The 57,671-nt window shown below is 57.1% G+C and carries 54 protein-coding genes and 3 tRNA genes (1 of these 57 only partly in view); 16 read left to right on the forward strand and 41 right to left on the reverse strand.

Annotation, left to right across the window (positions count from 1 at the left end; translation table 11 throughout):
• The 3 genes from AC27HQ_RS07900 to AC27HQ_RS07910 form a co-directional block, all read right to left on the reverse strand.
• Positions 1-1,314 carry the 5' portion of a methyl-accepting chemotaxis protein gene (locus AC27HQ_RS07900; RefSeq protein ID WP_487155607.1) on the reverse strand. It extends 333 nt beyond the left edge of the window, so only the first 1,314 of its 1,647 coding nucleotides appear in the window; the start codon lies at positions 1,312-1,314; its stop codon lies beyond the left edge, outside the window.
• 146 nt (positions 1,315-1,460) lie between these two features.
• A complete protein-coding gene (locus tag AC27HQ_RS07905; protein WP_487155608.1) occupies positions 1,461-2,390 on the reverse strand; it encodes an AEC family transporter in 930 nt (309 codons plus the stop codon).
• Position 2,391: 1 nt separating this feature from the next.
• Positions 2,392-3,048 (reverse strand): thiopurine S-methyltransferase, encoded by a 657-nt coding sequence (locus AC27HQ_RS07910; protein WP_487155609.1) that lies wholly within the window; start codon positions 3,046-3,048, stop codon positions 2,392-2,394.
• 114 nt (positions 3,049-3,162) lie between these two features.
• On the opposite strand from AC27HQ_RS07910, the gene AC27HQ_RS07915 reads away from it, so the two are divergent.
• The 3 genes from AC27HQ_RS07915 to cueR all read left to right on the forward strand — a co-directional run bounded on the left by AC27HQ_RS07915 (position 3,163) and on the right by cueR (position 7,774).
• Positions 3,163-4,911 carry a potassium/proton antiporter gene (locus AC27HQ_RS07915; protein ID WP_487155610.1) on the forward strand — a complete coding sequence of 583 codons (1,749 nt, stop codon included), beginning with the start codon at positions 3,163-3,165 and terminating at the stop codon, positions 4,909-4,911.
• 77 nt (positions 4,912-4,988) lie between these two features.
• On the forward strand, positions 4,989-7,376 hold the full coding sequence (locus tag AC27HQ_RS07920; protein WP_487155611.1) for a heavy metal translocating P-type ATPase: 2,388 nt from the start codon (positions 4,989-4,991) through the stop codon (positions 7,374-7,376).
• Positions 7,373-7,774, forward strand: coding sequence for a Cu(I)-responsive transcriptional regulator (gene cueR, locus AC27HQ_RS07925; RefSeq protein ID WP_487155612.1), 402 nt, complete (start codon positions 7,373-7,375; stop codon positions 7,772-7,774). The genes AC27HQ_RS07920 and cueR overlap by 4 nt, the downstream gene beginning before the upstream one ends.
• Here cueR and flgL read toward each other — a convergent pair.
• From flgL to AC27HQ_RS07990, 13 genes are all read right to left on the reverse strand, one after another.
• Positions 7,758-9,008: a flagellar hook-associated protein FlgL gene (gene flgL / locus AC27HQ_RS07930; protein ID WP_487155613.1), complete on the reverse strand. Its 1,251-nt coding sequence runs from the start codon at positions 9,006-9,008 to the stop codon at positions 7,758-7,760. The genes cueR and flgL overlap by 17 nt on opposite strands.
• 13 nt (positions 9,009-9,021) lie before the next feature.
• The gene (flgK, locus tag AC27HQ_RS07935; RefSeq protein ID WP_487155614.1) at positions 9,022-10,998 is read right to left on the reverse strand and encodes a flagellar hook-associated protein FlgK; all 1,977 of its coding nucleotides are present in this window, start codon (positions 10,996-10,998) and stop codon (positions 9,022-9,024) included.
• Positions 10,999-11,000: 2 nt separating this feature from the next.
• The gene (gene flgJ, locus AC27HQ_RS07940) at positions 11,001-12,128 is read right to left on the reverse strand and encodes a flagellar assembly peptidoglycan hydrolase FlgJ (protein ID WP_487155615.1); all 1,128 of its coding nucleotides are present in this window, start codon (positions 12,126-12,128) and stop codon (positions 11,001-11,003) included.
• 14 nt (positions 12,129-12,142) lie between these two features.
• Positions 12,143-13,243 (reverse strand): flagellar basal body P-ring protein FlgI, encoded by a 1,101-nt coding sequence (locus AC27HQ_RS07945; RefSeq protein ID WP_487155616.1) that lies wholly within the window; start codon positions 13,241-13,243, stop codon positions 12,143-12,145.
• A gap of 11 nt (positions 13,244-13,254) precedes the next feature.
• On the reverse strand, positions 13,255-13,932 hold the full coding sequence (flgH, locus tag AC27HQ_RS07950; protein WP_487155617.1) for a flagellar basal body L-ring protein FlgH: 678 nt from the start codon (positions 13,930-13,932) through the stop codon (positions 13,255-13,257).
• A 15-nt stretch (positions 13,933-13,947) separates the two neighbouring features.
• Entirely contained in the window at positions 13,948-14,733 is a 786-nt protein-coding gene (gene flgG / locus AC27HQ_RS07955) for a flagellar basal-body rod protein FlgG (protein WP_487155618.1), read from the reverse strand.
• 46 nt (positions 14,734-14,779) lie between these two features.
• On the reverse strand, positions 14,780-15,520 hold the full coding sequence (gene flgF / locus AC27HQ_RS07960) for a flagellar basal-body rod protein FlgF (protein WP_487155619.1): 741 nt from the start codon (positions 15,518-15,520) through the stop codon (positions 14,780-14,782).
• Positions 15,521-15,718: 198 nt separating this feature from the next.
• The gene (locus AC27HQ_RS07965) at positions 15,719-17,122 is read right to left on the reverse strand and encodes a flagellar hook protein FlgE (protein ID WP_487155620.1); all 1,404 of its coding nucleotides are present in this window, start codon (positions 17,120-17,122) and stop codon (positions 15,719-15,721) included.
• A gap of 35 nt (positions 17,123-17,157) precedes the next feature.
• Positions 17,158-17,844 carry a flagellar hook assembly protein FlgD gene (gene flgD, locus AC27HQ_RS07970; RefSeq protein ID WP_487155621.1) on the reverse strand — a complete coding sequence of 229 codons (687 nt, stop codon included), beginning with the start codon at positions 17,842-17,844 and terminating at the stop codon, positions 17,158-17,160.
• Positions 17,845-17,859: 15 nt separating this feature from the next.
• Positions 17,860-18,300: a flagellar basal body rod protein FlgC gene (gene flgC / locus AC27HQ_RS07975; protein WP_487155622.1), complete on the reverse strand. Its 441-nt coding sequence runs from the start codon at positions 18,298-18,300 to the stop codon at positions 17,860-17,862.
• 3 nt (positions 18,301-18,303) lie between these two features.
• Entirely contained in the window at positions 18,304-18,708 is a 405-nt protein-coding gene (gene flgB, locus AC27HQ_RS07980; RefSeq protein ID WP_487155623.1) for a flagellar basal body rod protein FlgB, read from the reverse strand.
• Positions 18,709-18,919: 211 nt separating this feature from the next.
• The gene (locus tag AC27HQ_RS07985; RefSeq protein ID WP_487155624.1) at positions 18,920-19,747 is read right to left on the reverse strand and encodes a CheR family methyltransferase; all 828 of its coding nucleotides are present in this window, start codon (positions 19,745-19,747) and stop codon (positions 18,920-18,922) included.
• Between the two features lie 33 nt (positions 19,748-19,780).
• The gene (locus tag AC27HQ_RS07990) at positions 19,781-20,722 is read right to left on the reverse strand and encodes a chemotaxis protein CheV (RefSeq protein WP_487155625.1); all 942 of its coding nucleotides are present in this window, start codon (positions 20,720-20,722) and stop codon (positions 19,781-19,783) included.
• A 116-nt stretch (positions 20,723-20,838) separates the two neighbouring features.
• Here AC27HQ_RS07990 and flgA point away from each other — a divergent pair, with 116 nt between their 5' ends.
• The 4 genes from flgA (at position 20,839) to AC27HQ_RS08010 (ending at position 23,357) form a co-directional block, all read left to right on the forward strand.
• Complete coding sequence (gene flgA, locus AC27HQ_RS07995) at positions 20,839-21,552, forward strand: flagellar basal body P-ring formation chaperone FlgA (protein ID WP_487155626.1); 714 nt, start codon at positions 20,839-20,841, stop codon at positions 21,550-21,552.
• A gap of 141 nt (positions 21,553-21,693) precedes the next feature.
• Positions 21,694-22,014: a flagellar biosynthesis anti-sigma factor FlgM gene (gene flgM, locus AC27HQ_RS08000; protein WP_487155627.1), complete on the forward strand. Its 321-nt coding sequence runs from the start codon at positions 21,694-21,696 to the stop codon at positions 22,012-22,014.
• A 52-nt stretch (positions 22,015-22,066) separates the two neighbouring features.
• On the forward strand, positions 22,067-22,528 hold the full coding sequence (locus AC27HQ_RS08005; RefSeq protein WP_487155628.1) for a flagella synthesis protein FlgN: 462 nt from the start codon (positions 22,067-22,069) through the stop codon (positions 22,526-22,528).
• A gap of 79 nt (positions 22,529-22,607) precedes the next feature.
• Positions 22,608-23,357 carry a flagellar brake protein gene (locus tag AC27HQ_RS08010; RefSeq protein WP_487155629.1) on the forward strand — a complete coding sequence of 250 codons (750 nt, stop codon included), beginning with the start codon at positions 22,608-22,610 and terminating at the stop codon, positions 23,355-23,357.
• 16 nt (positions 23,358-23,373) lie between these two features.
• Here the strand turns inward: AC27HQ_RS08010 and AC27HQ_RS08015 are convergent, their stop codons facing one another.
• A complete protein-coding gene (locus AC27HQ_RS08015) occupies positions 23,374-24,699 on the reverse strand; it encodes an MFS transporter (RefSeq protein WP_487155630.1) in 1,326 nt (441 codons plus the stop codon).
• Between the two features lie 166 nt (positions 24,700-24,865).
• Here AC27HQ_RS08015 and AC27HQ_RS08020 point away from each other — a divergent pair, with 166 nt between their 5' ends.
• A complete protein-coding gene (locus tag AC27HQ_RS08020; protein ID WP_487155631.1) occupies positions 24,866-25,543 on the forward strand; it encodes a DUF4197 domain-containing protein in 678 nt (225 codons plus the stop codon).
• A 33-nt stretch (positions 25,544-25,576) separates the two neighbouring features.
• Here AC27HQ_RS08020 and AC27HQ_RS08025 read toward each other — a convergent pair.
• A tRNA-Arg gene (locus tag AC27HQ_RS08025) sits at positions 25,577-25,653 on the reverse strand.
• Positions 25,654-26,001: 348 nt separating this feature from the next.
• Here AC27HQ_RS08025 and AC27HQ_RS08030 point away from each other — a divergent pair.
• Positions 26,002-26,325: an Arc family DNA-binding protein gene (locus tag AC27HQ_RS08030; RefSeq protein WP_487155632.1), complete on the forward strand. Its 324-nt coding sequence runs from the start codon at positions 26,002-26,004 to the stop codon at positions 26,323-26,325.
• An 80-nt stretch (positions 26,326-26,405) separates the two neighbouring features.
• Here AC27HQ_RS08030 and AC27HQ_RS08035 read toward each other — a convergent pair whose 3' ends face one another.
• From AC27HQ_RS08035 to AC27HQ_RS08130, 20 genes are all read right to left on the reverse strand, one after another.
• Complete coding sequence (locus tag AC27HQ_RS08035) at positions 26,406-27,542, reverse strand: sodium ion-translocating decarboxylase subunit beta (protein WP_487155633.1); 1,137 nt, start codon at positions 27,540-27,542, stop codon at positions 26,406-26,408.
• 12 nt (positions 27,543-27,554) lie between these two features.
• Positions 27,555-29,324 (reverse strand): sodium-extruding oxaloacetate decarboxylase subunit alpha, encoded by a 1,770-nt coding sequence (gene oadA / locus AC27HQ_RS08040; RefSeq protein ID WP_487155634.1) that lies wholly within the window; start codon positions 29,322-29,324, stop codon positions 27,555-27,557.
• Between the two features lie 52 nt (positions 29,325-29,376).
• Complete coding sequence (locus tag AC27HQ_RS08045) at positions 29,377-29,628, reverse strand: OadG family protein (protein ID WP_487155635.1); 252 nt, start codon at positions 29,626-29,628, stop codon at positions 29,377-29,379.
• Positions 29,629-29,815: 187 nt separating this feature from the next.
• Positions 29,816-31,255, reverse strand: coding sequence for a magnesium transporter (mgtE, locus tag AC27HQ_RS08050; RefSeq protein ID WP_487155636.1), 1,440 nt, complete (start codon positions 31,253-31,255; stop codon positions 29,816-29,818).
• Positions 31,256-31,415: 160 nt separating this feature from the next.
• Positions 31,416-31,492: transfer RNA gene (locus tag AC27HQ_RS08055), tRNA-Arg, on the reverse strand.
• A 97-nt stretch (positions 31,493-31,589) separates the two neighbouring features.
• Positions 31,590-31,680, reverse strand: a tRNA-Ser gene (locus AC27HQ_RS08060).
• Positions 31,681-31,740: 60 nt separating this feature from the next.
• Complete coding sequence (gene csrA / locus AC27HQ_RS08065; RefSeq protein WP_092386879.1) at positions 31,741-31,926, reverse strand: carbon storage regulator CsrA; 186 nt, start codon at positions 31,924-31,926, stop codon at positions 31,741-31,743.
• A 212-nt stretch (positions 31,927-32,138) separates the two neighbouring features.
• Complete coding sequence (locus tag AC27HQ_RS08070; RefSeq protein ID WP_487155637.1) at positions 32,139-33,380, reverse strand: aspartate kinase; 1,242 nt, start codon at positions 33,378-33,380, stop codon at positions 32,139-32,141.
• A 75-nt stretch (positions 33,381-33,455) separates the two neighbouring features.
• Entirely contained in the window at positions 33,456-36,077 is a 2,622-nt protein-coding gene (alaS, locus tag AC27HQ_RS08075) for an alanine--tRNA ligase (protein ID WP_487155638.1), read from the reverse strand.
• 123 nt (positions 36,078-36,200) lie between these two features.
• On the reverse strand, positions 36,201-36,746 hold the full coding sequence (locus AC27HQ_RS08080) for a glutathione peroxidase (protein ID WP_487155639.1): 546 nt from the start codon (positions 36,744-36,746) through the stop codon (positions 36,201-36,203).
• Between the two features lie 76 nt (positions 36,747-36,822).
• Positions 36,823-37,875 (reverse strand): arginine N-succinyltransferase, encoded by a 1,053-nt coding sequence (gene astA, locus AC27HQ_RS08085; protein WP_487155640.1) that lies wholly within the window; start codon positions 37,873-37,875, stop codon positions 36,823-36,825.
• Between the two features lies 1 nt (position 37,876).
• Positions 37,877-38,896: an arginine N-succinyltransferase gene (locus AC27HQ_RS08090; RefSeq protein ID WP_487155641.1), complete on the reverse strand. Its 1,020-nt coding sequence runs from the start codon at positions 38,894-38,896 to the stop codon at positions 37,877-37,879.
• A 14-nt stretch (positions 38,897-38,910) separates the two neighbouring features.
• Positions 38,911-40,125, reverse strand: coding sequence for an aspartate aminotransferase family protein (locus AC27HQ_RS08095; RefSeq protein WP_487155642.1), 1,215 nt, complete (start codon positions 40,123-40,125; stop codon positions 38,911-38,913).
• A 42-nt stretch (positions 40,126-40,167) separates the two neighbouring features.
• Complete coding sequence (locus AC27HQ_RS08100) at positions 40,168-41,163, reverse strand: GlxA family transcriptional regulator (protein ID WP_487155643.1); 996 nt, start codon at positions 41,161-41,163, stop codon at positions 40,168-40,170.
• A 171-nt stretch (positions 41,164-41,334) separates the two neighbouring features.
• Positions 41,335-42,519: a thiolase family protein gene (locus AC27HQ_RS08105; RefSeq protein ID WP_487155644.1), complete on the reverse strand. Its 1,185-nt coding sequence runs from the start codon at positions 42,517-42,519 to the stop codon at positions 41,335-41,337.
• A gap of 125 nt (positions 42,520-42,644) precedes the next feature.
• Positions 42,645-43,475 (reverse strand): SDR family oxidoreductase, encoded by an 831-nt coding sequence (locus AC27HQ_RS08110; RefSeq protein ID WP_487155645.1) that lies wholly within the window; start codon positions 43,473-43,475, stop codon positions 42,645-42,647.
• Positions 43,476-43,610: 135 nt separating this feature from the next.
• Positions 43,611-44,219, reverse strand: coding sequence for a tRNA-uridine aminocarboxypropyltransferase (locus AC27HQ_RS08115; RefSeq protein ID WP_487155646.1), 609 nt, complete (start codon positions 44,217-44,219; stop codon positions 43,611-43,613).
• A gap of 157 nt (positions 44,220-44,376) precedes the next feature.
• Positions 44,377-44,505, reverse strand: coding sequence for a cytochrome c oxidase subunit CcoM (gene ccoM / locus AC27HQ_RS08120; RefSeq protein WP_487155647.1), 129 nt, complete (start codon positions 44,503-44,505; stop codon positions 44,377-44,379).
• Between the two features lie 96 nt (positions 44,506-44,601).
• Positions 44,602-44,784, reverse strand: coding sequence for a hypothetical protein (locus AC27HQ_RS08125; protein WP_487155648.1), 183 nt, complete (start codon positions 44,782-44,784; stop codon positions 44,602-44,604).
• Positions 44,785-44,838: 54 nt separating this feature from the next.
• Positions 44,839-45,069 carry a hypothetical protein gene (locus tag AC27HQ_RS08130; RefSeq protein WP_487155649.1) on the reverse strand — a complete coding sequence of 77 codons (231 nt, stop codon included), beginning with the start codon at positions 45,067-45,069 and terminating at the stop codon, positions 44,839-44,841.
• A 297-nt stretch (positions 45,070-45,366) separates the two neighbouring features.
• Here AC27HQ_RS08130 and rapA point away from each other — a divergent pair, with 297 nt between their 5' ends.
• On the forward strand, positions 45,367-48,207 hold the full coding sequence (gene rapA / locus AC27HQ_RS08135) for an RNA polymerase-associated protein RapA (RefSeq protein WP_487155650.1): 2,841 nt from the start codon (positions 45,367-45,369) through the stop codon (positions 48,205-48,207).
• On the opposite strand, the gene AC27HQ_RS08140 is transcribed toward rapA, so the two are convergent.
• Together AC27HQ_RS08140 and AC27HQ_RS08145 are read right to left on the reverse strand one after the other, a co-directional pair.
• Positions 48,208-49,386, reverse strand: coding sequence for a patatin-like phospholipase family protein (locus AC27HQ_RS08140; protein WP_487155651.1), 1,179 nt, complete (start codon positions 49,384-49,386; stop codon positions 48,208-48,210).
• Positions 49,383-50,342, reverse strand: coding sequence for a lipid A biosynthesis lauroyl acyltransferase (locus tag AC27HQ_RS08145; protein ID WP_487155652.1), 960 nt, complete (start codon positions 50,340-50,342; stop codon positions 49,383-49,385). The genes AC27HQ_RS08140 and AC27HQ_RS08145 overlap by 4 nt, the downstream gene beginning before the upstream one ends.
• A gap of 111 nt (positions 50,343-50,453) precedes the next feature.
• Between AC27HQ_RS08145 and minC the strand changes: the two genes are divergently transcribed.
• The 5 genes from minC (at position 50,454) to AC27HQ_RS08170 (ending at position 54,403) form a co-directional block, all read left to right on the forward strand.
• The gene (gene minC, locus AC27HQ_RS08150; protein ID WP_487155653.1) at positions 50,454-51,194 is read left to right on the forward strand and encodes a septum site-determining protein MinC; all 741 of its coding nucleotides are present in this window, start codon (positions 50,454-50,456) and stop codon (positions 51,192-51,194) included.
• A gap of 148 nt (positions 51,195-51,342) precedes the next feature.
• Entirely contained in the window at positions 51,343-52,152 is an 810-nt protein-coding gene (minD, locus tag AC27HQ_RS08155) for a septum site-determining protein MinD (RefSeq protein WP_487155654.1), read from the forward strand.
• The gene (minE, locus tag AC27HQ_RS08160; protein ID WP_487155655.1) at positions 52,152-52,412 is read left to right on the forward strand and encodes a cell division topological specificity factor MinE; all 261 of its coding nucleotides are present in this window, start codon (positions 52,152-52,154) and stop codon (positions 52,410-52,412) included. The genes minD and minE overlap by 1 nt, the downstream gene beginning before the upstream one ends.
• A 39-nt stretch (positions 52,413-52,451) precedes the next feature.
• Positions 52,452-53,087, forward strand: coding sequence for an RluA family pseudouridine synthase (locus AC27HQ_RS08165; RefSeq protein ID WP_487155656.1), 636 nt, complete (start codon positions 52,452-52,454; stop codon positions 53,085-53,087).
• A gap of 26 nt (positions 53,088-53,113) precedes the next feature.
• Complete coding sequence (locus AC27HQ_RS08170; RefSeq protein WP_487155657.1) at positions 53,114-54,403, forward strand: M18 family aminopeptidase; 1,290 nt, start codon at positions 53,114-53,116, stop codon at positions 54,401-54,403.
• A 40-nt stretch (positions 54,404-54,443) separates the two neighbouring features.
• Here AC27HQ_RS08170 and AC27HQ_RS08175 read toward each other — a convergent pair whose 3' ends face one another.
• Positions 54,444-55,394 carry an NAD(P)H-quinone oxidoreductase gene (locus AC27HQ_RS08175; protein ID WP_487155658.1) on the reverse strand — a complete coding sequence of 317 codons (951 nt, stop codon included), beginning with the start codon at positions 55,392-55,394 and terminating at the stop codon, positions 54,444-54,446.
• 105 nt (positions 55,395-55,499) lie between these two features.
• On the opposite strand from AC27HQ_RS08175, the gene AC27HQ_RS08180 reads away from it, so the two are divergent.
• Positions 55,500-57,602 carry a carboxy terminal-processing peptidase gene (locus AC27HQ_RS08180; RefSeq protein ID WP_487155659.1) on the forward strand — a complete coding sequence of 701 codons (2,103 nt, stop codon included), beginning with the start codon at positions 55,500-55,502 and terminating at the stop codon, positions 57,600-57,602.
• Positions 57,603-57,671: the final 69 nt, after the last annotated feature.

A 57,671-nucleotide genomic window follows, 5' to 3' on the forward strand; every position in this document is an offset into this window, starting at 1 on the left:
GATCATCTGCTGGATATCCCGGGTCGAATCCTGGGTCCGCGCAGCCAGCGCGCGCACCTCATCAGCAACCACGGCAAAGCCGCGACCCTGCTCCCCGGCACGGGCAGCCTCGATGGCGGCATTCAGCGCCAGCAGGTTGGTCTGCTCGGCAATGGCCTGAATGACGCTCAGCACGCCGCCGATCTTGTCACTGTCCGCTTCCAGGTGGTTGATCACCCCTGCCGCTTCTTCCACATCAGCAGCCAACCGGCGGAGGGCGTTCATGGTCTGCCCGACCACTTCAGCTGCAGCATGACCCTGACGGTCGGCGGCACTGGCGGCGTCGGCGGTACTGGTGGCGTTGTCGGCCACTTCGTGAATGGCCGCACTCATTTCTGTTGCAGCGGTGCTGACCTGGTCAATGGCATGGTACTGCTCATTCACCAGTCGATCCTGGCTGGCGGCAATGGTGCTCATCTGTTCGGATGCCGAGGCCACCTGCAAAGTGGAATCAGCCACCTGCTGGATAATCGACTGAAGTTGCTGCAGGAACTGATTGAAGGCCAGTCCGAGCTGGCCCAGTTCATCCTCGGAGACTACATTGATGCGCTTGGTCAAATCGCCCTCGCCATCGGCAATATCGCGGATGCGCGCAAGCACGTCCTGCAAGGGCTTGATGATCAATCCAGGAAAAACCACAATAATAAGCAAGCACAGAATCAGCCCGACTATGACCACCATCAATACGAGGGAATTACTCTTGCTGGCCACAGCATCGGCCAGAACTGTTTCGCTAGCAGCCTCCTCGTCAACCAACTGGGTCATCTGGTCAATCAGCTCACGTGCTGCTAGAAACTGTTGATAACCTCGCCCATAGCTCAGCTCGTTGGCTTCCTCAAGATCAGCGGGATCCCCACTGCCAGCCAGTCGAACGATCTGATCAGTGGTTTGTTTCCATGTTCCAAAAGCGGCTTGAAAATCAGTACCAAGACGCTGGCCGGCTGGTGATTGGGTGGCACGAACAAAAACCATCACCCGATCCGATGCTTGCTTAAGATTGTCGTCATGCTCAGACAGCCTTTCAGCAGCGGTCTGGCCGCTGTCATTCGCCAACATGCTGCGCTCTGCGGTCAGCGCCTGATACAAGTCACGGTCAGCCTCCAACAAAGTCGAACTTTGCGGTAACAGCTCTTCCGTCATCCGCTTGAGCCTTTGATCCAGACTCGTAACAGCCCAAAAGGCTGTGAAAGCAAGGGCTAGGAAAAGTGCTGCGACTACCAACAGCGGCAGCGTCAACTTCCAACGAAATCCCATGTTTCTAAAAAGGCTGAACATCTGGCGTCTCCCCAATAAACAAAGTCTGGCTGCAGGAACAAGATATAAATACCTAGCCAAACCGACAAAATAGTCACCACTGTTGGCTTTATCGGCACCCAGTGTCAAAAGATTAGCTTAGATATCCAGTTCTTTCAGAAAGACTGTCACCGCAGGCTTGAGAGCACAAGAACGGCCATCAGAGGAACATAAACAAGCGCCAGCACCGTGCTGAGTAGCGCAGTACCGGCAACCTGCCGCGGCGAGCTATCCAGTAGCGTCGCGATAACCACGGTATTGGCGGCGATAGGGGTAATCGAGATAAGAAAAATGGCCTGATAAACCGGCAATCCATACCAATGTAAAAACTGGCTGTCGAGCCACCAGAACAGCAGCGCCAGCAACGGCCAACTGACAAATTTCCCGAAGAAAGCCAAGGCGGTAAAGCGCAGGTTTCCGGCCAAACCGCGTAAACTGAGGATACCCATGCCGATGATCATCATCCCCAGAATACTGTAGGCGCCACGCATATTATCGAATAGCGGCAGGAATACTGTTGGCATAGCGATCTCGGCCTGATTGAGCAGGACCGCCAGCACGAAGGCATACAGTGAGGGCAGCCGGACAACCTTGACCAGGCAATCGCGCACACCGAATCGGCCGCGCGCCGCCAGATAAAAACCGACACTGTTCTCGAACAAGGTTGTACCCAGCATACAAACAATATACAGGCTCAGGCCTTGCTCACCGAACAGCAACAAAGCCAGGGGAATGCCGAAGTAGCCGGTATTACCGGTCCCCACCGAGAGCGGGATAAGGTTGGCGCTGGCATCGCCAATCCAGCGACGAGCCAGCCACAGATGCACCAGCGCCACCAGCGTGCAAAAACTGAATACCAACAGGGGCAACAGCAGTACCGGAGGACTCAGCGGCGCGTTCAATACCCCGGCAAACACCACCGTCGGGGTAATGATGTACATCATGATGCCGGCAATGTGTTTGCCGCTGGCCTGAAGAAAACGCCCTGCCAGCCAGCCCAGCGCCACCGTCAGGTACAGCGGCAGCAACTTGATCAGCAGTGTCAGGATCGCCGTCATGTCAGCTCGGTGACTGGATCAGATAGACCCGTTCGCTCAAGGCGGTCATGCCCTGCGCCTTGAAGACCTGATGATCATCTAGGACATCCTGCTCGTCGAGCAGACTGATTTGGCAACCGGCGAAGAGTCGGTGAACTTCATCGTCAGGCACACTGAAAGGCGGCCCCGGCCGCTGTGCCTGATCATAATCCAGGGTGATCAACAGCATACGCCAGCCGGTCGGCAGCTGCGCGCGCAGATGGGCGGCATAATCCCGGCGCAGTTCGACCGGCAGGGCAATCAACGCGGCGCGATCATAAACCGCAACCACCCCGTCCAGATCCCGTCGCTGCAGGGCAAAGAAATCACCGCAATAGAGCTTTAGCCCCTGCTGCTCTCCAACCTGAAAGTCATAACGCTCTCGCCAATGCAATTGCAGGCCCTGTTCAGCCTCAAAGGCATCCAGTGCCGCGCGTGACAGTTCCACACCACAGACCGCGTAGCCCTGTTGCAGAAACCAGAGCATATCGATGCTTTTGCCACACAGGGGGACCAAGACACGCGCGCCGTCGGGCACGGTCAACGCAGACCACCAGCGCGTCAACAATGGATTGACCCGAGATTTGTGAAAGCCGATTTCACCCAACTGCCAACGTTGATGCCAGAACTGCGCGTCCATATAACCCTCTTCGTGTTGATGCAATTAACTGACTATTCAGCTTTTTTCTCCAATAAAGATACCCCAGCCTCTATAGTATTGGGAGTCTCCCACCGTCATGGGTTCCTTGTCTGCATGGATTACATCAACACCCTGTTTCTGATTGGCGCTCTGCTGTTGTGCGCCAGCATCCTGGCCAGCTCGCTGTCGTCGAAACTGGGCATCCCGCTGCTGCTGGTATTTTTGATTATCGGCATGGTTGCCGGGGTAGACGGGCTCGGCGGTATCGCCTTCGACAATACCAATACCGCCTTCATGATCGGCAGTCTGGCGCTGGCCATCATCCTGCTCGATGGCGGTATGCGTACCAAGGTGGAGAACTTCCGCGTCGGTCTCTGGCCCGCCCTGTCCATGGCCAGTGTCGGGGTTATTGTCAGTGCCGGACTGACCGGCGCCATGACCGCCTGGCTGCTGGATTTGCATTGGTTGCAGGGTCTGCTTCTGGGCGCCATTGTCGGATCAACTGACGCGGCTGCCGTGTTCTCGTTATTGCAGGGCAAGGGGCTGAACCTGAAACAACGGGTCGGTGCCACGCTGGAAATCGAGTCTGGCTCGAACGATCCCATGGCGATTTTTCTAACCATTACCCTGGTTGAAATGCTCGCCTCTGGGCAGGACGAGTTCAGTTGGCGCTTTCTCCTGCTGCTGGTGCAGCAGTTCGGACTGGGCGGGCTCTGCGGCATCGCCGGCGGACTGCTGCTGGTCTGGCTGGTCAACCGGGTCAAACTGGCTACCGGCCTCTATCCGTTACTGATTACCAGTGGTGCGATTCTGGTGTTTGCGGCCACCAACAGCATTGGCGGCAGCGGCTTTCTGGCGATCTACCTGACCGGATTGATTCTGGGTAACCGTCGCGTCCACAACCTGCAGAACATTCTGCATGTACAGGATGGCATGGCCTGGCTGAGCCAGATCGGCATGTTCCTGATGCTGGGTCTGCTGGTGACGCCCAGCGAAATGCTGGTGATTGCCCTGCCGGCGGTGGGTGTTGCGCTGTTTCTGATTCTGGTGGCACGTCCGCTGGCGGTACTGATCTGTCTCGCGCCCTTTGCTTTCAACTGGCGTGAACGGCTGTTCATATCCTGGGTCGGGCTGCGCGGTGCGGTGCCGATCATTCTCGCCATATTCCCGTTACTGGCTGGCCTTGAACAGGCGCAGACGCTGTTCAATATCGCCTTTGTCGTGGTGCTGGTTTCGCTCGTGCTACAGGGCTCATCCCTACCGCTGGCCGCACGCCTGTGCCGAGTAGAAATTCCGCCAGAACCGGCACCCCTGCAGCGAACCAGCCTGGATATCGCCGTGGATGGCGATTATGAGGTGATGATCTACCAACTTCAGGATGCCAACTGGTGTGTCGGCGTGGCCTTGCGCCAGTTGAAAATGCCAGCGGATACCCGCATTGCCGCCGTATTTCGGGGCAGCCACCTGCTACACCCCACTGGCAGCACGCGTCTGGCCCTGAATGATGTCCTGTGCATCCTCGGCCGCCCACAGGATCTGCCCGCCCTGTCCAAGCTGTTCAGCAAGGCGCATACACCGAGCTATCTGGAAAACCGCCGATTCTTTGGGGACTTTATCCTTGAAGGTGATGCCCAACTTGGTGCCGTGGCGCAATTCTATGGCTTCGTTGTCCCCGAAACCCTGGCCGAAATGAGCCTGGCCAGCCTGTTCCGCCGCGAATTCGGCGGACACCCGGTGGTCGGCGACCGGATTGAATGGGAGGGTCATACCTGGGTTGTCGCGGCCATAGACAATGACCAAATACTCAAGGTCGGCCTGAAACTCAGCACTGACAAGGATAAACCACCGTTGGGCTTTCTTTGAAAGGACAGACTCAGAGCGCTTGACCTTGACATGACGTTAAGCTTCAGACTGTGACCATCCCGCATCGAGGAAAGCACATGATCAGTCTTGACCTGCACATTCAGGGTATGACCTGCGCCAGCTGTGTCCGGCGTGTTGAAACAGCGCTGGCATCGAGTCCGGGTGTTCACAAGGCCGAGGTCAACCTGGCAACCGACAGCGCACGCCTGGAACTTGACGATGCCGCGCAACTGGATGGGGTGCGCAAGGCGCTGACTCGGGCTGGCTACAGTCTGGCCGAGGAAACCCTGCAACTGCGGCTGGCGCGTTTGAGTTGCGCCAGCTGTGTTCGCCGTGCAGAAACAGCCCTGCTCGGCGTGCCTGGCGTTCTCAGTGCAGAAGTCAACCTGGCCAGTGGGCAGGCCCAGATACGTATTCTGGCCGGGCTTGAGCATCAGGCTATTCTTGATGCTCTGGAATACGCCGGATACCCGGGGCAATGGCTGACAGCGCCGACGGCAAGCGATAAAGCACAGCAGTCTGAGCAACTCAGGCGAGAGCGGCGCCATGTGCTGCTGGCCGGACTGCTCAGCGCCCCGCTGGCGCTGACCATGCTGCCACACATGTTAGGTCGTCCCGACCTGATGGTACCGCCGCTGCTGCAGCTACTGCTGGCTTCTATCGTACAGTTCTACTTTGGCGCACGCTTCTACCGCGGTGCCTGGCATGCCCTGCGCAATCTGACCGGGAATATGGATATGCTGGTGGTCATGGGGACCAGTGCCGGGTGGACCCTGAGCACCTGGCACCTGGTCAGTGCCGATCCAGGCGTGATGCCCGTGCTTTATTACGAAGCCTCGGCAGTGATTGTCAGCTTTGTGCTGTTGGGTAAATATCTGGAAAGCCGGGCCAAGGGCCAAACCCTCGAGGCAATCCGTGCACTGACCGCGCTCAGGCCCGATACCGCACGTTTGCGCACAGCCGAGGGTGATCAATTGGTACCGCTAAGCCAGATCAAGCCAGGCGATCTGCTGGTGGTGCAACCCGGTGAGCGTATTCCAGTTGATGCCGAGGTCCAGGACGGTGGCAGCCATGTTGACGAATCCATGTTGACGGGCGAGAGCCTACCCGTCAGTCGGCAGCCCGGCGATGCAGTCAAGGCTGGCTCAATGAATCTGGACGGGTTGTTGATAATCGCAACCCTCGCCGTGGGGCATGACACCATGCTCGCGCGTATTGTTCGCCTGGTAGAAAGCGCGCAAGCCTCCAAGGCACCGATCCAACGCCTGGTTGACCGTGTCAGTGCGGTTTTTGTACCGGTGGTCGTAGTGATTGCCTTGCTCAGCTGGGCCATTGGCAGCATCTGGTTTGGCAGCGAACAGGCCCTGTTGAATGCCATTGCCGTACTGGTGATTGCCTGCCCCTGTGCGCTGGGTCTGGCGACCCCGACAGCCATCATGGTCGGCACCGGCGTAGCAGCCAAACACGGCATTCTGATCCGCGACGCCCAGGCCCTGGAACTGGCCCACAAGGTCGACACCATGGTCTTTGACAAGACCGGCACCCTGACCCTCGGCAAGCCGGAGCTGGTTGGCTTTGATGCATTGAATGGATGTGATCAGGAGCAGGCCATGGCCATTGCCGTGGCCATCCAGAAACACAGTGAACACCCACTGGCGCATGCCTTGCTGCAAAAGGCCGGACAGCAGTCGGACGGGATAGCGGCGGCAAGTGACTTTCGGGTCCAGGCCGGACGCGGCGCCAGTGGCAAGGTCAAGGGCCAACAGGCCTGGCTGGGGAACGCCCTGTTGATGCAGCAACAGGGTATTGATCTGAGTCGCTATGCGGATCAGATTGCGGCCTATGAAGCCAAGGGCAATACCCTGTCGTGGCTGGCGATCGAGGGCCAACCGGCACAGGTGATAGCGCTTATGGCCTTTGCCGACACCCTCAAACCCGGCGCAGCAGCCACCTTGCAGCAACTGGATAAACTCGGCATCGACAGCTGGCTGATCAGCGGTGACAGTCAGGCTGCTGCCGATGCAGTGGCCAGCCACTTAGGCATAACCCATGTGGCGGCGCAGGTACTGCCAGAAGACAAGGCCGGGCATGTGCAGCGACTGCGTGCTGAAGGCCGGGTCGTGGCCATGATCGGCGACGGTATCAATGATGCGCCGGCGTTGGCGGCGGCGGATGTCGGCATGGCCATGTCGACCGGTACCGATGTGGCCATGCACAGCGCCGGTATTACCCTGATGCGCGGCGACCCTCTGACTATCCCGGCGGCTTTGGCCATTTCCAGGCAGACCTGGCGCAAGATCCGCCAGAACCTGTTCTGGGCCTTTATCTACAACTGTCTGGGCATTCCGTTGGCAGCGGTTGGCCTGCTCAATCCCATGCTCGCAGGTGCCTTCATGGCGTTGAGTAGTGTCAGCGTGGTGGGTAATGCCCTGCTTCTGAAGCGCTGGAAGCCGGAGGAAAAATGAACATAGGTCAGGCAGCCGCAGCCAGCGGCTTGAGCGCGCGCATGATTCGCCACTATGAGGCGGTGGGTTTGCTGCCCGCGACACAGCGCAGTGAAGCTGGCTATCGGCATTATGATGAGCAACAACTGCATACCCTGCGCTTTATCCAGCGCAGCCGCAGTCTCGGCTTCAGTATTGAACAGATTACCCAGTTACTGGCCCTGTGGCAGGATGCCGACCGCAACAGTGCCGAAGTCAAGGCACTGACAGCCGTGCACCTGCGACAGCTCGAGGAGAAGATTGCCAGCCTGCAGGCCATGCATCAGACCCTGTCGAACCTGGCCGATTGTTGCCAGGGTGATACACGCCCGCACTGCCCTATCCTGGATACGCTGGGGCAGATCAACGCAACAGATTAAACAGGCTCAAACTGCTGGTTTTGACGAAGCTCTGCTGTGCAGCCTGCAGCACGATGGTTTCAAAGCTCAGACGGCTCAGGGCCTCGGCATAATCCAGTTCGGATAGCTGGGCCTGAACCGTGGTGTTGATCAGCGTGACCTCGGCATTTTCATTTTCCGTTGACTCAATCACATTCAGCCGCGCACCAACACTGGTTTGCACATTGAGTACGCTGCCCATGGCATTGTCCAGATTATCCAAGCTAATCGCCAGCACGTCGCGGCGCTGCAGCCGACCCTCGGTCGAGTCATCAGCCGTCTCCAGGGTTTCACGCAGCAAGGCTATGGTCTGCAGGATGCCGCGCTTCTCGCGGTTGTCCTCCGCGGCAACCGTAGCACCCCGGGTAATCTGGAATTCATCGTTTTCTGCCAGTTCACCATCCAGCGTGACCACCACCCCGGCAACACGGATCTGATAACTCTGATCCTCATTCACCTCAATAGTCCCTGAGGCAATGGGCGTGAGCGGGTCAAGGTTGCCAAAAACCTCATAACTCTCACCATCGACGCCAATGCGAATGGTCACGCTGTCGTTGGGATAAAAGTCGGTGTCATAGGCTAGCTTGTCTTCCACCACGCCAAGCGAGATGCGCGCTGTGCCGGTCAGGGTCTCAGTGACGACCCGGTTGACGTTGGGCACATCAACAAACAGCGCCTTGCCATTATCGTTGATGGCCACCTGTTTCGAGCCGGCAATCTGAATCGCCCGCTGCCCATCATCACCCTCATAGCGGTAGCTGCCATCGGGATCCTGAACAAAAGGCGGCGTCTGACTCTGAAAACCACCAAACAGATACTCACCACGGGCGTTGCGGCTATTGAACAGGTTGAACAACTCCTCCTCACGCTCAACCAGTTCCTGGGCCAAAGCCTGTCGCTCGACCACTGAGAGCGTGGCGTTACCTGATTGCAGGGCAATTTCCCGAACACGCTGCAGGGTATTGGTGACGGCAGTCAGCGTCGCTTCTTCCTGATTCAGGCTGTTGGTCGCGGCGGTCAGGTTATCCTTGTACTGCGCCAGCTTGTTGGCCTCCTGATTCAACTGCAGCAGACGTACGCTGGCGACCGGGTCATCCGCCGGAGACAGCAGGCGCTGTCCGGTACTGACCTGCTCCTGGGTACGCGACACCTTGGCATAGTTGTTCTGGATGCCCTGAACACCATTATTGAATGCCTGAATCGTCGAAATGCGCATGGCCGGTTACCTGTCAGCGAAGACTGTTGATCAATGTATCAAATACGGAACGGGCTATCTGTATTACCTGAGCAGACGCGTTGTAATACTGCTCAAAACGAATCAGGTTGGCAGCCTCTTCATCGAGGTTCACAGCCGACACCGAGTCACGGTTGTTCTGAGCCTGCTTCAGCACCGCGCCACTGGCTTCAGAGTCGGACCGGGCCTGGGCGGTAAAGGTAGCAACCCGCTGAACCAGGTCACCGTAACCGTCAACGAAGGAGAACCCGGCTGCACCATTGGCCTGCCCGAGCACGGCATCGGTCTGCAGTCCAGATAGTGTCAAGGCGTTGCGGTTGTCCGAACGCCCGGTATTGAAATTGACTTCAAAGGTATCGCCATCCAATGGCGTACCGGTCATGTTCATGCTGAAGCTATAACCATCTATCTCCCACTCCAGCGTATTGGTCTGACCCGGGGTAATGGCGATGGTTGCCGGGTTGACCGGACCAAAGGCACTGGTCAAGCTCAGCTCATTAGTAGCCTGATCATAACTGAAGTCGATCGGCAGAAAGGCCTGCATATCGGCCGGAACAATCGGCTGCGGGCCGTCAACCAGGGTTGGCTGGGTAATTTTGGCCGTTCCACGATTATCCAGGCTGGCGTCCGAACGCGCAGGTGCAGCAAAAGCCAAGGCTTCGGGCTGTTGCATCACACTTTCCATGCTACCCGCGCCAAACCGGGTCGGGGTAAGCAGAAAACGGTCCCCTGCGGCCGTGGTCCCACCTGCTTCTAGGCTTATGGTAAAGCCATCGAGTTCGGTGGGCGTTGGATTGGTAATATCAAATGGACCACTCAACAGGTTGTCGGAGACGCGTCTGACGCTGTATTCGGTAGCACTGGTAAACAGCACTTCATAATCTGAGGTACTGAGTTGACTGGTGTCACTGATCAGAATATTCAGGCGCGCATTGGGATCTGAGTTGGTGGGCAAGCCACGGCTTCGCAGATCGACCTGATCTTGGCTGTTGATATCCTTGAATAGCTGGGCGCCAGCCTGGCCGTTGATATCCAGACCCTTTCCAAGCTGATCGTTTATTTCACTGGAAATGGAAAGAGCCAAGCGACCCACGGCATTCATGGCCTGGTCCAGCACATCCTGACGGTAGCGAATCAACCCGCCCAGCTCACCACCGCTGACCAGCCCGGTAATGTCCTGCTCGGAACCACCGCTGACCAACACCAACTCGGCACGCCCAGGGTCCGAACGACCCTGTTGGACCTTCAGGCTTGAAGCATCCTTGCCCACTACCAGAGGCTGACCGGAGCCGACGAAAATATTGATGGTATCGCGGTCCTGCTGCACTACGGTGATGCCGATCAGTTCACTGAGCTGGCGCACCGTCTCGTCACGGGCGTCAAGCAGGTCGTTGGGTTGGGCGCCATTGGCCGCGGCCTTGGCAATGGAATCATTGTATTTGGCAATGGATTCGGACAGTCGACTAACCTGCCCTGCCAGGGTGTTCATCTGCTGGTTGATAAACTCGGTCTGTGTCGACAAGCGTTCCTGCACCGTATTGAAACGCGAGGCCAGGCCTTCAGACTCGGAGAGAAACAGCTGCCGCGCAGGCAAACTGGCGGGATCTTCGATGGAGGTTTGCAAGGCATCAAAAAAGTTCTGCAAACCGGGCGTAATACCAGTGGCATTACTGGCCAGCAAGCCAGTGAGTTCTTCCATCTGCGACTGAAAGGCCACCACTTCGGCATTCACCGAGGTACTGGTACGCACCTGATTGGTCAAAAACTGGTTGTAGACCCGTTGAACATCAACCACGTTGGTGCCATTGCCAATATAGCCGGATCCGGTAAAGCTCGGATTACGCGCCTCCTGCAGAGCGGTCTGACGACTGTAGCCGGGCGTATTGACGTTGGTGATGTTCTGGCCAGTTACCGCCAGTTGGGTCTGACTGGCGCGCAGTCCGCTCAAGCCAATATTAAACAGATCAGCCATGCTTATACCCTACCCTGTGCGGCCGGCGCGTCAGTCTGGCTGGCAACATTGTTGTTACTGCTGCTCAGCAACTGCCGAGCAATCTGGGAAATCTTGCGTGCGTATTGCGGATCGGTAGCATAGCCAGCCTGCTGCAATTCACGGAAGAAACTGTCGGGATTGGAGGTGCTTCCCAAGGCCTGCTGATAGCGACGGTTACCCTGCAGGAAATCGACATAATCCTCAAAACTCTGCTCGTAGGAGGCATAACTGCGGAAACTGGCGCGCTCGTTCATGCGCACACCTTCGCGGTATTCATGGGTCATGACACTGGCCGAGTCACCCTGCCAGCCGCCGTGGGACTTGATCCCGAACAGATTGTGGCTGCTACTGCCGTCCGACTGACGAATAACGGATTTGCCCCAACCGGTTTCCAGGGCGGCCTGGGCTACCAGGTAATGAGGGTCCACGCCCAGTCGAGCAGCGGCTTTTTCAGCCATGGGCAGCATGGTGCTGACAAACTCCTGCGGACTGTTGAAGCGACTCTGCCCGGAACGCGGCAACGGCTCGCCACTGGCCACAACAGGTGCCCGGGTATTCAGCATGGGGGTAGTATCCCGCTCTACTGGAGATGCCCGCAAAGCGGCCTGCAAGGCGCGAAGTGGTTGCATCTCAACGGCGCCAGCCGGTCCGGAAGGCGCTGGAGCAGCAGCCGTGCTGGCGGCGATGCCGGTGTACGCCGAACTGCCCAGAGCAAAAGCCAGTCTGCGCCGCGCCAGCAGTGCGGAATGGTCCTGGGGTGCAGTTGCCTGGGGATTGTCCACTGACAAGGCGGCAGGCGCTCGATCTGGATTAGGCGACAACTGACGCATCATGACTTCCGCCAGACCAACGCCCTGCTTTTCGGCCAGATGCACCGACATCTGATTGTCATACATGTCCTGATAAAAACGGGTTTGCGGCGTATTCAACGGATTGCCCTCGGCAAACACCGCATTGGCATCGCGCATGCTCTTGACCATCATGTTCAGAAACAGCGACTCGAACTGCTCTGCAACACGACGAATGTTCTCCTGGCTATTGGCATTCGAGCCAGCCTTGAGTGCCGTCATGGCATTGAGATCGGTATAACTGATGCTGTTCGGATTCATGATCCCGCCCTCGCTCAGATGATAACCAGCTCGGCGTTCAAGGCACCGGCTTGTTTCAGCGCTTCGAGAATGGCCATCAGATCACCCGGTGCTGCGCCGACCTGGTTGACCGCCCGGACGATTTCATCCAGGGATACCCCGGGATTGAAAACGAACATGCGACTGTCGCCTTCTTCGATATTGATCTGCGAGCTTGGTGAAACCACAGTCTGTCCCGCGGAGAACGGCCCATCAGGTTGACTCACCTGGACATTCTCGGAGATGGTTACGCTCAAACCGCCATGGGTCACGGCCGCTGGCTGCACCCGCACATCCTGGCCAATGACAATGGTCCCTGTACGCGAGTTGATGATGATTCTGGCCGAGGCGTTACCCTGCTCGATCTGCAGGTTTTCAACCATCGACAGATAGTCGACGCGCTGGTTAGGATCGATAGGCGCGCGAACCGTAATCGAACCGGCATCCTGGGCCTGGGCAACATCCGGGCCGAAGGTACTGTTGATCTGGTCGACCACACGCTTGGCGGTGGTAAAGTCCGGGCGGTTCAGATGAAAAACCAGGTGTTCGCCATTGGCAAAGGCACTGGGCACCGCACGCTCAACCGTGGCACCACCGGGTATGCGCCCTACACTGGGCACATTGACGGTGATGCGTGAGCCGTCAGCGCCCTCGGCGCCGAAACCACCGACGACCAGGTTACCCTGGGCAATGGCGTATACCTGACCGTCGATACCCTTCAATGGGGTCATCAACAGGCTGCCGCCACGGAGGCTCTTGGCATTACCGATGGACGATACGGTGATATCGATATTCTGCCCGGGACGTGCAAAAGCGGGCAGTTCCGCATGGATCGCAACGGCAGCAACATTCTTCATCTGGATCCGCGTGCCGGGCGGTACGGTTATGCCAAACTCATTCAACATATTGCTGAAGGTCTGCACCGTGAAGGGGGTCTGACTGGTCTGGTCCCCGGAGCCATCCAGACCGACGACCAGACCGTATCCGATCAACTGGTTGCTGCGCACGCCGGCAATACTGGCGATATCCTTGAGCCGCTCTGCCTGAGCCAGGGGGCTAAACAGAAAAATGCACATTAAAATCAGTAAGCTGCGCATGTGCATGTCTCCTAGAAAGGCCACAGTGGGCTAAGGAAGAACTGGCTCAGCCAACCTGGCTGACTGGCATTGGCAAAGGCGCCAGTGCCCGAGTAGGCAATACGTGCATCGGCCACACGGGTAGACGGCACGGTATTATCCGGACCCACATCGTCGCGGCGTACCAGACCGGAAATACGAATCAACTCATCACCATTGTTCAGGGTGATCCACTTTTCACCGCGTACCCGCAAAATACCGTTGGGCAGTACTTCCGCTACCGTCACGGTAATGGAGCCGGTCAGACTGTTGCTCTGGTTGGCCTCGGACTCCCCATTGGCTGCTCGACTGCCACCCATGCTGACACCCAGACCCCGTCCGAGAATCTCGACCGGTTCGCCAAAGACGGTCGGGTTGGCAATATCAACCGAACTGTCCTTGCTGATTTCACTGTCAGCCGATTTGCGCGCGGCGGTTCGCTCCTGCAGGGTAATGGTGATGATGTCGCCCACGCGGTGGGCCTTGCGGTCGTTATACAGACTCACTTCAAAACCGGGCTGATAGATGGCGCCATTGTTCAATTCCGGCGGCATAGGGGTACGCGGCAGAATCGGTGCATAAGCTGGATCATCCGGCTTTGGCGGCACCTGAACACAGGCTGCCAACAACGACAGACTGATCAGAGTCAAGGCAAGGCGCACGGGCTTCATGTCATCTCACTCCTGTCAGAGATTCTGACTGATGTATTGCAGCATCTGGTCTGCGGTGGAGATCACCTTGGAATTCATTTCGTAGGCGCGTTGAGTGGTGATCATGTTCACCAGCTCCTCGACGACACTGACGTTGGAATTTTCCAGGGTGTTCTGCAGCACGGTACCGAGACCGTTCTGACCGGGATTGCCGGCCTGCGGAGCGCCACTGGAGGCCGTCTCCAGGAACAGGTTATTGCCAATCGCCTGAAGACCAGCCGGATTGATGAAGTCGGCGGTCTGCAGAATACCCAACTGCTGCACCGCGGCGTCGCCAAAGACCGCCACACTGACCGTGCCATCTTCACCAACGGTAAAGGTCTGGGTGTCATCGGGCAGGGTAATACCGGGCTCCAAAGGAAAACCGTTGGACGTGACGATCTGGCCATCGGAGTCGAGGTGGAAACTGCCATCACGGGTATACCCAATGTTGCCGTCCGGCATCAGAATCTGGAAAAAGCCGCGGCCGTTGATAGCCATATCCAGTGGCTGCTCGGTGGTCTGCAGCGAGCCCATGGTAAAAATTTTCTGGGTCCCCGCTACCCGTACCCCAGTACCCAGCTGCAGGCCTGAGGGCAACTCAGTGTCCTGGGTACTTTGCGCGCCCGGCTGACGCTTGATCTGGTAAAGCAGGTCTTCAAACTCGGGACGATCACGTTTAAAGCCCGTGGTCGCCACGTTCGCCAGGTTATTGGAAATCGTGGTGAGCATGGTGTCCTGGGCGGACAGGCCGGTTTTGCTTACCCAAAGTGCTGCGTGCATGGTGTCTCTCCTTGCGCGTCAGGATGCTGACGCACGGTCAAAAGATTCAGCTGACCTGTAGAATCCGATTGGTTGTCTGACTGTTTTCTTCAGCGGTACGCATCATCTTGATGTGCAACTCGAACTGTCGGGCCAACGACAGCATGGCGGTCATTTCCTCAACAGCATTGACGTTGCTGCTTTCCAGAAAACCGCTGGCAACCCGCACCGTGGCATCCGCTTCCTGCTCGAGCGCGCCTTCAACACGCATCAAGCCGTCCTCACCCTTGCGCAATGAACCCGCTTCCGGCTTGACCAGCTTGATCCGATCAACCTCAGCCAACACATTGGGCGCCTCGCCCAGCGCGCGGATGCTGATGGTGCCGTCCTGCCCGATTTCTACCTTGTCGGCCGGCGGCAAGGCTATCGGGCCAGCATTGCCCAACACCGGTAAGCCGCTGGATGTGCGCAGCAGACCGAAAGCGTCAATATTCAGACTACCGGCACGGGTGTAGGCCTCGGTGCCATCCGGCGCCTGCACGGCAATCCAACCTTCACCTTCAACCGCCAGATCCAGGTCACGTCCGGTCTCCTGCATGCTGCCAACGGATAGATCCGTACCCGGGCGCTCGGTCATGGCATAAGCGCGGGTTGGCAAAGTTTCACCAAACACCGGCATGGAACGCGCCTGTTCAAAGTCACGGCGAAAGCCAGTGGTGCTGACGTTGGCCAGATTGTTGGCATGGGCTCGCTGGGCCAGCATGTTCTGGCTGGCACCGCTCATGGAGATAAATAAGGATTTGTCCACGCTCTACTCCCGTATCGACAAGTTATTGCCGCTTTGTCGCTGTTACAGGGAATCAAGCAGATATCGTGCCAAGCACGATGGCTATTAAATAAGTAAATAATTTCAATGGGTTGGCTTTAAAGCAAAAAAAATGGCAATACCGGCAGGCGAAAACTTGCCGGTATTGCCCTATCGCTTCCGGATCACCCGGAAGGCGGCTTAACGCAGGTTGATGATCGTCTGGGTTACCGCATCTTCAGTCTGAATGGTCTTGGCGTTGGCCTGATAGTTACGCTGGGCAATGATCAGATTAATCAATTGCTCAGACAAGTCGACGTTGGACTGTTCCAGCGCCCCGGACTGAATGGTTCCCAACGTACCTGTAGTAGGTGCGCCAACCACCGGCTCACCCGAGGCAAATGACTGGGCCCAAGCGGTCTTGCCGAGCGGGGTCAGACCCTGCTGATTAGCGAAGGTCGCCAGCACCACCTGACCCTGGACACGGGTTTGACCATTGGTATAGCGGGCTACCAGCAAGCCCGTGTCATCAATTTCAAGTCCAGCCAGCTCACCGGTAGTAAAGCCATCCTGCACGACCGCCGTCACGGCAAAACTGGAAGCAAACTGGGTGGTGCCGGTGAGGTTGATATCAAAGGCCGCCGGAGAATCAGCACCCGTGGGCAAACCGGTCGGATCCAATGGTTCCCAGTTGTCGATATTGCTTAACGGCTGAGGCGTGGTCAACTGACCTACACTATTGAATGATAATGCAACCGGTTGCGGGTTAAAGGCGGCGTCGGTTGGCAAAGCGTTGTTGGTCAGCGGATCATTGGTGACCTGACGGCCATCGATCAGAGTGAACATGTCCCAGCTATTGCCGTCAGTTTTGACAAAGTACTTGGTCAGGGTATGAGGGTTACCCAGACTGTCAAAAATGTTAACCGAAGTTGAGCTGTTATAGGTCGCCGAGTTGGACGGATCGAAGGTATCACGTCCGGCAGCCAGACCCGCAGCCTCGGCCGTGGCAATTTCCGCTGGCGTTGGGTTCAACGGGTCAACGGCACCGGCAATCGAGGCGTTGAAGGCGGTATCGTAGCCCTGTTGCCAGATGACCGGGCGGGTATTGGTCGAGTTCAGATTCAGTGTTGAATCAATGATAGATGTCGCATTCGGATCAGCCGAGCGGGTATCAACCCGCAGGTCGGTTTGCACGCCCTGGTTGATCTGGCCGGTTACCGCATTGACACCAAAGCCCTGCAGTCGCTCACCAAAGTTGTTGGCAATGAAACCCTCGCGATCGGTGCCGAAATAACCCGCACGGGTATAACTCAAGGCGCCCTGATTGCTGGTGACAAAGAAACCATTGCCATTGATAGCCAGATCCAGACTGTTCTCGGTGAAATTGATGTTGCCCTGGGTAAACTGCTGTGCGACATCACCCAGCAGAACACCACTGCCCAGCGCATTGCTGCCGGACCCGAGCAAGGATGCACCATAAACATCGGCAAATTCGGCACGCGAGCTCTTGAAGCCCACAGTGCCCGCGTTGGCAATATTGTTACCGGTAATATTCAGATCCGATGACGCCGCCCGAATACCACTCAAACCCACGTTAAAAGACATGATTCTGCTCCTGCCGATACGGGATCGGACGACTGTTATTGACTGATTGAGTACACATTCGACAGGCTGATGCTGCCCAGCCCAGCGACATTCAACATCATTTGCCCGCCGGTACCGTTGCCCAGCGACACACTGTCCACGTTTGCCGGCAGCAAGGTAGCCAGCTGTTTGTTACCCCCATCCTGAACCGCCATGGCTTCAAAGGTGTAACGTCCGGGCGGCATGATATTGCCGCTATCATCCGTACCGTCCCAGACAAAGTCATGCATACCCTCGGCCTTGTTACCCAGGTTGATTCGGGTCACCAGACTGCCGTCGTCCGCCATGACATTGACATACACGTTGTTACTGGGCTGCGGCAGGGCCAGCTGTCCTTTTATGCCTTGAGTGGTATCCACCATCGCCTTGTCAGACGGCACTATGACCTTACGACCGACCAGCGCCGAAGCCTGCAGGGCTTGGGACGACTGGTAACCACTGAGCAAGGCCTCCATGCTGGTATTGAGTGTCTCGATACCCTCTACCGTACTGAACTGCGCCAATTGGGCAATGAACTCACCATTCTCCTGCGGCGCCAGCGGATCCTGATTATTCAGCTGGGTTACCAGCAGCGTCAGGAACTGATCCTTGCCCAGCTCATCACCCTTAACACCACGGCTTTGATCAATCTGATACTGATCCAGCGCGTTGGCACCCACACCGAGTGCGCTACTTATGCTCATTATCGATTACTCCCTTTACTGGCCCAGTGTGAGAACGCGCTGCAACATGGTCTTGGCCGCATTCATGATTTCGACGTTGGTCTGGTAGGCGCGTGAGGCGGCCATCATGTTGGCCATCTCCTCGACCACATTGACGTTGGGGTAGAACACATAACCTTCTTCATTGGCCATTGGATGATCCGGCTCGTAACGCGGTTGCAAAGCGGCATCGGACTCAACCACACCCTGAACCTGAACGCCCTGACCAGCCTGCTGCTGGTCGGCAAACAACGAAGGCCCCATTCCGGTCTGACTGTTGAACACGGTGGCAAATACCGGATGCCGGGCGCGGTAGGTCTGGTCAATACTGCTGGACACGGTTTCGGCATTGGCAATATTGCTGGCCACCGTATTAAGACGAACGGACTGGGCACTCATGCCCGATCCAGAAATGTTGAATACATCACTCAGGGACATGGTTTAGTCTCCTCTCAAGGCGCTGGTCAGCCCTTTGAACTTTGAATTGAGGAAAGTAAAACTGGCTTGCAGGTCTATGGCGTTCTTGGCGAACTCAGCTTGCTCAAGTTGAGTATCAACCGTGTTGCCGTCTACTGCTGGCTGAAGCGGCGTGCGGAAGCGTAACCCAGCAGCCTGATCTACAAAGTTGTCAGTACTCATATGCCGGGCGTGCGTTTGCCGGGCGGCAAACTGTTGCCCCTGCTCACTGTTCTGAGCTGCCAGTACACTGGCAAAGTCCAGGTCCCGTGCCTTGTAGTTGGGGGTTTCGGCATTGGCAATATTGTTCGCCAGCACGGCAGCCCGTTGCCCGCGGAAATTCAGGGCTTGTTCGTGTATTCCCAGCGCTTTGTCAAAACTGATGCTCATATCCACTCCTCAGGGCGGCAAAGTCTCGCCACCAACTGTCTCTGAGGATTTACAAAGCAATCAGCGTGCCAAAATAAAAAAGCATTAAATTTCAATTGCTTGTGGATTTAATAGAATAACAGGCGGCAATTCTTATCCTGCCACCAGCAAAGCCCATGGCGGTCAAAGAGCAAAAGCAGAAGTAGCGCTAATAACAGGAAGTGACAGACCCCTATTTGGCCTTGTACACAATGCCAGGACTGCACTGCACCATCTGGTACAGCTCAGGCAGACCATTGAGGGCTTCAGACGCGCCCAGCATAAGGTAACCGCCGGGTTTGAGGGTGGCATGAATGCGGCGCAAGATATCGAGCTTGAGTTCAGCGGAAAAGTAGATCAGTACATTGCGGCAAAAGACGATGTCGAACTTGCCAAGCATGGCGTAGTTGTCGAGCAGGTTGAGCGCCCTGAACTCTACTCGATTGCGTACAGGCTGCTTGACCACCCAGCGGCCCGGGCCGGATTGGTCGAAATAGCGTGTCAGCCTCTCCGTTGACAAGCCCCGAGCTACAGACAGACTGTCGTATTCAGCTGATTTGGCGGCTGTCAGAATCCCGCCCGACAGATCCGTAGCCACTATTTGAGCTCCACCGCGCAATTGACCCAGATTACTACGTTCGAATTCATCAATACTCATGCTCAGGGAATAGGGTTCCTGACCAGAGGAACAGGCTGCCGACCAGATGCGCAAACGCTGACCGGGGTTGCCTTTGATGAACTCGGGTATAAGTCGGGTCTTCAGCACTTCAAAGGGATAAACGTCACGAAACCACAAGGTTTCATTGGTCGTCATGGCGTCAACGACCGCTTCCCGCAATCCGGCACGGGGTTGCGACTGAATTCGCGTGACCAACTCACCCAGACTGCCGATACCTTGCTGCTCCATCAGCCGATTGAGCCGGCTGGCGACCAGGTACTGTTTGTTATCCCCGAGCACAATGCCACAGGCTTTTTCCAGAAATTCGCGAAAAACCTGAAAATCCTTGTTGGCTGAGGTCACGCAGTCCATCCCATTGTCAGATTGATTATAGCCTCAAGCATCTGGCGCTATCCGCAGTGCATGAATGCGATCGATAACCCGCTGAGCCAGCTCATCAGGCTTGAATTTAGCAAGAAAGTCATCAGCACCTACCTTCTTCACCATGGCTTGATTGAACACCCCTGACAACGAGGTGTGCAAGAGAATATGCAGGCCATTAATCCGCGGATCGTTGCGCACCTCTGCGGTCAAGGTATAGCCATCCATCTCCGGCATCTCGATATCTGACACCATCATCAGCAGGTGCTTGTCAATCGACTCACCGCGATCAGCAATGTCCTTTAGGTAGTTCAAAGCCTGCCGGCCATCGTTGAGCGCGACCACTTCAACACCCACTTCCTGCAAACAGCGCATGACCTGCTTGCGTGCCACCGACGAATCATCAACGATCAAAACCCGGCTGGCCTGAGCCTCGACCTGGGTCTGCTGGTCAATGACGCCGTCTGAAATGGTCTCTACCGTAGGTACAACCTCAGCGAGGATCTTCTCAACATCGATGATTTCCACCATCATGTCGTCCACGCGGGTGACGGCCGTCAGGTAATGGTCACGACCGGTCCCCCTTGGCGGCGGGTGGATCTCTGACCAATTCATGTTGACGATGCGCTCAACCGAACGTACCAGAAAGCCCTGAACCCGGTAATTGTACTCAGTGATAATCACAAAGGCCGTGGACAGATCTTCCAGCCCGGGCCCACCGGTTGCCTTGTTCAAGTCGATTATGGGCAAGGTACCACCACGAATGTGTGCCACGCCTCGGACAACCGGATTCAAGCGCGGCAACAGGGTCAGTTTGGGGCATTGCAACACCTCCTTGACCTTGAAAACGTTGATACCATAAAGCTGCGAACCGGAAAGCCGGAAAAGCAAGAGTTCAAGGCGATTCTGGCCTACCAACTGGGTTCTCTGGTTGACCGAATCCATTACGCCAGCCATAGGAAGCTCCTCATGATTGCTGGGAAAGCGGCACGCATTTTGCTGCTGATTAAGGAAAGCGTCTGTCAAAGACATTATTTTGACAAACCAAACCAAAGGTCATCAGGGTTAATTGTATGCGTTTTCTCACAGGGTGCGCGGTCTTACCGATATTTTTTTGCGCCGGCCTTTCAGCCAACCCGCTGATCGAACAGCTTATCGGCACGACAGAGCACTTTCTTGAGCAGGAAATACAAGACTATCTTGCCAACAGCGGGCGTGATGCTCGTCATCAGATCCAGGTTAATCGTCTGGATCCACGATTACGCCTACCGCTCTGCCCTGAACAATCCCTGAATGCCAGCCTGGAGAGCCCTGCTGAACCCGTCGGAAGGGTCACAGTGCGGATCAGCTGCGAGAGTCCGGCGGTAAGATGGCGCCTGTTTGTTCCAGCACAGGTCAGCCTGTTCCAATCCGTTCTCGTTCTTACCCGTCCTTTACCGCGACACAGTCTCGTCAGTCCTGAGGATATCGCCATGCTGGAACGTGATGTCGGCTTGCTGGGCAATGCCTATTTGACAGACCCACAACAGGTTGTCGGCATGCGACTGAGACGACAGCTTGGCGCCGACAGTGTGCTGGCACCCAATGCGCTTGAACAGGACGAAGTGGTCAAGCGTGGCGACAAGGTTGTCATTAGCGCAAACAATCGCCAGATAGACGTACGCATGCCCGGTGAAGCGCTGGAAAGCGGGAATACTGGCAGCCAAATTCGGGTGCGCAACAGCCGTTCCGGGCGGGTTATCTCGGCCCGGGTTCTAGGTCCAGGGCAGGTAGAAGTGGCTCTGTGAAAATGCCCCTGACATGGGGTAAACTAGACTCTGTGAGCCATATAGCAAATGTGTATTGGTTCACACTATTTTTTTCTAAAGTTTCTGGCCTGCCTGCCGTTATAGAGTTCAGTAAAACATTCAGGTTCTGAGGAAAACAGAATGGTTATCGACTTCAACGCATCCAATAGCAGCAACGGCGCCAGCCGCAGCGCGCAGACTGGTGCAAATAACGGCAAACGCGATGCAGTGGAAGCCCCGCGTGCGACAGCACAATCCGAGGCGCCTTCCCCGCCACCCCGTGATGGCGGTGTAACACTCAGCAGTCAGGCCCAGCAAATTCAAACCATTGAAGAACGCCTGCGCGATCTGCCCGTTGTTGACAATGAGCGTGTCGCCCAATTGCGCCAGGCCATCAGCGAAGGTACCTACCAGGCTGACAGCAGCAAAATAGCTGACAAGCTGCTGGCTCTGGAAGAGTAATCCGGATTACCATCCGGAGACTTTGCTTAACCTGTTAAAGCGGAGCATCCGGATGGAACAGTTTGAACAACTCTTTGCCAACGCCAGCCAGAACTGTCTGGACTTTGCTGATCTGCTAGACAGAGAAAGGGATTTTCTGATTGCCCGGGATATGGCAAGCCTGGAAGTTCTTTTGGCCGAAAAGGCCCCTCTGATCAACACGCTGACTGAACACGACCAACTCATCTCTCGACTGTGCAAGGAACATGGCATGCTTCCCGGGCCTGATCTGGAGCAATGGGTTCTTACCCACGCCAGTGACACCGCCAAACAGCAGTTTCAATCCTTCAAAGATGCACTCGAGCGCTGCAACAGTGCCAACGAACGCAATGCCCGACTGGTCAGACACAATCAACAGGCTACCGGCCACCTGCTGGATCTTCTGCGCAATCAAGGCGAGTCCAGTCAGCATGTCTATGACAGTCAAGGCATCACCAGCCGAGGCTCAAACAATCGAAGCTTGAGCAAGGCTTGAATGGATGCCAAAATGCCATCTTATGGCAGCCCCCCCTTATCCTTCTCAGTGTTGAGAGCTCCGTGATTGAGAACGCATAGTGTCCAGGTTATTTGAACAAGAAGCCGGCCCGCAGGCGCCTCGAGAAGTCCACTCGCCGGTAGAGATTTTTTCTCTATTACGTAACCTGCATCTGGCCCGTGAGCAGCTCAGCATCACTTTTACTGATCGTTCTCAGAAATTTCAAAGCTTCATAATCAAGCTGGATAATGACAGCAAGCACATCTGGCTGGATGAAATGATACCCAGGGAAGGTGATCGCTTCGCAACCCAGGGCGAGTCCATGCGCATTGATGCCTGGCGTGAGGGTGTGCATATCCGCTGGGACTGTCCCGGCCTGGAAAAAGTCATGCTGGATGACATGCCCGCTTACATGGCCAAGTTGCCAACCGAGCTTATCTACCATCAGAAGCGTGGCGCCTATCGCGCAGCGATCCGCCGCAGCCTTGTGGTAGGCGTACAACTAGTCCATGGCAAAAAGACGCTGTCTGCTGAAGGGAGCATGATCGATATTTCCGCGACCGGCTGCAAAGGTCGCTTCAAAGGAGACTGTCGCACCCTGCTGACCCCAGGCGATGTATTCGAATCCTGTCAACTTGATCTGCCGGATATCGGCCAGGTGGCGGTTGAAATCGAGATTCGCCATGCCGTATTTGATGAGGGTGCAGACGAAACCCAGGTTGGCTTGCGCTTTCGCCAGATCAGCGCCCTGGCGCAGCGTCAGGTTGATCGCTTCGTCAATCATCTGCAACGCGAAGCACGACGACTGGAAAAAGAAGACCTGTTCTGAACCCGCCAGACTGATGCTATCCAGGACGGTGATCGTCCTGATCTTCATCGTTTTGTGACTGGACAACCGCATACTGGTCCATCTCGTCGCGCATATGCTCCTCAACCATTTCCTCGTCAACCCGTGGATCCAGCGCCGCTGCCAAGGGTGAACTGGCCAGGTTACCGGCTGCTGGCATGAACTGTATCGGCGCATCGTCTACCAGGTGATCACCTGTGACCGTTTCCGGTCTGACTTTAATTACCAGTATCAAGCTGCAGCAGGCCATGAAGACATAGAGCATGCTCGCATTCAGCACCTTCATGACCAACGAGCCAAGCAAGGGTCCAATGCTGGCGCCAAGACCAAAGGTCACCAGCAACATCGCCGAGAGGGCAACCCGGTCTGCCGGATCCACGTGGTCATTCGCCAAGGCCACGGCAAGTGGATACAGAGTAAAGGCCAGAACACCAAACACAGCAGTGAGTACCAACAAGCCAATGCCGGTCATACCGCCAACCGCAATTAACAGCATGACGGCGACCAAGATCAAGGCACTGACCTGAATCATCCGACTACGATCCATCCGGTCCGATAACCAGCCGACTGGCCACTGCGCGATCAAACCAGCAACAATGGTTATGGCCATAAACACACCAATGTCGGCGTTCTCCAGTCCCATCCCGGTAGCAAAAACCGGCGCCAAACCATAGAAAGCACCAAGCAGTAAACCCGACACCAATGCGGTAGTGAGGGCCTGGGGAATTCGACTGAGGAACAGGCGGATTTTCATTGGCGCCGGATGCAGAGGCGCCGGATGCAGTCGCCGGGTCAGTGCAACGGGCACGAGGCACAGGGAAAAACACATGGATACCAACAGCAATTGGCGAATATCCAGATCAGGCATCAGCATCAACACACCCTGACCCAACGCCAGCCCCAGATAGGTAACCGCCATATAGCTGGCAAATACCATCCCACGCTGGTGGCTTTCGGCCTGCTCATTCAACCAGCTCTCAAGCACCATGTACTGACACATCATCGCCATACCCACCAGCACGCGCAGGAGCAACCAGAATTCCACACTGGGTATGAGACCATGTCCAAGCACCGAGGCTGTAACCAGCCCAGCACTGGCGACAAAAGCACGAATGTGACCGACGCGTGCTATCAATCTGTGACCAAGGGAAGCACCCAGCACCAGACCCGCGTAGTAACCACTCATCAACAAACCAATCCAGATCTCACTGACCCCTTCTGCGGTCAATCGCAGACCGAGATAGGTACTCAACAAACCGCTACCCAGCAGCATCAGCAGGGTTGCGAAATACAGCGAAGAAAAGGCAAACAGACTTCCGGGCATTCAAACTCCGTCACAGCTAAAAGGCATTGTTGTCTTACAGGAACAACAACAATAGGACAGCAATGTTACGCGAACTGCACTAACGACAACACCCGTTCGTCAGTCTGAAACAGAAGCATACTGGCTGTGCTATGGTTATTTGATCAACAATTCTATGGATTGACTCATGCTTCGGATACTCGCATTTGCCTGCCTGCTACTGACACCCATGCTTGCCGCATCCCAGTCGCTGGCCAACCTGACCCAGCAAGAGACCAGTAACGGGCTCAAGGACGCATTGATCCAAGGCGCCAACAGCGCTGTGCAACAGCTCGGCAGGCCCGGAGGTTTCAGCAACGACCCGCAACGCCGCATCAGTCTTCCGGGGCACCTGGGAACTGCAGCAAGAACCATGAAAATGATGGGCATGGGTGCACAGGTCACGCAGTTGGAAAACAGCATGAACTTGGCGGCCGAGGCGGCCGTACCCAATGCCCAAACCTTGCTGGTCCAGGCGATTCAGAACATGACCCTGAGCGATGCCCGCAGCATCCTGTCCGGGCCGCAGGACAGCGCTACGCGGTATCTGGATAGCAGCAGCAGGCCTGCACTGCGAACCGCCCTGCTGCCTGTGGTCAGCGAAGCGACAGCACAGGTCGGGCTGGCTCAACAATACAACCAGTTTGCAGGACAGGCCGCGCGCTATGGCGCAATTCAGTCTCAGGATGTCAGCATAGAAAGCTATGTCACCGAACAGGCGCTGAATGGCCTTTTTGCGATCATGGCAGAGCAGGAAGCTGAGATCAGAAACGACCCGGCAGCAGCAGCGACCAGCTTGGCGAAAAAGGTATTCGGCGCACTCTGATGTGCGCTGTGCGCGGAGTGGCTTAGGCAAAAATGGTGCGCGAGCCCGGATTCGAACCGGGGACCTACCGCTTAGGAGGCGGTCGCTCTATCCAGCTGAGCTACAAGCGCACAGGGAACTTGCCAGCCGATAAACCCTCATAGAGGGGTAGGCATTGCAGGCGCCGGAATCATAACTGATGCGGACGCTACTTGACCACCTTGGTTAAACCGGTAGCCAGATCATTGCAATACGCCATCTGTCGGAAATACGTCACAAAAACGAGCCATAATTCCGTCATATACTGCCCAAGTGCTACAAAACCAAGTATAAGTTAGCTTTAAGCCTTGCTAACAGAGCGCGTCACGCATCAACGAGGCTTTAGGCGATGCCTTAAGCTATACTGGCAAACAGGGTGTCTGGCAGATTTCAATTGGCCAGTATCGATTTTATTCTCACAAGCGATTAATGTTGCCCATATGAAAACTGCAACCCAACATTACACCAGCCGTACCGCTGACAAGTTCGTGGTTCGCCTCCCGGAAGGGATGCGTGAACATATCGCTGAAGTTGCCAGACAACATCACCGCAGCATGAACTCGGAGATCATTGCCCGGCTGGAACACAGCCTGCTTGACCTGCCCACACTGCCGGAACATCCCACTCGACATAGTCTCAACGACAAGCAGCTGGATACCCTGACGCATCCAGAGCGCGAGTTGCTGCTTCGCTTCCGCGAGATGTCCCGACGCCAGCAGAATGCCCTCCTTGCCTTGCTGCCTGGTGAAGAGCAAAGCGCCTGAAACACAACTCTCTCTTCAAGCATAAAAAAACCGCTCAATGAGCGGTTTTTTTATGCTGCTTTAAGGGCGACTGGAACTGCTCAACCGACAAAGTTGAGCAGAATACCGGCAGCCACCGCAGAGCCAATCACACCGGCCACATTCGGACCCATGGCATGCATCAACAGGAAGTTCTGCGAATTAGCCTCCAGACCCAGTTTATTCGATACACGCGCTGCCATGGGTACGGCTGACACGCCAGCTGAGCCAATCAGGGGATTGATCTGCTGCTTGCTGACCAAGTTCATCAACTTCGCCATCAGCACGCCCGCAGCCGTACCGCCGCAGAAAGCAACAGCACCCAGCACCAGAATACCCAGCGTGGTCAGCTGCAGGAAAGCCTCGGAGTTGAGCTTGGAACCAACAGCCAGACCCAGCGCAATAGTGACAATATTGATCAAGGCGTTACGCGCGGTATCAGCCAGACGTTCAACCACACCACTCTCGCGCATCAGATTACCGAAGCACAACATGCCTACCAGCGGCGCCGCAGATGGCAGCAGCATGGCCACCAGCAGCAGCAACAAAATCGGGAAGATGATCTTCTCGGTCTTGCTGACCACCCGCAACTGGGTCATGGTGATGGCCCGCTCCTTCTCGGTGGTCAGTGCGCGCATGATCGGCGGCTGCAGCATAGGAACCAATGCCATATAGGCATAGGCCGCTACCGCAATCGGACCAAGCAGATGAGGTGCCAATTGGCTGGTCACATAGATGGAGGTCGGACCATCCGCGCCACCGATAATGGCAATCGAAGCCGCTTCCTTCATGGTGAACTCAAAGCCCGGAATTCCCCAGGCAGTAAGCGCCAAAGCTCCCAGCAAGGTACCAAAGATACCAAACTGTGCGGCCGCACCAAGCAGCAGCGTGCGCGGGTTGGCCAGCATCGGACCGAAATCGGTCATCGCACCCACACCCATGAAGATCAACAGCGGAAATACCGTGGTCAACAGACCCACTTCATAGAACATGTACAGCAAACCACCGCTTTCAGCCATGCCGGCAACCGGCATGTTAGCCAAAATGCCGCCAAAACCGATCGGAATCAGCAACAAGGGTTCGAAACCCTTGCGAATAGCCAGATAGATCATCACCAGACAAATCAGCATCATGATCAACTGGCCTGGCTCGATCTGAGAAATACCCGTGGTTTGCCACAACTCTGCAAGCTTATCCATGAACGGGCTCCCTTAACCTATGGTCAGCAAGGTATCGCCGACGATAACTGCATCACCGACCTTGATATTGACTGAACCAACGGTGCCGCTCTTGAATGCACAAACCTCGGTTTCCATCTTCATTGCTTCCAGAATGATAACCACCTGACCTTCTTCCACTTGCTCGCCAGGCTGCACCAGCACCTTGAAAATATTGCCAGCCAGTGGCGCTGTTTGTGGCGCACCCTCACCTACCGGCGCCGAGGACGCCGGAGCACTGCTTTCGCCAATTTGCTTGATGCCGCTAATGTCACCGCCATCGGCGACCTGAACCACGTAATCCTTGCCATTCACTGTCACTGTATAGGCTTCCGGCTCACCGGACTTGGACAGAACTTCCTTGCCGGTGGGTACGGGCTCGAAGGCATCCGGGTTACCACGGTTCTCGAGGAATTTCAGACCAATCTGTGGGAACAGGGCGTAAGTCAGCACGTCATCAATTTCATCAGTGGCGAGCTTGATACCCTTTTCCTTGGCCAGACCCTGAAGCTCGGCCGTCAACTTGGCCATTTCCGGCTCAAGCAGATCGGCAGGACGGCACGTGATAGGCTCGGCACCATCCAGAACGCGCTCTTGCAGAGCCTTGTTGAAAGGGGCTGGCGCAGCGCCGTACTCGCCCTTGAGGATACCGGCAGTTTCCTTGGTAATGGACTTGAAGCGCTCACCAGTCAATACGTTGATCACCGCCTGGGTTCCAACAATCTGCGATGTTGGAGTAACCAGAGGGATAAAGCCCAGATCCTCACGAACACGAGGGATTTCGGCCAATACGGCATCAAACTTGTCACCCGCACCCTGCTCTTTCAGCTGACTTTCCATGTTAGTCAGCATGCCACCCGGCACCTGAGCTACCAGAATACGAGAGTCGACGCCTTTAAGGTTGCCTTCGAATTTGGCATATTTCTTCCGCACTTCACGGAAATAGGCTGCCACTTCTTCAAGAAGCTCCAGGTTCAGCCCGGTGTCACGCGGGGTGTTCTGGAACATCGCCACCACAGACTCGGTCGGCGAATGACCGTAGGTCATGGACATGGATGAAATAGCTGTATCAACGTTATCAATACCGGCTTCTGCAGCCTTGAGGATAGCGACAGACGACAATCCGGCTGTAGCATGGCACTGCATATGTACCGGTATGCTCAGGGTCTGCTTCAGACGCGTTACCAGATCAAAGGCCAGGTAGGGCGTCAGAATACCGGCCATATCCTTGATCGCGATGGAGTCGGCGCCCATGTCTTCGATCTGCTTGGCCAGGTCTACCCACATTTCCAGGGTATGAACCGGGCTGGTGGTGTAGGAAATTGTGCCTTGGGCATGCTTGCCCTGCTGCTTGACGGCCTTGATGGCTGTCTCCAGGTTGCGCGGGTCGTTCATCGCGTCGAATACCCGGAATACATCAACGCCATTGACGGCGGCGCGCTCAACAAACTTTTCCACCACATCATCAGCATAGTGACGATAACCGAGCAGATTCTGGCCACGCAGCAGCATTTGCTGACGGGTATTGGGCATGGCTTTTTTCAGCGCACGAATACGCTCCCATGGATCCTCACCCAGGTAGCGGATACAGGCATCAAAGGTCGCGCCGCCCCAGGACTCTACAGACCAGAAACCAACCTGGTCGAGCTTGCCGGCAATCGGCAGCATGTCGTCTAAACGCATGCGGGTGGCGAGGATGGATTGATGAGCGTCGCGCAAAATGACGTCGGTAATGCCCAAGGGCTGCTGCTTGGTATCGGTCATAGTGTTATGGCCTGTCTGATTTTAATAGTGGGTAAGCTATGGGTGCGATGAATCAGTTGCGGCGCGCGCGATGCTGCTTGATGGCAGCGCCGATCACGGCAATCAGTTCGGGTTCAATGCTGGCGCTTGCAGCTGCCCGCTTTGGTGCAGGCTTGGGGGCTGGCAACGCCTCGGGGAAGAAACGGGTCAAGACCGAGGACATGATATTGGTGACAAATACCAGGGCAATCAGGAACGCAAATACCGAGCCCATGCCCAGCACCATGAGTTCTACGCCTTCTGTCAGCATTTCGGATGAAGTCATTGTTTCTCTCGCAGTCTATAAGCTATAGCGCATGCAAATCAGCGCGCTCTGGCATCTTCAACCAAAGTGATTGACCAACCAGCTGCACGAGTTTGTGCGGCGGCATGCGTCGAAACGACTTTGGCTCGTTGCAAAACCGGCCTAATGTATCCTGATGTGACATTTTTGGCAAACAAGGCGACATCACTTAGAGCAGGAACAGCGTCGCCAAACCCAGGAAAATAAAGAATCCACCACTGTCGGTTATAGCCGTAATCAGTACACTGGAACCCAGCGCCGGATCACGGCCCAGACGCATTCTGCAGAGGGGTATAAATACACCCATCAAGGCTGCCAGTAGCATGTTCAAGACCATCGCCGCCATCAATACAATAGATAGTGCAATATGCTCATAAAGCAGATAGGCCACCAATGACAGCACCCCTCCCCAGAACACACCGTTGATCAGCGCCACACCGGCTTCCTTGCGCAGTAATCGCCGTCCATGGGCAACCTGCACCTGCCCCGTAGCGATACCTCGAACAATCATGGTAATGGTCTGGTTGCCCGAATTGCCACCAATGCCGGCCACGATGGGCATCAAAGCAGCCAACGCTACCAACTGTTCTATTGATCCCTCGAATAGACCTATTACACGGGAAGCAATCAAGGCCGTGCACAAATTGATCGCCAGCCAGGCCCAGCGGTTACGCACCGACTTCCAGACCGAGGCAAAGATATCCTCTTCCTCGCGCAAACCGGCCGCGGCCAATACCTCGGCCTCACTCTCCTCGCGAATGTAGTCGACCATTTCATCGATGGTCAGCCGGCCATACAACTTGCCCTTGGCATCCACTACTGGCGCGGATACCAGGTCATAACGCTCGAACGCCTGCGCAGCAACGCCGGCATCATCATGCGGATCAAATATGACCGGATCATCCGCCATCACATCGGCCACCAGAGCGTCCGGTGAGCTGACCAGCAGTTTCTTGATTGGCAGCACACCCTTCAGCTGCCCCTCGTTGTCGACCACAAACAGCTTGTCCGTATGATCAGGCAATATCTCGAAGCGGCGCAGGTAACGACTGACCACCTCCAGACTGACGTCATCACGGATGGTCACCATATCAAAATCCATCAGCGCACCGACCTGATCGTCCGCATAGGACAGCGCTGATTTGAGCCGCTCGCGCTGCTGCGCATCCAGCGTGTCCATCAACTCGCGGACCACATCGCGGGGCAGGTCGGGTGCCAGGTCAGCCAGCTCGTCGGCATCCAGGTTGTTCGCAGCCGCGATCAACTCCTGACTGTCCATATCGGCAATCAAGGTCTCGCGAACCGCATCGGAGACCTCAAGCAGGATATCGCCATCACGGTCCGACTTGACCAGTTGCCAGATGGCCAGACGATCTTCCAATGGCAGGGATTCCAGAATGTAAGCCACATCAGCGGGATGCAGTTCCTCCAGCTTCAGTTGCAGCTCATTCAGATTCTGCTCGTGCAATGACGACTGAGCTGACACGGGCGTGTGGCCCTGCTCGTCCTGTAACAGCGGCTCATCGGGATCATGCTTACGCAGCAGGGAGGTGACCTGCTCAAGTCTGTCCTGCAGGCTTTCCGGAGACTTTCTGTTGGGTACAGACATAAGCGCATTTCCCTGACAGGCGCACCCAGCTATCTGCCCTGCCCGGCAGAGGGGTACTGATGGCAATTCTGATAAGCCTAGCAGGCTTGAGACGGCTAATTGATGACGCCCGGCAGGCGTGCAAAAAAAAACCCACCGGATAACCAGTGGGTTTCTTAAATGGCGCACTCGGGAGGATTCGAACCTCCGACCGCTCGGTTCGTAGCCGAGTACTCTATCCAGCTGAGCTACGAGTGCGTTGTGGGGCGTATTATAGGGAGAGAATAAACTCTGTCAAACGATTATTTCCTTTTGATTCAGAAACTAAGCTCGACATTCCCAACAATACTGAAAATGGCGGAGAGGGCGGGATTCGAACCCGCGATACCCTTTTGAGGTATACTCCCTTAGCAGGGGAGCGCCTTCAGCCACTCGGCCACCTCTCCGTAACACGCGCAGAATAGTAACTGCGCGCATTCGCTAATGCAATGAAAAATTCAATGAAATTAGCTATTTGGTTCGTCATCCTTTTCTTTCTGGATGCGCTGATAGATTTCTTCACGGTGAACAGCCACTTCCTTGGGGGCATTGACCCCAATTCGCACCTGATTACCCTTAACACCTAACACGGTTACGGTGACTTCATCACCGACCATCAGGGTCTCACCGACCCGTCGAGTCAAAATAAGCATTCCATTTCTCCTTGCTTATGATCAGGACACAGCTGTCTGCAAAAAAACCGGCTTGTTGCCCGTCAATCCTCTGCCATTCCACACTTATGACAACGGCATGGGAGAAACACTCCCTGCTCATTTCCAGTGTAGCCGACAGCGATTGAAACAGGCGGGCACAGCAGCCAGAAACCGTGCCCTTGGTTGCGCCCTCAGGACGCAACCATCAACACTCAAAGATGGTCTTCGCTGGGTGCGTCAGCATCCAGTTCAAATGCGGTATGCAGGCCACGAACGGCCAGCTCGAGGTATTTCTCGTCGATGACCACGGAAATCTTGATCTCCGAGGTGGAGATCATCTGGATATTGATCCCATCATTGGACAGGGCTTCGAACATCTTGCTGGCAACGCCTGCATGCGAACGCATGCCAACGCCGACGATCGACACCTTGGCAATCTTGTTGTCACCCGCCACTTCGCGCGCGCCGATAGTCTCGGCTACATTGCGCAGAATTTCTTCCGCCCGGCGGTAATCGTTGCGGTGTACGGTGAAGGTGAAGTCCGTGGTGTTATCCCGCGAGACGTTCTGCACGATCATGTCGACTTCAATATTCGCGGCACTAATAGGACCGAGAATCTTGAATGCCACGCCGGGAGTATCCGGCACACCGCGGATAGTCAGCTTGGCCTCGTCACGGTTGAAGGCAATGCCGGAGATAACGGGTTGTTCCATTGAAGCACCTTCCTCAAGGGTAATGAGGGTACCTGGACCCTCTTTGAAACTGTGCAGAACCCGCAGCGGCACATTGTACTTGCCGGCGAATTCGACCGAACGAATCTGCAAAACCTTGGAGCCCAGACTGGCCATCTCAAGCATTTCTTCGAAGGTGATCTTGTCCAGTCGGCGGGCACTCTGTACCACGCGCGGATCGGTGGTGTAGACGCCATCCACATCGGTATAGATCTGACACTCATCGGCCTTGAGTGCCGCGGCCAGCGCCACACCCGTAGTATCCGAACCACCACGACCCAACGTGGTGATATTGCCCTGCTCGTCAACACCCTGGAAACCGGCAACGATCACGACCTTGCCTGCTTTCAGTTCAGCACGAATCTTGACATCGTCAATCTGCTGGATTCGCGCTTTATTAAACGCACTGTCAGTGACAATGCGCACCTGCGGGCCGGTGTAGGAGACCGCTGGCACACCAATGGACTTCAAGGCCATGGCCAACAGACCAATGGTGACCTGTTCACCGGTCGACAGAATCACATCCATTTCACGCGGATCGGGCTCAGCCTGAATCTGCTTGGCCAGCTCGATCAGCCGGTTAGTTTCACCGCTCATGGCCGAGACAACCACGACCAGATCAACCCCCCTGGTACGGAACCCTTTGATTTTCTCGGCAACCTGGGCGATGCGCTCTACGCTGCCAACCGAGGTACCACCAAACTTCTGGACAATAAGTGCCATTTTTGTGCACCAACTCCCATACAAGACATCGGTTATCCGACGGATCCATCAGCCTTCCGCAGAAGGCTGTTCTCTTTACTTCGACTGCAACCTGGCCAGACACTGTGCCAGTGCGGCATCCAGGGCGGCAACTTCAGTCCCGCCACCCTGAGCCATGTCCGGGCGACCGCCGCCTTTACCGCCCACCGCAGCGGCAACGTCGCGAATAAGATCACCAGCCTTGATGCTGCCGGTCACATCCTTGGTCACGCCCGCCACCAGCACCACCTTGCCTTCGTACTCACCGCCGAGCAAGACTACCGCTGAACCGAGCTTATTCTTCAATTGATCTATCAACGCCAGCAGGGCCTTGCCATCCAGGCCATCCAGACGCTTGACCAGCACGTGCATGCTACCTACCTGCAGTGCTTCAGAGGCCATATCCGATCCAGCTGCACTGGCGGCCTTGGCCTTGAGCTGCTCCAGTTCCTTCTCCAGTACCCGACTGCGTTCAACCAACGCACCCAGCTTGTCGACCAGGTTTTCACGACTACCCTTGACCAACTGTGCCGCTTGACGCAATTGCTCCTCGGCATCACGAACGAATGCCATCGCACCCTGACCGGTAACCGCCTCGATGCGCCGCACGCCGGATGCAATTCCGGTTTCGTTGGTAATGCGGAACAGGCCGATGTCACCTGTGCGGGCCACATGGGTACCACCACAAAGCTCGACAGAAAAACCACCGCCCATGGTCAGCACACGCACGGTGTTACCGTACTTCTCGCCAAACAGGGCCATCGCGCCCTTACGCTTGGCGGTTTCAATATCGGTCACTTCCACATCCACAGTCGAGTTCAGACGAATCTGGGCGTTGACCAGATCCTCTAGCTCGCGCAGCTGTTGCGGCTTGATCGGCTCGAAGTGACTGATGTCAAAGCGCAGACGCTGACTGTCCACCAGCGAGCCTTTCTGCGACACATGCTCACCAAGAACCTGGCGCAACGCTGCGTGAAGCAAATGGGTCGCGGAGTGGTTCAGTTTGGTCGCCTGACGTACATCGGCATCCACCACGGCCTTGACCGAGGTACCAACCGAGAGACTGCCGCGCACCACAACACCATGGTGCAAGTGGGCACCGCCAGCCTTGGTGGTATCACGCACGTCAAAACGCACACCGGCACTTTCAAGAAAGCCGTTATCACCTACCTGGCCACCAGACTCGGCGTAAAAAGGCGTTTGATCCAACACGACAACACCCTGCTCACCGTCGCTCAGACTATCCACCGGCTGACCCTCACGGAACAGGGCAATGATCTTGCCGGCCTGCTCTGTCTGGGTATAGCCCTCGAAACGGGTATCCACATCGACCTTGACCAGACTGTTGTAGTCCAGTCCAAACTGGCTGGCCGAGCGGGCCCGGTCGCGCTGGGCTTCCATGGCCGATTCAAACCCGGCCTCATCCAGCGTCAGACCCCGTTCGCGGGCAATGTCACCGGTCAGATCCATGGGGAAGCCATAGGTGTCGTACAGTTTGAAAACCAGGTCGCCGGGAATTTCACTGCCCTGCAGGCTGGCCAGATCCTGCTCGAGGATTTTCAAGCCCTGCTCCAGAGTCTTGGCAAACTGTTCTTCTTCAGCTTTCAATACGCGCTCGATATGTGCCTGCTGCGCCTGCAGTTCCGGAAAGGCTTCACCCATCTCCGCAACCAGGGCGGCAACGATGCGGTGAAAGAATACCCCTTCAGCACCCAGCTTGTTGCCATGCCGACAGGCGCGCCGAATGATCCGGCGCAGCACATAGCCCCGGCCTTCATTGGAGGGCAGCACGCCATCGGCAATCAGGAAACTGCAGGAACGGATATGGTCAGCCACAACCTTGAGTGAGGCGGCACCGTCATTGGCACAGCCAATGGCCCCGGCCGCCGCTTCCAGGAGTCGCTGGAACAGGTCAATCTCGTAGTTGGCATGCACATGCTGCATAACCGCACTGATGCGTTCCAGGCCCATGCCGGTATCGACGCTGGGCGCCGGCAGAGGATGCATGACGCCATCGGCTGTGCGATTGAACTGCATGAACACGTTGTTCCAGATCTCGATATAGCGGTCACCGTCTTCTTCCGGACTGCCGGGCGGCCCACCCCAGATATCGGCGCCGTGATCAAAGAAAATTTCGGTGCAGGGGCCGCATGGCCCAGTATCGCCCATGGCCCAGAAATTGTCCGAGGCATAGGGCGCGCCTTTGTTGTCGCCGATCCGCACCATACGCTCGGCCGGAACGCCCACTTCGCGGGTCCAGATGTCATAGGCTTCATCGTCACTGGCATAGACCGTGACCCAGAGCTTGTCGGCCGGCAGGTTCAGCCACATGGCCGAGGTCAGGAACTCCCAAGCGTAATGAATGGCGTCACGCTTGAAGTAATCACCGAAGCTGAAATTGCCGAGCATTTCAAAGAAGGTGTGGTGACGCGCGGTGTAGCCAACGTTTTCAAGGTCATTATGCTTGCCGCCGGCCCGCACGCATTTCTGGCTACTGGTGGCACGGGTATAGGCACGCTTTTCCAGGCCAAGGAAGCAGTCTTTGAACTGGTTCATGCCGGCATTGGTGAACAGCAGGGTCGGGTCGTTATCCGGAATCAAGGAACTGGAGGCAACACGGGTGTGTCCCTTCTGTTCAAAGAAACGGAGGAAGGCTTCACGGATCTCTGCGCTTTTCATAGGTCCCTTACCAGAATCGGGTCAACCTGCGAGGCACGCAGGTATGGTCAGGGGCGCATTATATAGGCATAGGCACGCCACATGCATCATGCCTTGAACTGAATATAGCTATCGGGTCAATAGTCACAGGGCTGTTTCAAGCGCCTTAATGAAGGCCGGATCATCCGGACGGGTCTCACTGGGGAAGCTGGCCACCACACGCCCCTGACGATCAATCAGGTATTTGTGAAAATTCCAGCGCGGGGCCTGACCGCTCTGGGCCGCCAGCTCTTGATAGAGCGGATGCGCCGCCTCGCCGGAAACCGACTGAGTTTCTGCCATCGCAAAGGTGACGCCGTAATTGACGTAGCAGACATCGGCTATTGCCTCGCTGTCACGCGCTTCCTGACGAAAGTCGTTGGAGGGCACCCCGAGGATTTCCAGACCCTGTTCGCGGTAACGCTGGTAGACCGCCTCCAGACCCGTGAACTGCGGGGTATAACCGCAGAAACTGGCGGTATTGACCACTACCAGAGGCTTGCCGGCGTAACGCTGACACAGGTCGATCTGATCACTGGAGCGCAGTGCTGGCAGTTGATGCTGCAATACCGCGGGGCAGTCAGCGGAACTGGCCTGACCGGCACAAGCCAATGCCAGCAAACCCAGTGTCAACAGAGAAGCGCGATGCATGGCAAGACCCCGGCTCGTTCAATAAGAAGGAGATAAAGTATAGACAGCCGGTCCCGGGCAACCAAGCAACAGGCTGTTACCCGGTGTGTACCTGTGCGTAGGGGTCGCCCTTAGCCAGGCGACCGACCAGAGGGACCGCGCGCACCGGCGTGCCAGCCCGCAACCCCAGACGCTCTGCTGAAGCCGCTGAGACCACCAGGGTCCCGGCAGCCTGACGGGCCGGCGTGCTGATCATTCGGCAGTTGTGCCGCCCGCGATTGTGAATCAGATAGTCTTCAGCCTCGTCTCCCGGCGTGCCAATCGCCAGCAACAGTACCTGACTGTCCTGCACTATGCGGATCTGCGACAAGGTGGCTTCCAGAGTCGCGCCACCATCAAAGATATCTATATAACCCTGATAGCTCATGCCCTCCTCCAGCGCCATGGCCAGACCCGGTTCGGAATCGGGGTGAACCCGGCCTATGGCGTCCCTGGCGGCCTGGCTGAGGAGACAGGCATACAAGGGGAATTTGGGCATCATCTCGGCGATAAAGGCCTTGTTCCCCATGCCGGTCAGATAATCGGCACGGGCAAAGTCCATGCGGAAGAAGTGCTGCCCCAGACTGTCCCAGAAAGGTGAGCGCCCCTCGGCATCAGACAGGCCACGCATCTCGACTATCACCCGAGGGGAAAAATCAGCGGCAAACTCGGCCATGAACATGAAGCGCGCCTTGGCGATCAACCGGCCCTTTTCACTCTGCCGGTGGCCCGCCGGGACATACAACGAGCACAGCGCGGTAGCGCCGGTCAGGTCATTGACCAGAAACAGCGTCGGGTGCTGGCGATAGACATTCAGTTCGCGACTAGCCGTCACGGTCAGACCCATTCGGTAGCTGTACCAGGGCTCGCGCATGCCGGCAGAGGCCAGCATGCCACTGGTGCCGATGGCGTTGCCCTGCTCGTCTTCAAGGACAAAAAGATAGTCGGCATCAGCCCGGTCAACCTGACCCAGAAAGCTGCGCTCGACATTCTGCAAGCGCGCCGCCAGCCCACTTTCACTGGCCGGCAAGGTAGTCAGACCGGCACCGGCGACCGTCGCCAGCTCAAGCAATGCCTGCAAGTCCTGCGCTTTGGCTGCTCTTACCAGCATCTCAGACCTCCCCGACCAGGCGAACCTGATCGCCACTGACAACACCCAACAGATCGGCCATCTGCTGACTCAAGGTCAACGGCTGACCGACCAACCAATCCAGCACCAGTGTGCAGGCACGAAAATCCCTGACCTTCTGGTTGGCTACCAGCCAGCGCTGACCGGATGCAGCCGGCTCACCTATCTGCACGCTGGCGATCTGGCTGGTGCGAAGGCTATGCAGGTCAGCCGTGCGGGCATGCATGACCGGTCCACCGTCAAAGATATCGACGTAGTTGTCGGACTCAAAACCTTCAGCCAGAAGAATGTCGTAAACCGGGTCGACATCCGGATGTACCTGGCCTATGACTTCCTGGGCCGAGTCCGACAGCATGGGCACATAGATCGGATAGCCAGGCATCAGCTCGGCCAGATAACTGCGTCCGCGACTGCTGCCGATCTGCTCGGCTTCACTGTAACTGACGGCAAAGAAATGCCGACCAACCGCATCCCAGAACGGCGCATTGCCCTGCTCATCGCTGACACCGACGATTTCCACCGCCGTGGACTCGGCAAAGCGCGACGGGTGGGCAGCCATGAACAGCAGGCGACCACGCGCATTCAAGTGCATGGCAGCCGGCTCCTGCCAGCCCGGCTGCATATGAAAGCCCGAGAGCAGGCTGTGCCCCGTCAGATCATGACACAGAGACAACACATGAATACGGTTATGCAGACCGAGCTCACGCGAGGCATGTACAAACATCTCATTGCGAAAGCTATAGAAAGGCTCACGAAAACCCGCTGAAGCAACAATACTGCTGCAGCCGAGCAAACGCCCGGTATGACAGTCTTCAGTCACGAAGAAATAGCGCTCCTCACCACTGAAGTTGACGCCTTCCGCCAGTGACGCCTCGGACATTTCGACAATGGCGGCCAGTCGCGCAGGATCAGTTGGCAATGAGCTGACGCCGACCGGACTTGAGGCCGCCAGCCGTTCGATCTCGGCCAAATCACTCATCCTGCTCAGACGTTGCACCAGCATCGGCTTTCTCCGCCCTACTTGACCAGTCTTTCCAGCGCCCGACGCAACCGCACCAGCGCTTCCTGAATATCCGCCTCGGGAATGATCAGGCTAGGCGCCAGACGCATAACATCCGGCCCGGCCTGCAGCACCAACAAACCTTCCTGCTGCGCCGCCTCCTGAATTTGCCGCGCCTGCCCCTTCCACGCCTCCGACAGAACAGCACCAATCAACAAGCCACGGCCACGCACCGAGGCAAATACGGGCAGGTCTTCGGCGATTGCCAACAAGCCCTCTGCCAGCAGTTGATGACGCTGCTCGACCCCTGCCAGCACCGTCGGCGTGTTGACGATATCCAGTACCCGTTCGGCCACCGCACAGCCCAGCGGATTGCCGCCATAGGTGCTGCCGTGGGTACCCACACCAAAGTGACTGGCCAAGCGGTCAGTGGTCAGCATGGCGGAAATGGGAAAGCCGCCACCCAGACTCTTGGCGCTGGTCAGAATGTCCGGCTGCACCGCACTGTGCATATAAGCAAAGAGCTTGCCAGTACGGCCCATACCACTCTGCACCTCATCAAAAATCAGCAGCGCACCGTGCTTGTCACAGAGCGCCCGAACAGCCTCAAGATAACCCGGTTCAGCAGGAATCACGCCGCCTTCACCCTGGACCGGCTCAACCACCACCGCGCAGGTGCGAGCCGACATCTGCTGCTCAAGCGCAGCAATATCGTTGTAGGGCACATGACTGATGCCGGTCAGCGCCGGACCAAAGCCCTGGGAATATTTCGGCTGCCCACCGACACTGACGGTAAACAGGGTACGACCGTGGAAGCTATTGGTGCAGGCGATGATTTCGTGCTTCTCCGGACCCGTAGTTTCGTGCGCCCAACGCCGCGCCAGCTTGAAGGCCGCTTCATTGGCTTCAGCACCGGAGTTGGCAAAAAACACCTTGTCGGCAAAGGTTGCCTGAACCAGCTTGCAAGCCAGCCGCAGGGCCGGCTCGTTGGTCAGCACATTGGATACATGCCAGAGTTTGCCAGCCTGCTCGGTCAGCGCCTCGATCAATGCCGGATGAGCATGTCCCAGCGCATTCACGGCAATACCGCCGGCCAGATCGATATAGTCTCTGCCTTGCTGATCCCACAGGCGGGAGCCCTCGCCGCGCACCGGGATCATATCCACCGGCGCGTAGTTGGGCACCATGACCCGGTCAAAATCCGACCGGCCAACCTGCATTGAATCTGACATTACCTGCTCTCCTGTGTGCACCTGTGGGTGCGGGTTGTTAACTCAGTGTTCCGACCTGGCCGTGACATCCATGGCTTGCTGAGCCCGGCGCTGGTTGCGATCCTCACGTGGGGTCATGCCAAAGCAGTTGCGGTACGCACTGGAAAAATGTGGCCCGGATGAAAAACCGCAGGACAAACCGATCTGAATGATCGATTTGCTCGACTGCAGCAACATCTGGCGGGCCCGATTGAGTCGCAACTCCAGATAATACTGTGAAGGAACGCTATTCAGATACTGCTTGAAGATGCGCTCCAGCTGTCGTCGCGAAACACAGACATGGCGGGCAATTTCATCGGTTGTCAGCGGCTCTTCGATATTCGATTCCATCAGAATCACCGCCTGTGTCAGCTTCGGGTGGGTGCTACCCAGCCGGTTGCGCAGCGGCACCCTCTGCTTTTCACTGGCATCGCGCAGACGCTCAACCACCAGGTCTTCGGCTACCAGCGCGGCCAGATCAGGATCCTGCTCTTCGGCCAGCAGGCTTAGAAGCAGATCCAGACTGGCTTGCCCTCCACTGCTACTGGGGCAGACCTCATCCTGCTCAAACAGCTCATTACCACTGACAACCGCAGGGAAACGCTCACGGAATTCGTCGAGCAAACGCCAATGCACGGCACACTTGCGCCCATCCAGCAGCCCGGTCAGCGCCAATGGAAAGACCCCCGCATCAAGACCACCAATGGCGACATTTTCACGTATCAAGGATCGACACTGGTGAGCCAGAGCACTGCTGATGGTATCGGGTATGGCGGCCGCATCGGCCACCAGCCAGAGCCGTGAATAGCCTGACACCTGCTCAGGCCATACGCGCGCTGGCAGGGTCAAGCCCTCAGGACTTTGCAAAGGATGTTCATCAAGGGTAAAGCAGTCAACCTGGTACAGATCGGCTTCGGCCATGCGGTTGGCTGAACGCAAGACAGAGAGCGCAGGCATGATGCTCGCGGGATGGGTTCCCGGCCACAGCAAAAAGGCTACCCGACGCAGCTCACCGGCCATGCCCTGAATCCCTCCTGCCCTTGCCCATCACTCTAAAGCTCCAACGTAAAGGCGTATTGTGCCACAAGCCCCGGACACTGGCATGCCGTAAGGTCCAAAACGCACATCGAATATGCAAAAAAAAGAGCGCTTCACAGACTGTGAAGCGCTCTTAATCAGTACCGCGCGGGTTTAGCGGTAGGTTTCGAACAAGCCGGTTGCGCCCATGCCGCCACCCACGCACATGGTGACGATGCCGTAGCGCAACTGGCGACGCTGCAGCTCGCGGACCAGGTGACCGACCTGGCGTGAGCCGGTCATGCCAAAGGGGTGACCAATGGAGATCGAGCCGCCATTGACATTGTACTTCTCGTTATCGATACCGAGGTAGTCACGGGCATACAGACACTGGGAAGCGAAGGCTTCATTCAGCTCCCACAGGTCGATGTCGGACACGCTCAGACCACGCGCTGCAAGCAGCTTGGGCACCGAGTAAACCGGGCCAATACCCATTTCATCCGGCTGGCAACCCGCTACGGTGAAACCACGGAAGTAAGCCAGCGGCTTGAGACCCAGTTCCAGCGCCTTGTCGAGACTCATGACCAGTGTCATGGAGGCACCGTCAGACAGTTGCGACGCATTACCCGCGGTTACAGAACCATCTTCAGCAAAAACCGGCTTGAGGCTGGACAAGGCTTCCAGCGTGGTATCCGGACGATTGCAGTCGTCGGCATCAACCACGCCTTCGACAATGCTGACTTCACCGGTGTTCTTGTCCTGCACCTGATACTTGACCGCCATCGGCACGATTTCATCGTTGAACAGACCTGCAGCCTGAGCACGGGCCGTGCGCTGCTGGCTCTGCAGGGAGTAGGCATCCTGCATTTCCCGGGTCACATTGTAACGACGGGCAACCACCTCTGCAGTCTGACCCATGGGGTAGTAGATACCCGGCAGTTGCTCCTGCAGGATGGGGTTGTACAGGTGGTCGGTATTGCGGCTCTTGGCCGTCAAGGTAATGGACTCGACCCCACCGGCAACGATGGCATCGGAACAACCCGAGGCAATCTGGTTGGCCGCAATGGCAATGGATTGCAGACCGGACGAGCAGAACCGGTTGAGGGTCATACCCGCCGCATGAATACCCAGTCCAGACAGAACCGCGACGTTACGGCCGATGTTGTAACCCTGGGCGCCTTCATTGGAGCCGGCACCGACGATGCAGTCATCGACCAGCATGGGGTCGATACCGGTGCGCTGCAGCAAGGCATTGACGCAATGCGCCGCCATGTCATCCGGACGGGTGATATTGAATTTGCCGCGGAAGGACTTGGCCAGGCCGGTACGAACACTGTCTACGATAACCACTTCGCGCATGGTAAAACCTCAATCATGGAGTCTAGGCAAAGCCGGAGCACGGAACACCCGGCCAGTTCAGGGGGCAAAGCTTAAGTGCCCTGACCGGCCGGAGCAAACATTATCAGGCTGGGTGATACGCCGAGCTAAATCGACGACTGCCCGAGCTGCTTGCCAGCCAGCCGTGCCATCTCGTCGTAGATCGCCTGGGGATCGGCTTTTTTCAGCGCCCAGGCCTGAGCGCCGCGTTCATGCGGCAGGATCATGAAATCACCCGCCTGACTGCGACTGAAGATGATCTCGGCCACGTCCGCCGCACTGATCGGGGAGTTATCCAGCAGTTTGGCGATCTGTTCCTTGGACGCCTGATCCGGGCCACGGAATGAGTCGAGCAGATTGGTCTGGAAAAACGACGGGCAAACCACATGCACCTTGATACCCAAGGGCGTCAACTCGGCCAGCAGGCTCTCGGACAGCGCCACCACACCCGCCTTGGCAACGTTGTAGTTACTCATGCCCGGGGCCTGCATCAGGGCGGCCATGGAGGCAATATTGATGATACGCCCCGCACCTTGCCCGAGCATATGCGGGATGAAGGCCTTGCAGCCTTTGACCACACCCATGAGGTTGACACTGATCTGCCATTCCCAGTCTTCCAGGCTCAAGTCCCAGAAATAACCGCCTGAGGACACACCGGCGTTATTGATCAGCACATCAATGCCATCCATGCGTTCAATGCAGGTCTGCGCCAGTGCCGCCAACTGGCTGAAGTCACGTACATCACAGCGCTGGACAAAAGCCGCCGCACCCGCCGCCTCAACCATGCCCTGAGTCTCTGCCAAACCCTTTTCCTGCACATCAGCCAGTGCCAGGCGAGCGCCAGCCTTGGCATAACGCAAGGCCAGCTCACGCCCAAGGCCGCTGCCGGCCCCGGTTATGACCACGCGCTGCCCACCTGAATGCATATTTACCTGCATAGCTATCACCTCAGTATTTATTATTGTTTTCAGCTTCAGTCTACTGTCTTGGAGCCAGTCTGGGCGGCAGAAGCGGGCATTATAAAGCAGGCGAATACACCACTGGCCTTCGCACTTGGGGCAGACAGCGGGCTGTCAGGGCTTGTGGTTCTGCTCAAAGAGGGCCGCGCCCATGGCTTCGATCTGGCCGTCGATCAACGCTTCGAAGGGACGCAGCAGCAACGCTGCCTGAATGCCTGGATCGATGATCTGCAACGCCCGCGCTCCCGCTTCGATGGTTGAAAGGCCGCCAGACAGGCAACTCTTGCGAAGCCGATAACGAGACGGCGCCGTCACCGGCAATGTGACCCGCGGCATCTGCTGCAGTACAGGATTCATATGGATCAGTTTACGGGCCTTGCGCCATGTGCCGTCCAGCAGGACCAATCGACGTGGGCGTGAGTCATCTGCCTCTGGCTCGAGCACAACGGCGGTCTCACCGGGAAACAGCAGCTCGGTACGCCAGGCCCTATCCTGCAGTCGCGCAAGCCAGTCCGGATGCTCACTCAATTCTTCAGCCACCAGCAAGTCGGCGTTGACCAGACCCTCTACCAGTAAAACGGCGGTATTCAAGGCATGGCCGCACTCGCTCGGGTGTTGAATTACCAACACATGACAGCGGCTTTGTAACGCCGGAATCAAGGCACACAGGCAATGGGATAAGGGACGCAGGCAGCGTGGACAGCGTGGACGTTTTGCAGACATGGACAAGCCAATCCAACCGGAGAAGCCCGCATGCTAACCCGGACAAGCCTGGGTGCAAAAATAAGAGATAAAAAAACGGACATCCCGGGGACGTCCGCAAAGGCCTTGCGAGCCATGCTCAGTGACAGGTGACGATTTTATCGGTCACCTCGACAATTCAGGAGTTCCTGGTCTTCTTGTCTTTCTTGTGGCTGTCGTGCCAGATAAACCAGACTACACCACCCAGGAAGGCAACCATCAGGCCTACAGTCGCAATTCCAGCAATAACCACTTCATCGACAAACATGGCATCTCTCCTCAGTCGGTATGGGAGTAGATTAACCTTACGCAGTGTCTGGGTTATTGACGCGGATCAATTAGTACGAAAGAAACCGAACAGGCTTTATTTGCGGGGCTTTTTGCGTTTACGGGCTTTGGCTGAAGGCTTGCCTGCGGCAGGTACCGGGAAGGCCTTCTCGAAGCGACTGCGCACTTCGTTCAGCTTGGCTTCGTGCACCTGATGCAGGCGCTCACGGCGCTCGGCAGCAAAATCAATAATGGGAGCAGTATCGGCGGTGTCTGACATGGGCTGCTCCTGGGACAAGGTAATACACTGGATTTACCAAAGGGTAGCATTGCCTCAGACTTGGATGTCAACCAGCAGACCTTTGCTGCGCAATTCGGAGATGGGCTCCAGATCGTCATCCACAGGCTGACGGCGGGCGCGATTGCGACGCCGTTCAGGGTAGCGCCCCTCATCTCGGCGGCGGCGCTCACCCGCTTCAGCGATTGCTTCATGCACATGCTCCGACTCCGCGGTAGGCTGAACCTGCCGCTTGGGCTTGACCACATCCTGTTGCGCCCCAACCATCGGGAGCCCCGGTATAAGCATGACTGCCTCGCTTGAACATCGTCCCCGGCCAGCCAGATGGCTGGCAAAATTGCGCGTTATCCCGAGTTGGTACAGTATCAAAAACTGTTCGGATAGCACGTACTGTCATTATATCGACAACAATTGATCAATCTTTATCCAATCAAAAGTGAACAAGTTCACATTTCTGAGATAAATAGCGAATTTAGCCCTCACCCGTCCCTGGCGCTTTGCAGTTTGTCCCTGCTCCAGCTTCAGTTAAGATAGCCGCCTTTTGTGGATGGTCAGGAGTATGGCATGAGCGTATTTACCCCGGGACAGCGCTGGGTCAGTGACAGCGAATCGGAACTCGGACTGGGCACGCTGCTGTCACAGGATGACCGCCTGCTGGTAATGCTGTTTCCCGCCAGCGGTGAAACCCGTCATTACGCGCTGCGCAATGCGCCTCTAACCCGCGTACGATTCAGTCCGGGTGACAGCATCAGTCACCATGAAGGCTGGCAGTTGACGGTGACCGATGTCCGGGAAGAGGCCGGCCTGCTGGTCTACAGTGGCCTGCGTGAAGATGGCAGCCCGACCGAGTTTGCCGAAACCATGCTGGACAACTTTATCCAGTTCCGACTGGCCAGCGACCGTCTGTTCGCCAGTCAAATTGATCCGCTGCCCTGGTTCAGCCTGCGCTATGACAGCCTGCGGCACTACTGCCGCATCCAGCAATCCCCTTTGCTGGGCTTGGCCGGTGTGCGTACCCAACCGATTGCCCATCAATTACATATCGCCCGCCAGGTTGCCGACCGCATCGCGCCGCGCGTCCTGCTGGCCGACGAAGTGGGTCTGGGCAAGACCATTGAGGCCGGCCTGGTCATTCACCGGCAAATACAGACCGGACGCGTGCGCCGGGTACTTATTGTGGTACCGGAGAACTTGCAGCACCAATGGCTGGTTGAAATGCGCCGGCGCTTCAATCTGCGCTTTGCCCTGTTCAATACCGAACGTTGCCAGGGCGCCGAAGAAAACCCCTTTGAAGAGGAGCAACTGGCGCTGGTCGCCCTTGAGTTCCTGCTCGACAACCCCTTCGCACGCCAATGCCTGCAGGCCGCCGACTGGGATCTACTGGTCGTTGATGAAGCTCATCACCTGGTATGGGATGAGGACGCACCAAGCCCGGAATACAGCCTGGTAGAACAACTGGCCCGAGCCATTCCCAGCGTTCTGTTGCTAACGGCCACGCCCGAGCAACTGGGTCAAGCCAGTCACTTTGCCCGTCTGCGCCTTCTGGACCCCGACCGCTTCCATGATCTGCAGGCCTTCCGTGCAGAAACCGCTGGCTACCAACCGGTTGCTGAGGCCGTTCAGCAACTGCTGGATGCGCACACACTGGAATCAGAGCAACAGCAGGCCATCAGCAACTGGCTGGGACAAAGCGCGGACCGGCTTCTACAGGCTCTGGGTCAAGCCGGCGCCGAGTCTGAATCAGCCCGCGACAGCCTGATCCGCCAATTGCTCGACAGGCACGGCACCGGGCGCGTGCTGTATCGCAATACCCGGGCCGCTATCGCCGGCTTCCCGGTACGCCATTTGCACCCGCAGCCCCTGCCCTGCCCCGACATGTACCAGGACCTGGAAGGTCGCAGTGCACTCTATCCGGAGGTCGGCTTTCAAGCCCAGGCTGGCGGCGAGGAACAGCCCTGGTGGCAAGTGGATGCCCGGGTTGAGTGGCTGATTGATACCCTGAAGATGCTCAAGCGCAGCAAGGTACTGGTGATCTGTGCCCATGCCGAAACAGCCATGGACCTGGATGATGCCCTGCGCGTGCGCAGCGGCATCCCCGCCACGGTCTTCCATGAAGGTCTGAGCATCATTGAACGGGACCGGGCTGCCGCCTTTTTTGCCGACGAGGAGTTTGGCGCCCAGGTCATGATCTGCTCCGAGATCGGCAGCGAAGGACGCAACTTCCAGTTTGCTCACCATCTGGTCATGTTTGATCTGCCCAGTCACCCCGATCTACTCGAGCAGCGCATCGGCCGACTGGATCGCATCGGTCAGCAGCACAGCATCGAAATCCATGTGCCCTACCTGGAAGATACAGCCCAGCAGCGCCTGTTCGAGTGGTATCACCTGGCACTGAACGCCTTCGAAGCGACCTGTCCGACCGGCAACGCCCTGCAGCACGACTTTGGCCTGCGCCTGCTGCACCTGCTTGATCATCCCGACACCGACAGCTGGCACGCGTTGCTCGACGAAGTCCGCAGCAGCCGTCTGGCGCTGGAGCAGCAACTGCATGATGGGCGCGATCGCCTGCTGGAAATCCACTCCCGCGGGCACGGTGATGCCGAGCAGATGATCAAGCAGATCGAGCGAATGGATAATGATCCGCAACTGGCCATCTATATGGAACGCCTGTTCGATGTGTTCGGCATCGATAGCGAGGATCACTCCGATAACGCACTGGTTCTGCGTCCCGGCGAGCGTATGCTGGATTCCAGCTTTCCGCTCGGTGACGACGAAGGCGTGACCATTACCTACGATCGCAACACCGCCCTGACCCGCGAAGACATGCAGTTCATTACCTGGGAACACCCGATGTTGCAGGGCGGCATGGATCTGGTGTTGTCCGGCAGCATGGGCAACAGTGCGGTCGCCATGCTCAAGAACAAGGCACTCAAGCCCGGCACCATGCTGCTGGAGTGCCTGTTTGTCAGCGAAGCCATTGCCCCCAGACACCTGCAGCTTCAGCGTTACCTGCCGCCCACGCCGGTACGCTGTCTGCTGGATATGAGTGGCAATGACCTGGCAGCCAAGGTCAGTTTTGACACCCTGGATGGTCAGCTCGAGAGCGTGCCAAGACACCTGGCCAGCAAGATTGCCAAAACCCAGCGCGATGTTGTGCAGGCCATGCTGAACAATGCCGAGCTTGCCGCGGCAGGCCAGCACGCTCAACTGGTCAGCAACGCCTGTGCGCGCTTCAGCCGCGATCTGGAGGATGAGATCGAGCGCCTCACTGCCCTGCGCGCAGTCAACCCGCTGGTACGCCAGGAGGAATTGGACTTTCTCGCCCGTGTGCAGCAGGAAGGCCTGACCCAGCTGGGCCAGGCCAAGGTCAGACTGGACGCACTGCGTATTGTGGTAGTGGGTTGATCAGAGCGGGCAAAGCAGTCCGAGAAACACTTGCAGCGCCTCACGCTTGGCCATCGCATCACGGTGGCCAAGCGCAATGAGTTCGCGGCAGTACTCTGCCTCGAACAGCAGGTAACTGAGCACACTGCCGCCCGAGGCACGGGTGGCGCCACTACCGCGCAGAAAGAAGCGTATTGCCCCCGGCAGCGCACGGCGATGTCGGGCGGCAATCACATCCAGCGGTTCGCTGGGCGAAATAATCAGCACATCGACCTTTTGCAGCCCGCGCCCATGCTCACGGGCACCACTGGGCAGATAGCCGGCCAGCCGGTTCATACGCTCCAGCAACTCGACATCGGTCTCCAGATTATCGACAAAGGTGCTGTTCAGCAGATGACCGCTGATTTGCGCCAGACTGGGTGGTGCTGCAGCGCGCAAACGCGGGCCACGCCGTCCCGCCGCGGGCTCATTGGCCAGGTTATCCGATACACCAATCACCAGCACCCGGTCTGCCCCCAGATGCAGGGCCGGACTGATCGGTGCACGCTGGCGCACCGCGCCGTCACCAAACCATTCGCGGTTGAGTCGCACCGGCGGAAAGACCACTGGAATCGCCGCCGACGCCATCAGGTGATCCAGGCCAAGGCGCGTTTGCACACCCACACGGCGGTGCCGGTTCCAGGGCGCAATGCGGTCAAGGCCCTGATAAAAACACACCGATTCCGCGGATTGATAACCAAAGGCACTGACCGAGATCGCCTGCAGCTGACCGCTTTGCAGGGCCTCATCAATCTTGCCGAAATGCAGGCTCTGATCCAGTAGATGTCGCAGTGGCCGGTTATCCAGCAGCGAGGTGGGATGCTGCCGGCCAATCCCCAACAGGTTGGCACCACTCCAGCGCATGGCCTGGGCCAGCACACCACGCCAATCGGTGCGGTAAACCTGATCGCAACTGAAATTCGACCACACCCCCGCTATGCGCTTGACCGCATCCGGGAAATCACTGGCGTTGGTAGCCAGCGCCAGTGCATTGATGGCACCGGCCGAGGTACCGCAGACAATGGGAAAGGGATTACGCGCGTGATCCGGCAACAAGTCAGCAATAGCCTGCAGAACACCCACCTGATAGGCCGCACGGGCACCACCACCCGACAGGATCAGCCCGGTACTGCCAGGCCCACAGCCCGTATTGCGGATCAACTGCGAGACCTCCGGCGCTGCCGACGACGGCGCTTGGCGTAAGGCCGCTGCTCACCCTCGGGGCGGGTTTTGAAGCGCCGGTGAACCCACATGTACTGTTCAGGCTGGGCCAGAATTGCCTGCTCTATCCACTGATTGATGCGCAGGGCATCGGCTGCTTCGTCTGCTCCAGGAAAGTTTTCCAGCGGCGCATGCACCGTCAGTTGATAGCCCTTGGCCCCGGGCAGACGGGTTTGAGTAAAGGGAATCACCAAGGCCTTACCCAGACGAGCAAAGGTACTGGTAGCGGTTACGGTCGCTGCAGGCACGCCAAACAGGGGGACAAAGACACTGGCCTTGCGGCCGTAATCCTGATCCGGCGCATACCAGGTGGCCCGCCCGGAACGCAGGGACTTGAACATGCTGCGCACATCTTCGCGCTCGATCGCCTTGGCATCAGCATTGTGTCGCTCGCGACCCCGGCGTTGAACAAAGTCAAATACCGGATTGGCGTGCTCACGGTACATGCCGTCAATGGTGACTTTCTGACCCAGCAGCGATGCGCCAATCTCCAGTGTGGTGAAATGCATCGACATCAATACCACTCCCTTACCGGCGGCAGCCGCCGCCTGCAGATGCTCAAGCCCTTCAATATGAGCCAGCTTTGCCAGACGCGGCTTAGGCCACCACCAGGCCATGGCCATTTCAAACAGGGCAATACCATTGGACTGGAAGTTCTCACGCAGCAGCGCCGTGCGACGCGCTTCACTCCAGTCGGGAAAGCACAGGGCCAGATTGATTTCACCAATACGTCGGCGCTCGGCCATCAGATGATACATGCACCTACCCAGCAACCGACCCGAGGCCAGCAACAGTGGATAGGGCAAACGCACGAACAGCCACAGCACGCCTAATCCAAGCCACAATAACCAGTATCGTGGATGCAGCAGTGCCCTGGTGAAAACCGAACGACTCATACCTGTGACCATAGCCGGAAAAACTGCATTCTACCCAAGCTGCGCAATGCTTGCGATCCGCGCGGGCAATCTATATAAGTGTGCGCATTAAACCAGCCCTGTGGATATGACATGACTGCTGACCAAACGCCTGACCTCCTCGACAATGATCCGGTATTCCAACTCAAGGGTGGCATGCTCACGGTGACGGTGATTGAAGTACTACGCCTGGATGCCGGCCGCTTCGCCAAGCAGCTGTCGGAGAAGGTCGAGCAGGCGCCGAATTTTTTCAACGACACCCCCCTGGTAATCAGCCTGGAAAAACTCGACGCGCATATGAACATCAGCACCCTGGCCGGCCTGCTGCAGATTTGCCGCAACCGAGGTCTGCAGCCGGTAGCCCTGCGTGGCAATGAAAACTTCAGACCGCTGGCCCAGCAGAGCAACCTGGTACTGATGCCCCCTGCCCGGGGCCGGGAAAAACCGTTGGAAAGCCCAACCGAAGCCCCGGTAGAAGCCAAAGCTACCGAGCTGGCCGCCAGCAGTGGGCCAGCCCGCATCATTACTCAGCCCATTCGCTCCGGCCAGCAGGTCTACGCGCCAGGCGGTGATCTGGTGGTGCTGGCGCCGGTCAGTGCCGGCTCGGAACTGTTGGCTGATGGCAACATCCATGTATACGGGCCACTGCGCGGCCGGGCCTTGGCAGGCGTGCGTGGCAATACCGACGCGCGGATCTTTTGCCAGTCACTGGAAGCCGAGCTGGTATCCATCGCAGGGCAGTACAAGGTCGCTGAGGACCTGCGCAAGCAGTGCTGGAAGCAAGCCGCCCACGTCAGCCTCGAAGGTGACAGCTTGAAGATAGCGCCCCTATGACAGATACTGTGCAACCATCACAGGATGCCCAGCGGCAGTAGCCTTGCGCCATTTCACTGGCTTGCGAGCATCCCCATGGTCTGACTGCAAGCCAGCCATGCCTTGAACATATCAACCCGATTTCACATTACCGGACAGGAAGGTCATTTTGGCTAAGATCATAGTCGTAACCTCAGGCAAAGGCGGCGTTGGCAAAACCACCACCAGCGCCGCCATCGGCACCGGACTCGCCCTGCGCGGCTTCAAGACCGTCATCGTCGATTTTGACGTCGGCCTGCGTAATCTTGATCTGATCATGGGTTGCGAACGCCGAGTAGTCTACGACTTCGTCAATCTGATCAACGGCGATTCCAACCTGAACCAGACCCTGATCAAGGACAAGCGCTGCGACAAGCTGTTTATCCTGCCGGCCTCGCAAACCCGCGACAAGGATGCCCTTACCGAAGAAGGCGTTGGTCGAGTACTGGATGAGCTGAAGGAAAGCTTCGACTTTATCGTCTGCGACTCCCCGGCCGGTATCGAAAAGGGTGCGCATCTGGCGATGTATTTCGCTGATGAAGCGGTGGTTGTAACCAACCCGGAAGTCTCCTCGGTACGCGACTCCGACCGCATGCTCGGCCTGCTGGCCAGCAAGTCCAAACGTGCCGAGCAGGGCGAGAAGATCAAGGAACACCTGCTGCTGACCCGCTACAATCCCGAACGCGTGGAAAATGGCGAAATGCTCTCGGTCAGTGATGTGGAAGATATTCTCTCCATCCCTCTGCTCGGCGTGATTCCTGAATCCCAGGCGGTACTCAAGGCCTCCAACCAGGGCGTGCCGGTGATCATGGATGACACCAGTGATGCTGGCCAGGCCTACAGTGATGCGGTTGATCGTCTGCTCGGCGAAGAACGTCCGCACCGTTTCCTCGAAGCCCAGAAAAAAGGCCTGCTGCAACGCCTGTTCGGGAGTCGCTAATGAGTCTCTTTGATTATTTCCGTGACCGCAAAAAGCCCCAATCCAGCGCCTCTATGGCCAAGGAGCGGCTGCAGATCATCGTCGCCCACGAACGTGGCCAGCGCTCGCAGCCGGACTATCTGCCGCAGCTTCAGCAGGAAATCATTGATGTCATCAGCAAGTATGTGAAGATCGACCGGGATCAGGTGCATGTTGCCCTGGACAATCAGGACGATTGCTCAATCCTCGAACTGAACATTACCTTGCCTGAACGCCCCTGACCCCGATAACGGCGCCCAAACGGGCGCCCTGGTACGCGCATGCCCCTCAGTTCCATCGGAATTCTGCATGAAGATCCGGACTTCCTGATCGTCGACAAACCCTCCATGCTGCTCTCGGTTCCGGGCCGTGCCGAGGATAACAAGGATTGCCTGATCACTCGCCTGCAGGACAATGGCTACCCGGAAGCGCGGATTGTCCACCGCCTCGACTGGGAAACCTCAGGCTTGCTGGTACTGGGTCGCAACGCTGATAGTCACAGAGAGCTCTCTCGCCAGTTTCACGACCGCGAAACACGGAAAATCTACATTGCCCTGTGCTGGGGTCAGCCGGACGCCGACTCAGGGCAGATCGACCTGCCCCTGCGCTATGATCCACCCACCAAGCCACGGCATGTAGTCGACCATGAACTGGGTAAACGGGCACAGACCTTTTGGCGTATTCTTGAACGCAAGGATGACTACTGCCGCGTTGAACTGACGCCGATAACCGGGCGCTCCCATCAGTTACGTGTGCACATGCTGGCCATCGGGCATCCACTACTCGGTGACCAGCTGTATGCCCATCCGCTAGCACTGGCGGCCTGCCCTCGACTGGCGCTGCACGCAGCCAGCCTGGGCATACAGCACCCGCGCAGCGGCGAACCCATGAATTTTGTCAGCCCGGCCCCCTTTTAGGTTGGACGGCACCCAAGGAGTACTGCATGAGCACGTCCCTGACACAGCAACTGGCTGATTTAATACAAGCCTCACCGACCCCGTTCCATGCCACTCAGACCTTGGTTGAGCGACTCAAGGACGCTGGCTATGAGCAACTTGATGAACGCAATGAATGGCAACTAAAGGCTGGCGGCAACTATCTGGTTACCCGCAATGACTCGTCACTGATCGCTTTCAGTCTGGGCAACAGACCTCTTGAGCAGGGTCTGAGACTGGTGGGCGCGCATACCGACAGTCCCTGTCTCAAGGTCAAACCCCAGCCTGAACTGGAGCAACAAGGACTTTGGCAACTGGGCGTCGAGGTCTATGGCGGCGCGCTGCTGGCGCCCTGGTTCGATCGTGATCTGTCGCTGGCCGGGCGAGTGACCTTCCGCAATACGCAGGGGCAGCTTCAAAGCCATTTGATTGACTTCCAGCGCGCCATTGCCAGCATTCCCAGTCTGGCGATCCACCTTAACCGCGGCGTCAATGACGGCATTGCGATCAATGCCCAGACCCATCTACCACCGGTGCTGGCACATGGTCTAACGTCGCCCCGTCAACTTCGCGATCTGCTGGCAGAACAACTGCGCGCGGAATACCCGGATATCGATGTTGATCTGGTGCTGGACTATGAGCTGAGTTTCTACGACACCCAGCCACCCGCTGTCATTGGACTGGACGGAGACTTCTTCAGCGCCGCTCGGCTGGATAATCTGCTGTCCTGTTTCTGTGGCATGCAGGCCCTGCTCAACAGCGACGGTCAGCAGGCTTGCCTGCTCGTCTGCACTGATCACGAAGAGATTGGCTCCAGCTCCGCCTGTGGTGCAGATGGCCCTTTTCTTGAGCATGTACTGCAACGCCTGATACCTGATTCGGACAAGCGGTTGCGCAGCATTCAACATTCCGTGCTGGTGTCAGCCGATAATGCCCACGCGGTGCATCCCAACTATGCCGACAAGCACGATGCCAATCATGGCCCCCAGCTGAATGCCGGTCCAGTGATCAAGATCAACAGCAATCAACGCTATGCCACCAACAGTGAGACCGCCGCCTTGTTCCGTCAGCTGTGTCTGCAACAGGGTGTGCCGGTACAAAGTTTTGTAGTGCGCAGCGACATGGGTTGTGGCAGCACCATCGGCCCGATTACCGCCAGTCGACTGGGGGTGCGCACCGTCGATGTAGGTGCACCGACCTTTGCCATGCACTCCATTCGAGAGATGGCGGGCAGTCGCGATATCGACTACCTGATGCGGGTGCTGACCGGCTTCTATGACAGCGCCAGTCTGATTTGAGTTGAGGGTGCCGGCCTATAGCCGACACCCTCAGACAGCCTCAATCGCGCAGCAGGACGATCTTGCCGACGATCTGATCACGTGCCAGCTCAGCAAAGGCCTCTTCAGCCTGATCAAAACCATAGGTTCTGGCCACCAGTGGCTTCAGCGCACCTGAGGCAAAGTGTGGCCAGAGTTTGCCTTCCATACGCGCCAACAGGCCAGCCTTGAACTCGGCACTGCGAGTACGCAAGGTGGAGCCGGTCAACTGAATGCGCTTGACCAGCAGCTTGGCCAGATCCAGATGTGCCTCGCGTCCCCCCATCAGACCGATCAACACCCAGCGCCCATCCAGACCGATCAGGTCCAGATGATCCTGAGCGTAGGTCGCCCCTACCGGATCCAGAACCACGTCAAAGGGACCGCTGGGCATCAGGGTCTTGATGCCATGCTGCCTCAGCACCCCACCCTCGGCGCCCAAGGCAACGCAAGCGGCGAGCTTGTCATCGCTGCTCAGGGTCACCCAACAGGGGTTACCCATGACGTTGCACAGTTGAATGGCTGCTGTACCAACACCGCTGGCGCCGGCATGAATCAGCACCTTCTCACCCGCTTTGGCGGCACCCAGTTCAAAAATATTCAACCAGGCGGTACTGAAGACTTCAGGGATGGCGGCGGCATCTGCCCAGCTCAACTCGGCCGGGACCGGCAGCAGATGACCCGCATCGACCACGATTTCTTCTGCCATACCGCCACCAGCGAGCAGGGCACAAACCCGGTCACCCACCTTCCAGCGCGTCTGACCGGCAGTCTCGATTACCTCTCCAGCACACTCCAGGCCCAGAACCGGGGTTACACCCGGCGGGGGTGGATACATACCGGCTTTTTGCAGCAAATCAGCCCTGTTCAGGCCCGCCGCTTTTATGGCCACTCTGACCTGTCCGTCTGCCAGCTCTACTGCGGGCAGTTCACCCCATTGCAGGGCGCCGCCCTCGGCTTGCAATCCTCTCACAGTGCCTCCATAGTGAAATATCAGTTAATCAATCGGGAACTCAGGCTCCCGTATTGCGCCTAAACTAGCAAGTGAAATCCTCAGCCTTTCCGGAACTCTACCTCGATGAAACGCTACAATCTTCTGCGACAGACCTGCCTGGTTGCCTTTGTGGCTATTGGTGGCAATGCCCTTGCCGTCGACAGTCCAGCACCCTTGGATCTGGATAGCCTGCAACCCACCCGTGACCAGGTGATTGCCAGCTTGAACACGATTGAGCTGTTGAGGCGACATCATTACAACCGGATTTCACTGGATGACACGCTATCCGGGGCCATGTTCGACAATTATCTGGGGCAACTGGATCCCCAGCGTAGCCTGTTTACCAGCGAAGACCTGCAGGCCTTTGAACCCTTTCGGTATCGCCTCGACGATCATCTGCTGGCGGGCGATTTAAGCCTTGGATTTGCACTGCACAAGCGTCAGTTGGAGCGCTTGCAGCAACGTGTCGATTTTGCCCGCAATCTACTCGACAACGAACTAGAAAGCATGGACTTCACCTCGGACCAGAGCATCATGGTTGATCGCGAGAAAGCCGAATGGGTAGCCGACGAGGCCGCCCTTACCAGCCTCTGGCGGCAACAGATCAAGGATGAAATTCTGCGCCTGAAACTGGCCGGGCGGGATATGGACACGATCAAACAAACGCTGACTCGCCGTTATGATGGCCAGGCTCTGCGCCTCAGTCAGACCCGTGGTGAGGATATCTTTCAGAACTACCTCAACGCCTTCGCGCAAAGCTATGATCCTCACACTCAGTACATGTCGCCAGAAAATGCCGAGAACTTCGATATCAACATGAGTCTGTCGCTGGAAGGCATTGGCGCTGTGCTGCAAAGCGATAACGAATATACCAAGATTGTTCGTCTTGTCCCTGCCGGGCCAGCCGCCAATAGTCAGCAACTGGCACCTGCTGACCGTATCATTGGTGTTGCCCAGGGCAATACCGACATGGTGGATGTGGTGGGCTGGCGTCTGGACGAAGTGGTCAAGCTGATCCGCGGCCCGAAAGGCTCCAGTGTGCGCCTCGAAGTCATCCCGGCCAGCAACCCCGCCACCGACCTGAGCAGCCGCGAAGTGCTGCTGGTACGCGAGTCAATCAAACTCGAGGATCAGGCTGCCAAATCTTCGGTGCTTGAGTATGGCGAGGGAGACCAACTGCAACGGATTGGCGTTATTCATGTGCCGGGTTTTTATATCGACTTCAGAGCCCAGCGCCGCGGTGACAAGGACTATCGCAGTACAACCCGTGACGTACGCCGACTGCTCAGCGAGCTGACGGCCGATGGTGTGGACGGTGTTGTCCTTGATCTGCGTGATAATGGCGGCGGTTCATTGCAGGAAGCAACCGAACTGACCGGCTTGTTTATTGATCGCGGCCCCACAGTCCAGGTGCGCGATACCCAGGGCGAGATTCAGGTTCTTGATGACACCGACCCAGGCATTGTCTATGGCGGGCCCATGGCCGTCTTGGTTAATCGCCTGTCTGCCTCGGCATCGGAAATCTTTGCCGGCGCCATGCAGGATTACGGTCGCGCGGTTGTCATTGGTGAACCAACCTTTGGCAAAGGCACGGTTCAGTCGATCCAGCCTCTCAATCATGGTGAGCTGAAGCTGACATTGGCCAAGTTTTACCGCGTATCCGGACAAAGCACCCAGCATCGCGGCGTGGTACCGGATATTCTTTACCCATCCCTGCTGGAGACCAGTAAGATTGGCGAGAGCAGTCTTCCCGGCGCGCTTCCCTGGGATACCATCGCACCAGCTGATTACCGTGTCGATAGACAGCTTGCACCCTTCATGACCCTGCTTGGCGAGCGCCATCAACTTCGTGCCGCAAATGACCCTGACTTTTCCTATACCCTGGCGCGGCTTGAACTTAATCGCAGTATGGAAGAGCGCACATACCTGCCGCTGAATGAAGCAACGCGACGCGAACAGCAACAGGCCTTTGAACGTGACTTGCTGGCTCTCGAAAACCGTCGCCTGGAAGCACGTGGGGAGCCTCTGCTGAGCAAGCTGCAGACAGAAGAGGATGTTATGGCTGAATCCTCCCAGGTACCGCCTGAGAGCGATGCAGCAGCCCAGGATGATCCCTTCCTGAGTGAAACCGGTCAGATCCTCATTGACCTGCTGGAGTTGAAACAACAGGTCGCAAAAGCCAGTTAAGCAGCATCACAGGCGGTGCAGGTCATCTGCACCGCCTCCCCCCTACGGTCGTGCCGACCAGCTTACCGA

This window comes from Halopseudomonas sp. 4NH20-0008 (genome assembly GCF_057548395.1).

Bases quoted from the DNA above. Each gene is read 5' to 3' on its own strand.
- AC27HQ_RS08015 (WP_487155630.1), bottom strand. From the start codon at position 24,699: ATGCCCGGAAGTCTGTTTGCCTTTTCTTCGCTGTATTTCGCAACCCTG.
- AC27HQ_RS08020 (WP_487155631.1), top strand. From the start codon at position 24,866: ATGCTTCGGATACTCGCATTTGCCTGCCTGCTACTGACACCCATGCTT.
- AC27HQ_RS08070 (WP_487155637.1), bottom strand. From the start codon at position 33,380: ATGGCACTTATTGTCCAGAAGTTTGGTGGTACCTCGGTTGGCAGCGTA.
- astA (WP_487155640.1), bottom strand. From the start codon at position 37,875: ATGCTGGTAAGAGCAGCCAAAGCGCAGGACTTGCAGGCATTGCTTGAG.
- AC27HQ_RS08145 (WP_487155652.1), bottom strand. From the start codon at position 50,342: ATGAGTCGTTCGGTTTTCACCAGGGCACTGCTGCATCCACGATACTGG.
- AC27HQ_RS07965 (WP_487155620.1), bottom strand. From the start codon at position 17,122: ATGTCTTTTAACGTGGGTTTGAGTGGTATTCGGGCGGCGTCATCGGAT.
- minC (WP_487155653.1), top strand. From the start codon at position 50,454: ATGACTGCTGACCAAACGCCTGACCTCCTCGACAATGATCCGGTATTC.
- AC27HQ_RS07905 (WP_487155608.1), bottom strand. From the start codon at position 2,390: ATGACGGCGATCCTGACACTGCTGATCAAGTTGCTGCCGCTGTACCTG.
- AC27HQ_RS08045 (WP_487155635.1), bottom strand. From the start codon at position 29,628: ATGACTTCATCCGAAATGCTGACAGAAGGCGTAGAACTCATGGTGCTG.
- flgK (WP_487155614.1), bottom strand. From the start codon at position 10,998: ATGGCTGATCTGTTTAATATTGGCTTGAGCGGACTGCGCGCCAGTCAG.
- rapA (WP_487155650.1), top strand. From the start codon at position 45,367: ATGAGCGTATTTACCCCGGGACAGCGCTGGGTCAGTGACAGCGAATCG.
- flgL (WP_487155613.1), bottom strand. From the start codon at position 9,008: ATGCGCATTTCGACGATTCAGGCATTCAATAATGGTGTTCAGGGCATC.
- csrA (WP_092386879.1), bottom strand. From the start codon at position 31,926: ATGCTTATTTTGACTCGACGGGTCGGTGAGACCCTGATGGTCGGTGAT.
- AC27HQ_RS07915 (WP_487155610.1), top strand. From the start codon at position 3,163: ATGGATTACATCAACACCCTGTTTCTGATTGGCGCTCTGCTGTTGTGC.
- AC27HQ_RS08125 (WP_487155648.1), bottom strand. From the start codon at position 44,784: ATGTCAGACACCGCCGATACTGCTCCCATTATTGATTTTGCTGCCGAG.
- mgtE (WP_487155636.1), bottom strand. From the start codon at position 31,255: ATGTCTGTACCCAACAGAAAGTCTCCGGAAAGCCTGCAGGACAGACTT.
- oadA (WP_487155634.1), bottom strand. From the start codon at position 29,324: ATGACCGATACCAAGCAGCAGCCCTTGGGCATTACCGACGTCATTTTG.
- AC27HQ_RS08030 (WP_487155632.1), top strand. From the start codon at position 26,002: ATGAAAACTGCAACCCAACATTACACCAGCCGTACCGCTGACAAGTTC.
- flgB (WP_487155623.1), bottom strand. From the start codon at position 18,708: ATGAGCATCAGTTTTGACAAAGCGCTGGGAATACACGAACAAGCCCTG.
- AC27HQ_RS08080 (WP_487155639.1), bottom strand. From the start codon at position 36,746: ATGCATCGCGCTTCTCTGTTGACACTGGGTTTGCTGGCATTGGCTTGT.
- AC27HQ_RS08090 (WP_487155641.1), bottom strand. From the start codon at position 38,896: ATGCTGGTGCAACGTCTGAGCAGGATGAGTGATTTGGCCGAGATCGAA.
- ccoM (WP_487155647.1), bottom strand. From the start codon at position 44,505: ATGTTTGTCGATGAAGTGGTTATTGCTGGAATTGCGACTGTAGGCCTG.
- AC27HQ_RS08130 (WP_487155649.1), bottom strand. From the start codon at position 45,069: ATGGTTGGGGCGCAACAGGATGTGGTCAAGCCCAAGCGGCAGGTTCAG.
- flgM (WP_487155627.1), top strand. From the start codon at position 21,694: ATGGTTATCGACTTCAACGCATCCAATAGCAGCAACGGCGCCAGCCGC.
- AC27HQ_RS08095 (WP_487155642.1), bottom strand. From the start codon at position 40,125: ATGTCAGATTCAATGCAGGTTGGCCGGTCGGATTTTGACCGGGTCATG.
- AC27HQ_RS08100 (WP_487155643.1), bottom strand. From the start codon at position 41,163: ATGGCCGGTGAGCTGCGTCGGGTAGCCTTTTTGCTGTGGCCGGGAACC.
- flgC (WP_487155622.1), bottom strand. From the start codon at position 18,300: ATGTCCCTGAGTGATGTATTCAACATTTCTGGATCGGGCATGAGTGCC.
- alaS (WP_487155638.1), bottom strand. From the start codon at position 36,077: ATGAAAAGCGCAGAGATCCGTGAAGCCTTCCTCCGTTTCTTTGAACAG.
- minE (WP_487155655.1), top strand. From the start codon at position 52,152: ATGAGTCTCTTTGATTATTTCCGTGACCGCAAAAAGCCCCAATCCAGC.
- AC27HQ_RS08115 (WP_487155646.1), bottom strand. From the start codon at position 44,219: ATGTCTGCAAAACGTCCACGCTGTCCACGCTGCCTGCGTCCCTTATCC.
- AC27HQ_RS07990 (WP_487155625.1), bottom strand. From the start codon at position 20,722: ATGGCTGGCGTAATGGATTCGGTCAACCAGAGAACCCAGTTGGTAGGC.
- AC27HQ_RS07945 (WP_487155616.1), bottom strand. From the start codon at position 13,243: ATGCGCAGCTTACTGATTTTAATGTGCATTTTTCTGTTTAGCCCCCTG.
- AC27HQ_RS08110 (WP_487155645.1), bottom strand. From the start codon at position 43,475: ATGCAGGTAAATATGCATTCAGGTGGGCAGCGCGTGGTCATAACCGGG.
- flgG (WP_487155618.1), bottom strand. From the start codon at position 14,733: ATGCACGCAGCACTTTGGGTAAGCAAAACCGGCCTGTCCGCCCAGGAC.
- AC27HQ_RS07920 (WP_487155611.1), top strand. From the start codon at position 4,989: ATGATCAGTCTTGACCTGCACATTCAGGGTATGACCTGCGCCAGCTGT.
- cueR (WP_487155612.1), top strand. From the start codon at position 7,373: ATGAACATAGGTCAGGCAGCCGCAGCCAGCGGCTTGAGCGCGCGCATG.
- flgJ (WP_487155615.1), bottom strand. From the start codon at position 12,128: ATGAATCCGAACAGCATCAGTTATACCGATCTCAATGCCATGACGGCA.
- AC27HQ_RS08005 (WP_487155628.1), top strand. From the start codon at position 22,067: ATGGAACAGTTTGAACAACTCTTTGCCAACGCCAGCCAGAACTGTCTG.
- AC27HQ_RS08170 (WP_487155657.1), top strand. From the start codon at position 53,114: ATGAGCACGTCCCTGACACAGCAACTGGCTGATTTAATACAAGCCTCA.
- flgA (WP_487155626.1), top strand. From the start codon at position 20,839: ATGCGTTTTCTCACAGGGTGCGCGGTCTTACCGATATTTTTTTGCGCC.
- AC27HQ_RS07910 (WP_487155609.1), bottom strand. From the start codon at position 3,048: ATGGACGCGCAGTTCTGGCATCAACGTTGGCAGTTGGGTGAAATCGGC.
- AC27HQ_RS08180 (WP_487155659.1), top strand. From the start codon at position 55,500: ATGAAACGCTACAATCTTCTGCGACAGACCTGCCTGGTTGCCTTTGTG.
- flgH (WP_487155617.1), bottom strand. From the start codon at position 13,932: ATGAAGCCCGTGCGCCTTGCCTTGACTCTGATCAGTCTGTCGTTGTTG.
- flgD (WP_487155621.1), bottom strand. From the start codon at position 17,844: ATGAGCATAAGTAGCGCACTCGGTGTGGGTGCCAACGCGCTGGATCAG.
- AC27HQ_RS08165 (WP_487155656.1), top strand. From the start codon at position 52,452: ATGCCCCTCAGTTCCATCGGAATTCTGCATGAAGATCCGGACTTCCTG.
- AC27HQ_RS08035 (WP_487155633.1), bottom strand. From the start codon at position 27,542: ATGGATAAGCTTGCAGAGTTGTGGCAAACCACGGGTATTTCTCAGATC.
- AC27HQ_RS08105 (WP_487155644.1), bottom strand. From the start codon at position 42,519: ATGCGCGAAGTGGTTATCGTAGACAGTGTTCGTACCGGCCTGGCCAAG.